The 57,671-nt window shown below is 44.8% G+C and carries 55 protein-coding genes and 1 pseudogene (2 of these 56 running past the window's edge); 33 read left to right on the top strand and 23 right to left on the bottom strand.

Annotated elements, in window-relative coordinates:
- From rnhB to AC0VYG_RS17450, 8 genes are all read left to right on the top strand, one after another.
- Window positions 1-75, top strand: partial view of a ribonuclease HII gene (rnhB, locus tag AC0VYG_RS17485; RefSeq protein WP_475429198.1) — the end only. It extends 525 nt beyond the left edge of the window; the window shows 75 of its 600 coding nt (coding positions 526-600); its start codon lies beyond the left edge, outside the window; the stop codon is at window positions 73-75.
- Window positions 76-79: 4 nt separating this feature from the next.
- Complete coding sequence (gene dnaE / locus AC0VYG_RS17480; RefSeq protein ID WP_475429197.1) at window positions 80-3,556, top strand: DNA polymerase III subunit alpha; 3,477 nt, start codon at window positions 80-82, stop codon at window positions 3,554-3,556.
- A 114-nt stretch (window positions 3,557-3,670) separates the two neighbouring features.
- A complete protein-coding gene (gene accA, locus AC0VYG_RS17475; RefSeq protein ID WP_475429196.1) occupies window positions 3,671-4,618 on the top strand; it encodes an acetyl-CoA carboxylase carboxyl transferase subunit alpha in 948 nt (315 codons plus the stop codon).
- 88 nt (window positions 4,619-4,706) lie between these two features.
- The gene (tilS, locus tag AC0VYG_RS17470) at window positions 4,707-6,041 is read left to right on the top strand and encodes a tRNA lysidine(34) synthetase TilS (RefSeq protein ID WP_475429195.1); all 1,335 of its coding nucleotides are present in this window, start codon (window positions 4,707-4,709) and stop codon (window positions 6,039-6,041) included.
- Window positions 6,042-6,052: 11 nt separating this feature from the next.
- Entirely contained in the window at window positions 6,053-6,991 is a 939-nt protein-coding gene (locus AC0VYG_RS17465) for a D-2-hydroxyacid dehydrogenase family protein (RefSeq protein ID WP_475429194.1), read from the top strand.
- Window positions 6,992-7,240: 249 nt separating this feature from the next.
- Window positions 7,241-7,453 (top strand): DUF1656 domain-containing protein, encoded by a 213-nt coding sequence (locus tag AC0VYG_RS17460; RefSeq protein ID WP_475429193.1) that lies wholly within the window; start codon window positions 7,241-7,243, stop codon window positions 7,451-7,453.
- Window positions 7,454-7,533: 80 nt separating this feature from the next.
- Window positions 7,534-8,310, top strand: coding sequence for an efflux RND transporter periplasmic adaptor subunit (locus tag AC0VYG_RS17455; protein ID WP_475429192.1), 777 nt, complete (start codon window positions 7,534-7,536; stop codon window positions 8,308-8,310).
- A 10-nt stretch (window positions 8,311-8,320) separates the two neighbouring features.
- Window positions 8,321-10,366 carry an FUSC family protein gene (locus tag AC0VYG_RS17450; RefSeq protein ID WP_475429191.1) on the top strand — a complete coding sequence of 682 codons (2,046 nt, stop codon included), beginning with the start codon at window positions 8,321-8,323 and terminating at the stop codon, window positions 10,364-10,366.
- Window positions 10,367-10,444: 78 nt separating this feature from the next.
- On the opposite strand, the gene AC0VYG_RS17445 is transcribed toward AC0VYG_RS17450, so the two are convergent.
- Entirely contained in the window at window positions 10,445-11,125 is a 681-nt protein-coding gene (locus tag AC0VYG_RS17445) for a P-loop NTPase fold protein (RefSeq protein ID WP_475429190.1), read from the bottom strand.
- A 205-nt stretch (window positions 11,126-11,330) separates the two neighbouring features.
- Here AC0VYG_RS17445 and AC0VYG_RS17440 point away from each other — a divergent pair, with 205 nt between their 5' ends.
- Entirely contained in the window at window positions 11,331-11,630 is a 300-nt protein-coding gene (locus AC0VYG_RS17440) for a DUF6482 family protein (RefSeq protein WP_475429189.1), read from the top strand.
- 43 nt (window positions 11,631-11,673) lie between these two features.
- Here the strand turns inward: AC0VYG_RS17440 and AC0VYG_RS17435 are convergent, their stop codons facing one another.
- A complete protein-coding gene (locus AC0VYG_RS17435) occupies window positions 11,674-12,393 on the bottom strand; it encodes a GntR family transcriptional regulator (RefSeq protein WP_475429188.1) in 720 nt (239 codons plus the stop codon).
- A 333-nt stretch (window positions 12,394-12,726) separates the two neighbouring features.
- Between AC0VYG_RS17435 and AC0VYG_RS17430 the strand changes: the two genes are divergently transcribed.
- The 13 genes from AC0VYG_RS17430 (at window position 12,727) to rpoS (ending at window position 25,186) form a co-directional block, all read left to right on the top strand.
- Window positions 12,727-13,845: a Rieske 2Fe-2S domain-containing protein gene (locus tag AC0VYG_RS17430; protein ID WP_475429187.1), complete on the top strand. Its 1,119-nt coding sequence runs from the start codon at window positions 12,727-12,729 to the stop codon at window positions 13,843-13,845.
- 171 nt (window positions 13,846-14,016) lie between these two features.
- Window positions 14,017-14,973 (top strand): PDR/VanB family oxidoreductase, encoded by a 957-nt coding sequence (locus AC0VYG_RS17425; RefSeq protein WP_475429186.1) that lies wholly within the window; start codon window positions 14,017-14,019, stop codon window positions 14,971-14,973.
- A 187-nt stretch (window positions 14,974-15,160) separates the two neighbouring features.
- Window positions 15,161-16,795, top strand: a complete 1,635-nt coding sequence (locus AC0VYG_RS17420; RefSeq protein ID WP_475429185.1) for a CTP synthase — start codon at window positions 15,161-15,163, stop codon at window positions 16,793-16,795.
- A 51-nt stretch (window positions 16,796-16,846) separates the two neighbouring features.
- Window positions 16,847-18,148, top strand: a complete 1,302-nt coding sequence (gene eno, locus AC0VYG_RS17415) for a phosphopyruvate hydratase (RefSeq protein ID WP_475429184.1) — start codon at window positions 16,847-16,849, stop codon at window positions 18,146-18,148.
- Between the two features lie 106 nt (window positions 18,149-18,254).
- A complete protein-coding gene (locus AC0VYG_RS17410) occupies window positions 18,255-18,530 on the top strand; it encodes a septum formation initiator family protein (RefSeq protein ID WP_067014532.1) in 276 nt (91 codons plus the stop codon).
- Window positions 18,527-19,234, top strand: coding sequence for a 2-C-methyl-D-erythritol 4-phosphate cytidylyltransferase (gene ispD, locus AC0VYG_RS17405; protein ID WP_475429183.1), 708 nt, complete (start codon window positions 18,527-18,529; stop codon window positions 19,232-19,234). Before AC0VYG_RS17410 ends, ispD begins: the two co-directional genes overlap by 4 nt.
- Window positions 19,235-19,251: 17 nt before the next feature.
- Window positions 19,252-19,737, top strand: coding sequence for a 2-C-methyl-D-erythritol 2,4-cyclodiphosphate synthase (gene ispF / locus AC0VYG_RS17400; RefSeq protein ID WP_475429182.1), 486 nt, complete (start codon window positions 19,252-19,254; stop codon window positions 19,735-19,737).
- A gap of 83 nt (window positions 19,738-19,820) precedes the next feature.
- Complete coding sequence (gene truD, locus AC0VYG_RS17395; protein WP_475429181.1) at window positions 19,821-20,915, top strand: tRNA pseudouridine(13) synthase TruD; 1,095 nt, start codon at window positions 19,821-19,823, stop codon at window positions 20,913-20,915.
- Complete coding sequence (gene surE, locus AC0VYG_RS17390; protein ID WP_475429180.1) at window positions 20,893-21,639, top strand: 5'/3'-nucleotidase SurE; 747 nt, start codon at window positions 20,893-20,895, stop codon at window positions 21,637-21,639. Before truD ends, surE begins: the two co-directional genes overlap by 23 nt.
- A complete protein-coding gene (locus AC0VYG_RS17385; RefSeq protein WP_475429179.1) occupies window positions 21,636-22,301 on the top strand; it encodes a protein-L-isoaspartate(D-aspartate) O-methyltransferase in 666 nt (221 codons plus the stop codon). Before surE ends, AC0VYG_RS17385 begins: the two co-directional genes overlap by 4 nt.
- Window positions 22,294-23,214 (top strand): DUF368 domain-containing protein, encoded by a 921-nt coding sequence (locus tag AC0VYG_RS17380; protein WP_475429178.1) that lies wholly within the window; start codon window positions 22,294-22,296, stop codon window positions 23,212-23,214. The genes AC0VYG_RS17385 and AC0VYG_RS17380 overlap by 8 nt, the downstream gene beginning before the upstream one ends.
- 55 nt (window positions 23,215-23,269) lie before the next feature.
- Window positions 23,270-24,142: a peptidoglycan DD-metalloendopeptidase family protein gene (locus AC0VYG_RS17375; RefSeq protein WP_475429177.1), complete on the top strand. Its 873-nt coding sequence runs from the start codon at window positions 23,270-23,272 to the stop codon at window positions 24,140-24,142.
- A 30-nt stretch (window positions 24,143-24,172) separates the two neighbouring features.
- Entirely contained in the window at window positions 24,173-25,186 is a 1,014-nt protein-coding gene (gene rpoS, locus AC0VYG_RS17370) for an RNA polymerase sigma factor RpoS (RefSeq protein WP_475429176.1), read from the top strand.
- 83 nt (window positions 25,187-25,269) lie between these two features.
- Here rpoS and AC0VYG_RS17365 read toward each other — a convergent pair whose 3' ends face one another.
- Window positions 25,270-26,178: a dienelactone hydrolase family protein gene (locus tag AC0VYG_RS17365; protein ID WP_475429175.1), complete on the bottom strand. Its 909-nt coding sequence runs from the start codon at window positions 26,176-26,178 to the stop codon at window positions 25,270-25,272.
- Between the two features lie 258 nt (window positions 26,179-26,436).
- Here AC0VYG_RS17365 and folM point away from each other — a divergent pair, with 258 nt between their 5' ends.
- The 3 genes from folM to AC0VYG_RS17350 all read left to right on the top strand — a co-directional run bounded on the left by folM (window position 26,437) and on the right by AC0VYG_RS17350 (window position 28,366).
- Window positions 26,437-27,159: a dihydromonapterin reductase gene (folM, locus tag AC0VYG_RS17360; RefSeq protein ID WP_475429174.1), complete on the top strand. Its 723-nt coding sequence runs from the start codon at window positions 26,437-26,439 to the stop codon at window positions 27,157-27,159.
- A gap of 82 nt (window positions 27,160-27,241) precedes the next feature.
- Complete coding sequence (folE, locus tag AC0VYG_RS17355) at window positions 27,242-27,928, top strand: GTP cyclohydrolase I FolE (RefSeq protein ID WP_475429173.1); 687 nt, start codon at window positions 27,242-27,244, stop codon at window positions 27,926-27,928.
- Window positions 27,929-28,087: 159 nt separating this feature from the next.
- The gene (locus AC0VYG_RS17350; RefSeq protein ID WP_475429172.1) at window positions 28,088-28,366 is read left to right on the top strand and encodes a hypothetical protein; all 279 of its coding nucleotides are present in this window, start codon (window positions 28,088-28,090) and stop codon (window positions 28,364-28,366) included.
- A gap of 13 nt (window positions 28,367-28,379) precedes the next feature.
- Here AC0VYG_RS17350 and AC0VYG_RS17345 read toward each other — a convergent pair whose 3' ends face one another.
- The gene (locus AC0VYG_RS17345; RefSeq protein WP_475429171.1) at window positions 28,380-29,609 is read right to left on the bottom strand and encodes an MFS transporter; all 1,230 of its coding nucleotides are present in this window, start codon (window positions 29,607-29,609) and stop codon (window positions 28,380-28,382) included.
- A 162-nt stretch (window positions 29,610-29,771) separates the two neighbouring features.
- A complete protein-coding gene (locus AC0VYG_RS17340; protein ID WP_475429170.1) occupies window positions 29,772-30,689 on the bottom strand; it encodes a helix-turn-helix domain-containing protein in 918 nt (305 codons plus the stop codon).
- Window positions 30,690-30,898: 209 nt separating this feature from the next.
- Here AC0VYG_RS17340 and exaC point away from each other — a divergent pair, with 209 nt between their 5' ends.
- A complete protein-coding gene (gene exaC, locus AC0VYG_RS17335; protein ID WP_475429169.1) occupies window positions 30,899-32,416 on the top strand; it encodes an acetaldehyde dehydrogenase ExaC in 1,518 nt (505 codons plus the stop codon).
- Window positions 32,417-32,539: 123 nt separating this feature from the next.
- Here the strand turns inward: exaC and AC0VYG_RS17330 are convergent, their stop codons facing one another.
- Both AC0VYG_RS17330 and AC0VYG_RS17325 read right to left on the bottom strand, forming a co-directional pair.
- Window positions 32,540-34,126: an alanine/glycine:cation symporter family protein gene (locus tag AC0VYG_RS17330; RefSeq protein WP_475429168.1), complete on the bottom strand. Its 1,587-nt coding sequence runs from the start codon at window positions 34,124-34,126 to the stop codon at window positions 32,540-32,542.
- A gap of 11 nt (window positions 34,127-34,137) precedes the next feature.
- Complete coding sequence (locus AC0VYG_RS17325; protein ID WP_475429167.1) at window positions 34,138-34,578, bottom strand: universal stress protein; 441 nt, start codon at window positions 34,576-34,578, stop codon at window positions 34,138-34,140.
- A 447-nt stretch (window positions 34,579-35,025) separates the two neighbouring features.
- Here AC0VYG_RS17325 and AC0VYG_RS17320 point away from each other — a divergent pair, with 447 nt between their 5' ends.
- The 4 genes from AC0VYG_RS17320 (at window position 35,026) to AC0VYG_RS17305 (ending at window position 39,144) form a co-directional block, all read left to right on the top strand.
- Window positions 35,026-36,600 carry an inorganic phosphate transporter gene (locus tag AC0VYG_RS17320; protein WP_475429166.1) on the top strand — a complete coding sequence of 525 codons (1,575 nt, stop codon included), beginning with the start codon at window positions 35,026-35,028 and terminating at the stop codon, window positions 36,598-36,600.
- 235 nt (window positions 36,601-36,835) lie between these two features.
- Window positions 36,836-37,534 (top strand): hypothetical protein, encoded by a 699-nt coding sequence (locus AC0VYG_RS17315; protein ID WP_475429165.1) that lies wholly within the window; start codon window positions 36,836-36,838, stop codon window positions 37,532-37,534.
- 139 nt (window positions 37,535-37,673) lie between these two features.
- Window positions 37,674-38,447 carry a hypothetical protein gene (locus AC0VYG_RS17310; protein WP_475429164.1) on the top strand — a complete coding sequence of 258 codons (774 nt, stop codon included), beginning with the start codon at window positions 37,674-37,676 and terminating at the stop codon, window positions 38,445-38,447.
- A 79-nt stretch (window positions 38,448-38,526) separates the two neighbouring features.
- Complete coding sequence (locus tag AC0VYG_RS17305; RefSeq protein ID WP_475429163.1) at window positions 38,527-39,144, top strand: LysE family translocator; 618 nt, start codon at window positions 38,527-38,529, stop codon at window positions 39,142-39,144.
- Window positions 39,145-39,161: 17 nt separating this feature from the next.
- On the opposite strand, the gene AC0VYG_RS17300 is transcribed toward AC0VYG_RS17305, so the two are convergent.
- The 3 genes from AC0VYG_RS17300 to AC0VYG_RS17290 form a co-directional block, all read right to left on the bottom strand.
- The gene (locus tag AC0VYG_RS17300; RefSeq protein WP_475429162.1) at window positions 39,162-41,177 is read right to left on the bottom strand and encodes a DNA topoisomerase III; all 2,016 of its coding nucleotides are present in this window, start codon (window positions 41,175-41,177) and stop codon (window positions 39,162-39,164) included.
- A 68-nt stretch (window positions 41,178-41,245) separates the two neighbouring features.
- A complete protein-coding gene (locus AC0VYG_RS17295) occupies window positions 41,246-41,737 on the bottom strand; it encodes a universal stress protein (protein ID WP_199474435.1) in 492 nt (163 codons plus the stop codon).
- 52 nt (window positions 41,738-41,789) lie between these two features.
- Window positions 41,790-42,008, bottom strand: a complete 219-nt coding sequence (locus AC0VYG_RS17290) for a hypothetical protein (RefSeq protein ID WP_475429161.1) — start codon at window positions 42,006-42,008, stop codon at window positions 41,790-41,792.
- Between the two features lie 194 nt (window positions 42,009-42,202).
- On the opposite strand from AC0VYG_RS17290, the gene AC0VYG_RS17285 reads away from it, so the two are divergent.
- Window positions 42,203-42,823 (top strand): FKBP-type peptidyl-prolyl cis-trans isomerase, encoded by a 621-nt coding sequence (locus AC0VYG_RS17285; protein WP_475429160.1) that lies wholly within the window; start codon window positions 42,203-42,205, stop codon window positions 42,821-42,823.
- A gap of 100 nt (window positions 42,824-42,923) precedes the next feature.
- On the opposite strand, the gene AC0VYG_RS17280 is transcribed toward AC0VYG_RS17285, so the two are convergent.
- The 11 genes and pseudogenes from AC0VYG_RS17280 to AC0VYG_RS17230 all read right to left on the bottom strand — a co-directional run bounded on the left by AC0VYG_RS17280 (window position 42,924) and on the right by AC0VYG_RS17230 (window position 53,399).
- Complete coding sequence (locus AC0VYG_RS17280) at window positions 42,924-43,340, bottom strand: GNAT family N-acetyltransferase (RefSeq protein WP_475429159.1); 417 nt, start codon at window positions 43,338-43,340, stop codon at window positions 42,924-42,926.
- Between the two features lie 11 nt (window positions 43,341-43,351).
- Window positions 43,352-44,557: a JmjC domain-containing protein gene (locus AC0VYG_RS17275; RefSeq protein ID WP_475429158.1), complete on the bottom strand. Its 1,206-nt coding sequence runs from the start codon at window positions 44,555-44,557 to the stop codon at window positions 43,352-43,354.
- Between the two features lie 102 nt (window positions 44,558-44,659).
- Complete coding sequence (gene purB / locus AC0VYG_RS17270) at window positions 44,660-46,033, bottom strand: adenylosuccinate lyase (RefSeq protein WP_475429157.1); 1,374 nt, start codon at window positions 46,031-46,033, stop codon at window positions 44,660-44,662.
- Between the two features lie 547 nt (window positions 46,034-46,580).
- Complete coding sequence (locus AC0VYG_RS17265; protein WP_475429156.1) at window positions 46,581-46,850, bottom strand: type II toxin-antitoxin system YafQ family toxin; 270 nt, start codon at window positions 46,848-46,850, stop codon at window positions 46,581-46,583.
- Entirely contained in the window at window positions 46,843-47,109 is a 267-nt protein-coding gene (locus AC0VYG_RS17260; RefSeq protein ID WP_475429155.1) for a type II toxin-antitoxin system RelB/DinJ family antitoxin, read from the bottom strand. Before AC0VYG_RS17260 ends, AC0VYG_RS17265 begins: the two co-directional genes overlap by 8 nt.
- 231 nt (window positions 47,110-47,340) lie before the next feature.
- Window positions 47,341-49,563 (bottom strand): NADP-dependent isocitrate dehydrogenase, encoded by a 2,223-nt coding sequence (locus AC0VYG_RS17255; RefSeq protein WP_475429154.1) that lies wholly within the window; start codon window positions 49,561-49,563, stop codon window positions 47,341-47,343.
- Window positions 49,564-50,003: 440 nt separating this feature from the next.
- Window positions 50,004-50,630, bottom strand: coding sequence for a high frequency lysogenization protein HflD (gene hflD, locus AC0VYG_RS17250; RefSeq protein WP_475429153.1), 627 nt, complete (start codon window positions 50,628-50,630; stop codon window positions 50,004-50,006).
- A gap of 75 nt (window positions 50,631-50,705) precedes the next feature.
- Complete coding sequence (gene mnmA / locus AC0VYG_RS17245; RefSeq protein ID WP_475429152.1) at window positions 50,706-51,836, bottom strand: tRNA 2-thiouridine(34) synthase MnmA; 1,131 nt, start codon at window positions 51,834-51,836, stop codon at window positions 50,706-50,708.
- A gap of 64 nt (window positions 51,837-51,900) precedes the next feature.
- Window positions 51,901-52,308, bottom strand: a pseudogene (locus tag AC0VYG_RS17240) (NUDIX domain-containing protein); the annotation flags it as partial.
- A complete protein-coding gene (locus AC0VYG_RS17235; RefSeq protein WP_475429151.1) occupies window positions 52,241-52,969 on the bottom strand; it encodes a pseudouridine synthase in 729 nt (242 codons plus the stop codon). The gene AC0VYG_RS17235 and the pseudogene AC0VYG_RS17240, both read right to left, overlap by 68 nt.
- A 157-nt stretch (window positions 52,970-53,126) precedes the next feature.
- On the bottom strand, window positions 53,127-53,399 hold the full coding sequence (locus AC0VYG_RS17230) for a cold shock domain-containing protein (RefSeq protein WP_475429150.1): 273 nt from the start codon (window positions 53,397-53,399) through the stop codon (window positions 53,127-53,129).
- A gap of 322 nt (window positions 53,400-53,721) precedes the next feature.
- Between AC0VYG_RS17230 and clpS the strand changes: the two genes are divergently transcribed.
- On the top strand, window positions 53,722-54,072 hold the full coding sequence (gene clpS, locus AC0VYG_RS17225) for an ATP-dependent Clp protease adapter ClpS (protein WP_475429149.1): 351 nt from the start codon (window positions 53,722-53,724) through the stop codon (window positions 54,070-54,072).
- A gap of 20 nt (window positions 54,073-54,092) precedes the next feature.
- Window positions 54,093-56,351: an ATP-dependent Clp protease ATP-binding subunit ClpA gene (clpA, locus tag AC0VYG_RS17220; RefSeq protein WP_475429148.1), complete on the top strand. Its 2,259-nt coding sequence runs from the start codon at window positions 54,093-54,095 to the stop codon at window positions 56,349-56,351.
- Window positions 56,352-56,513: 162 nt separating this feature from the next.
- Here the strand turns inward: clpA and infA are convergent, their stop codons facing one another.
- Together infA and aat are read right to left on the bottom strand one after the other, a co-directional pair.
- Window positions 56,514-56,732 (bottom strand): translation initiation factor IF-1, encoded by a 219-nt coding sequence (infA, locus tag AC0VYG_RS17215; protein ID WP_067013924.1) that lies wholly within the window; start codon window positions 56,730-56,732, stop codon window positions 56,514-56,516.
- A 245-nt stretch (window positions 56,733-56,977) separates the two neighbouring features.
- Window positions 56,978-57,671: the 3' portion of a leucyl/phenylalanyl-tRNA--protein transferase gene (aat, locus tag AC0VYG_RS17210; RefSeq protein ID WP_475449869.1), read on the bottom strand. It continues 83 nt past the right edge of the window; the window shows 694 of its 777 coding nt (coding positions 84-777); its start codon lies beyond the right edge, outside the window — the gene reads right to left on this strand; the stop codon is at window positions 56,978-56,980.

The raw sequence follows: 57,671 nt of genomic DNA, 5'->3' as shown, positions 1-57,671 counted from the left end.
GCGCTAAAAGAACATGGCGTCACGCCCATTCATAGGCGATCATTTGGCCCTGTAAAGAAAATCTTAGAAGGATAATATTTTGTCGACATCGTTTATCCATTTACGTGTTCATACCGAGTTTTCTCTGGTAGACGGTTTGGTGAAAATTAAAGGTCTGCTGGGCACGACAGAGGCTCAGGCTATGCCCGCCGTAGCGATTACGGATGAGAATAACCTTTGTGGTTTTGTGCGCTTTTACAAAGGCGCGATGGACAAAGGTATTAAGCCAATATGTGGTGCTGATATTGTTCTTGAGGCTGACGATGTGGTTGAAGAACGATCTCGACTGACCTTGCTTGCCATGTCGAACAAAGGTTACAAAAACGTCATTAAGGTCATCTCCAAAGGGTATCAGATTGGTCAAGTAGAAGGTCGCCCTATTATCAAGCGCGAGTGGGTGGAAGAAAACAGTGAAGATGTTATTGCCTTATCTGGTGCGATGTTTGGTGACATTGGTTTATTGTTGCTAAAAGAACATACAGAGGAAGCCAAGGAGCGCTTGGCTTATTGGATGTCGGTATTTCCAGATCGTTTCTACGTTGAATTACAGCGTACCAGCCGTCCGGGGGAAGAGCGCTTTATTCATGCTGTGGTGCCGCTGGTGAATGAGTTGGGTTGTCCTGTTGTGGCAACCAATGATGTACGTTTTTTGAAACGTGAAGACTTTGAAGCCCATGAAGCGCGTGTCTGTATTCATGATGGTGTGACATTGGATGACCCGCGTCGTAAACGTCTTTATTCTGAAGAGCAATACTTTAAAACTGCCGACGAGATGCAGGCGTTGTTTGAAGATATTCCAGAGGCGCTAGAAAATACGGTGGAGATTGCCAAGCGCTGTAATGTGGATGTCTTACTCGGGAAATATTTCCTACCTGACTTCCCGGTGCCAGATGGCATGACCATGGAAGATTTCTTCAAAAAGCTCTCTTACGATGGCTTGCAAGAACGCTTTGATTTTTTGCTGAATAAATACGGTGAGCGAATCGAGAAGCGTCGCCAGGAGTATTGGGATCGTCTTGATTTTGAGCTCAATATCATCAATCAGATGGGGTTCCCTGGCTACTTTCTGATCGTAATGGATTTTATTCAATGGGCAAAAGATAACGACATTCCGGTGGGGCCTGGTCGTGGCTCTGGTGCGGGTTCCTTGGTCGCTTATGCCCTTAAAATTACCGATTTGGATCCCCTTGAATATGATTTGCTATTCGAACGATTCTTGAATCCAGAGCGTGTTTCCATGCCTGACTTCGATATCGACTTCTGTATGGATAACCGCGACCGAGTCATTGATTATGTGTCGCGTAAATATGGTCGTGATGCGGTGTCTCAGATCATTACTTTTGGTGCAATGGCGGCGAAAGCGGTGGTGCGAGATGTGGCGCGTGTACAAGGTAAGCCTTATAGTTTAGGTGACAAACTCTCTAAACTGATTCCGTTTGAAATAGGCATGACGCTGAAAAAAGCTCTGGAAGAGGAACCTGCTTTACCTGAGTTTCTCGCGGGTGATGAAGACGCAGCAGAAGTGATGGAAATGGCCTTCTCTCTAGAAGGGGTGGTGCGTAACTTTGGTAAGCACGCAGGTGGGGTGGTCATCGCACCGACCAAATTGACGGATTTCTCTCCGCTTTATTGTGAAGAGGATGGTTCTGGTCTCGTCACACAATACGATAAGAACGATGTGGAAGAAGCCGGGCTGGTTAAGTTCGATTTCTTAGGTCTGAAGACACTGACCGTGGTGGATTGGGCAGTAAAAAACATCAATACCATCCACGAGGTTGCTGGTAAGCCACCACTCGATATCGCACTAATTGACTTAGAAGATAAGTCGGTATACGACTTATTGCAGCGTGCGGAAACCACGGCGGTGTTCCAGCTTGAATCCCGTGGCATGAAAGAGTTGATTAAGAAGCTATTGCCATCTCGCTTTGAAGATATTATCGCCTTGGTGGCTTTGTTCCGTCCTGGACCTCTGGGGTCAGGCATGGTGGATGACTTTATTAACCGTAAACACGGCCGTGCAGAGCTTGCTTTCCCACACCCAGATTATCAGCATGAAGATTTGATTCCTGTGCTTGAGCCAACTTATGGCATCATTTTGTATCAAGAGCAGGTTATGCAAATTGCCCAGGTCTTGGCAAAATTCTCCCTAGGGGGCGCCGATTTATTACGCCGCGCCATGGGTAAGAAAAAGCCGGAAGTTATGGCAGAGCAGCGTCAGATCTTCATGGAGGGGGCACTCAAAAACAATATAGATAAAGACCTTTCCGGTAATATTTTCGATTTGATGGAGAAATTTGCCGGTTATGGTTTTAACAAATCCCACTCTGCCGCTTATGCCTTGGTCTCTTATCAAACGGCTTGGTTGAAAAAACACTATCCCGCGCCGTTTATGGCGGCGGTCTTATCGGCCGATATGCAAAACACCGATAAGATCGTGATCTTCGTGGAAGAGTGTCGATCCATGAATTTGCCACTTGAGCTTCCCACAGTCAATGCGTCCATGTATAAATTCACCGTCACCCCAGAGGGCGTGATTGTTTATGGATTAGGGGCGATTAAAGGCGTTGGGGAAGGCCCGATTGAAGCCATTGTTGAGGCACGTAAAGACGGTCCGTTTAAACATATTTTCGATTTTTGCCAGCGTGTCGGTCGGAAGGTGAATAAGCGTGTTATGGAAGCGTTGGTTCGTTCAGGTGCGTTTGATACGATAGGTCCGAATAGGGCAACTTTGTTTGCTTCTATCGATGAGGCCTTGAAACGAGCCGATCAAGCCGCCAAAGATAATGATGCAGGCATGATGGATTTATTTGGTATTACGGTGGAGGAAACCACCGAAAATGCCTACGATGAAATTGGTATTCGCCATGAGTGGTCCGGACGTCAACGTTTAGATGGCGAAAAAGATACATTAGGTCTATATGTAACAGGTCACCCAATAGATGAGTACGAAAAGGAAATTCGTCGCTTTGCTCGTGCCCGCATAGTGGATCTTCAACCGAAACGAGGCGATACCCAAGTCATGGCAGGCTTGATTGTCGATCTTCGTATTACGAAAAGCAAGAAAGGAGGCAATATTGCTTTTGTTACCTTGGATGACCGCTCCGCTCGAATTGAGGTAACGGTTTTCCCTGATAACTTTGAAACCTTTAAAAACGTCATTGTGAAAGATGAAGTGGTCGTGGTAGAAGGGGAAATTACAGTCGACGAGTTTCGTGGTGGACAGAAAGTCATTGCCCGAAACATCCTAGATATAGCGCAAGCGCGGGTGCGTTACGTGGAAGCATTGCGTATAACGTGGACAGCGCAAAGTGTTACCCAGACTGCCATTCAGAATTTGGCGACGTGTATGGAGCCTTTTCGCGGCGACGGCTGTGATGTGGTGATTGGCTTTGATACAGATCAGGCCTGTGGCGACATTCGGCTGGGCTCGAATTGGAAAATTCGCCCAGATGATGAATTAATTCACGAACTTCAGAAACAATACGGTAAACAAAATGTCCAGCTAGTGTATACTTAGCCCCATTTTATAATTTGTACAATAGAGCGCGGCAATGAGCGCGCCGACAGAGCAAATGGCGAAATGTCCTTTGCCTTTGTATTTGATGGCAACCAAACAGCAGTGTAATTAACTATGAATTTAGATTATCTCCCTTTCGAGCAGCCGATTGCTGAGCTTGAACAAAAAATTGAAGAGTTGCGTTTAGTCGGCAATGATAATGAACTGAACATCAGTGATGAGATCAGTCGTCTTGAAGAAAAAAAAGCGGCCCTGACACAAAGTTTATTCAGCAATCTTGGTGCTTGGGAAGTGTCACAATTAGCACGTCATCCTAAACGTCCTTACACTCTGGACTATATCAAACATGTGTTTACTGATTTTGAAGAGATGCATGGTGACCGCCATTACGCCGATGATCATGCCATTGTCGGTGGTATCGCTCGCTTAGATGGTCGTCCTGTGATGGTCATTGGTCATCAAAAAGGCCGGGAAGTGAAAGAGAAAGTGTTGCGTAACTTTGGGATGCCTCGTCCAGAAGGTTACCGGAAAGCGTTACGTCTGATGGAAACCGCAGAACGTTTTAATATGCCGATTATTACGCTGATTGATACACCTGGGGCCTATCCTGGTATCGGCGCGGAAGAGCGTGGTCAAAGTGAAGCGATTGCTTACAACCTGGCGGTGATGTCTCGCCTTAAAACGCCTATTATCTCAACCGTAATCGGTGAAGGGGGGTCAGGTGGCGCTCTGGCGATTGGGGTATGCGATGAGTTAATGATGCTGCAGTATGGTACGTATGCTGTTATTTCTCCAGAGGGTTGTGCCTCCATTCTCTGGAAAAGTGCTGAACGAGCTTCAGACGCGGCAAAAGCCATGGGAATCACAGCGCAGCGTCTGAAAGAGTTAGGTTTTGTGGATACCATCATTGAAGAGCCAATGGGGGGCGCCCATGTGGCTCATGAGCAAATTGCTCATAGCTTAAAAGAATGTGTATTAGCGGCGCTGGCACGTATGGACGCTCTGACAGAAGAAGAGCTATTGGCTCGTCGTTATAATCGTTTGATGTCTTACGGCTTATAACCCTTGTTTGACGTGAAAAGCCTCCTATTTCAGGGGGCTTTTTTGTTTGTCTTGTCCCGTCCTGAAATAGGTTTATATCTGGGAGAGAATGTTGAAGTGTGATTTACCCATGTCGCCAATGAGAGCATCTGATCCACTGACCTTTTGTGTGGATTGGGTAGACAGTGTATTTTCTTCTGCTGATACGGTATGGGTTGGGTTCAGCGGTGGAGTGGACTCTCATGTTTTATTACATGTCTTATATGAGTCGCTTGATGATAATCAACGCCAAAAACTGGCAGCGGTGCATGTTCATCATGGGTTAAGCGAGCATGCTGATGAGTGGTTGATGCATTGTCAAAGGGTTAGCCAAGACTTAGGGGTACGTTTTGTTGCCCACCATGTGCAGTTACAGACTCAGGCCTCAATTGAAGAAGCGGCCCGTAACGCCCGTTATGAGGCATTCCAACAAACCCTCGGTACAAACGATGTCTTATTGTTGGCACACCATCGGGGAGATCAAGTAGAAACCGTATTATTTCGATTATTGCGTGGTACAGGGGGCAAAGGCTTGTCGGGTATGCCGATGGAAAGGAAGCTCGGAAAATCACGATTGATCCGACCGTTTATTGACGTCTCAAAAGACGATATTTTGCGTTATGCCGAGCTACAAAAATTGTCTTGGGTTCAAGATGAATCTAACCTAGACACGCGTTTTACTCGGAACTTTTTACGCCATCAAGTATTGCCTAGATTGGAAGAGCATTTTCCTCATCTTGAGCAACGTATTGTTTCGAGCTCGCAGCGTATAGCGACAGACTATGCCATGTTAGAGGTGTTATCTGAGCAGCAGTTGCGTAGCTGGTGTGATCAATGGAATGGCCTAATGTTGTCGTTCTTAAAAGATAAGAACCAAGAAGAGCGCTTATTCTGGTTAAAGCATTTCTTGCAAACAAAGCATATCTCATTACCGTACCCCCAGTTAGAAAATATCGAAAGAATGATGATGGGGGAGCGGGATAAGCAACCAGAGTTTATTTTGCCCGATGCAAGGATTCGACGTCATCATGATGCGATGTATGTTCTTCCTGCCGATGAGCCGGTTATCCTGGCCCCTCTGTCAGAGGGGGAATGGTTACGTCGTGCCTTTGATCAAATACGTATAACAGGACTGGGTAAAAATCGATTTTGTAAATTGCAGGCGCGTCCCCAAGGAGCGGCGTTATTAATGGCCAACGGTCAGCACCGTAAACTTAAAAAATGGCTCAACGATTTGTCGATTCCAGATTGGTGGCGAGATCATCTTCCCTATATTTTTATTGAAGATGTTTCAGGAGAGCAGCTGGTGGCGATTGGGTCTTTATGGCGCCACCCTGCATATTCGGATCTTAATATTGAATGGCAAATGGATACTCGTTTGCCTTTCCCTAATGATGTAATGTGACTGGAGGTGGTATGAAAATTGCTATTATGGATGATTATCAAAATGTGATTAAAGACCTTAATTGTATGTCCTTATTGGCTGGACATGAGGTGATGGTCGTTAGTGATATATTGACGCAAGAAGAAAAAATTCAAACGCTAGGTTCAGTTGATGGGGTGGTGTTGATTCGTGAAAGAACGCAAATTAATGAAGCGTTTTTGTCCGCTTTACCCAATTTAAAGGTCATCAGTCAAACTGGAAAAATCAGTCACCACATTGATGTAGAAGCTTGCCAACGCCATGGTGTCACCATTCTTGAAGGAGTAGGGTCACCTGTTGCGCCTTCAGAATTATGTTGGGCATTGGTGATGGCAGCATCACGTCATATTGTGCCTTATGCAAGTGGCCTAAAAGAGGGGCAATGGCAATCATCAGGTTCTCTTGGCCTAGGACGAGTACTGGAAGGCTTAGTGTTCGGGATTTGGGGTTTTGGTAAAATTGGTCAGCGTGTTGCCCGCTATGCGACGGCATTTGGTATGAAGGTAATGGTATGGGGGAGTGAATCCTCTCGCCAAAAAGCAGAGGAGATGGGATATTTAGCGGCGGCGTCGAAACAGGCCTTCTTTGCTCAAGCCGATGTACTGTCTTTGCACCTAAGATTAAACGAAGAGACAACCGGGGTGGTAACACAGGCCGACCTCTCATTAATGAAGCCGGATTCGTTGTTTGTGAACATCAGTCGTGCTGAATTGGTTGAACAGGGTGCGTTATTTTCCTCACTAAGTTCTGGCCACCCGGGTTTTGCCGCAGTGGATGTGTTTGAGCAAGAGCCTATTTTAGGGGCGGCGGATCCATTGTTGTCGCTACAAAATGTCTTGGCAACGCCACATATCGGTTATGTTGAGAAACAGAGCTACGAGTTATATTGCCGAGTAGCATTTGAGAATATTGTGCGCTTTTTCACTCACTAATTGTTCTGCTTTACCATAACTATCTGTATTGTATGGCACAAACGAAGGTTGCTTTTTTCTATTGTCATTTGCTCGTGAGAAAGCGCTTATAATTGTTTTTTATTTCGTTGTTAGCTGCACAATTTTTTGGTTTTAGACCGATATAATTCTATGCTTAGAAAGGGGAGATTATTTTGCTTGTTTTGATAATGGCAGGCGACTCATTTCCTCGATCTTCCTCCCGAATTCTATAATGACAGGATATTCATTATGCTTCAGGCTGCTGTTTTAGGTGGATTAGAGTTTAGCCCGCTGGTCGTTTACTTTCCAATTGCTTTCTTAATGGCGGCTTGCACCCGTTTTGTTTTACATCGTTTAGATTGGCATGACCGTATTTGGAAAGTGGCTTGGTTTGAAGTGTCTTTGTTCGTTTGTTATTTGGCTCTAACCGTGTATTTATTAGGTGGAAGGTTTCCTCAATGACGAAGTCAATAAGAATATTTATCACGTTGTTAGTGATAGTGTGTGCAATATTATCAGGACGCTGGGTGTGGAATGATTATATGCATTCCCCATGGACGCGTGACGGGCGTGTACGGGCCAATATTATTACGGTCGCACCGGATGTATCTGGCTGGGTGACCAAGCTGAACATTGTTAATGATCAACCAGTGAAAAAAGGCGATTTACTTTTTTCTATTAATAAAAAGCGCTATCAGGCGGCACTAGATGAGAGTAAAGCTAGTACGGAAATTGCCTTGTATTCATGGCAATTGGCCAAGCATAAGTATGAGCGACGTTCTGAGTTGAGTCGTCAAAAGGCCATTAGTGTAGAAGATTTACAATCCTCTCGCATCAGTGCAGAAGTAGACAAAGCCAAGTATGACTTAGCGAAAGCCAAACAAGAATTGGCGCAAATAAATTTAAACCGTACAGAAGTCTATGCCCCGGTGTCAGGCTATATAATTAACTTGAACCTACATCAAGGTAATTATGTTGGCCAAGGTAAACCGGTGTTTGCCATTGTTAAGTCAGACTCTTTTTATATAACCGGTTATTTTGAAGAAACCAAAATACCGTTAGTTCATTTAAATCAGAAGGCGAAGATAACGTTATTAAGTGGTGGCAAGCCATTAACGGGTCATGTGATCAGCATTGGTAAAGCCATTGCCAATACGAATACACAAAGTAATGGCCAGCTTTTGCCGGAAATTCAGCAAACGTTCAACTGGGTTCGTTTATCCCAGCGCATTCCGGTTGATATCAAATTGGATCCATTACCAAAAGGTGTTCACCTTAGCGCGGGTATGACGGCAACGATTCATCTCGCACAGCAGTAAGGAGACGAATTTGAACCTCGTATTACGGAATCTGTTTTTTCCTGAAAAGCAGGCGGTTATTTTTGCGCTAAAAGGCGTCATTGCGATGTCCATGGCGCTCACCGTTTCTCTGTTTTTAAACCTTGATCGACCCTATTGGGCGTTGGTGTCAGCAATATTTTTGCAAATGCGTCCAGAAACAGGGCTGGTTGTTGAAAAGGCTATTTGTCAGATTGTCGGCACAATCGTTGGTGGTTTGTTTGGAATCTTGCTGTTGACTCAGCTAATGCCATACCCTTATTTAGGGTTGGGGGTCTTAGCACTATGGTTAGGCATTAATTCCGCTTTGTCTGTAATGGTACGTCAAGTCAACTTTATTTATGCGTTTGCCATGGCGGCGGTCACTGCAGAGATTGTTGTTATTTTAGTGATGGCTAATCCTGCTGCTGCCAGTAGTCAGGCGGTGTTTAATGTGGCGCAAGCTCGCATGAGTGAGATTATCATAGGCTCGATTTGTGCGGGTATTGTCAGTCATTTGTTTTGGCCGAGGAAAGTAAAAAATAGTCTGCAACGACAGTCTCGGTCAGTCATTAACCAGACATTAAGCTATCTCGTCACGGAGCTGGATAAAGAAGGCTCTCATGAGGGGCGACACCAGCAAATCGATGCCATTATGACCACGCTCGGGGTCGTTAGTGAGAACTCTAGTGCGGTAAATTTCGAAGGGCCAAATGGGCCGGGGCGCTCCCGAGCGGCTAACCAGATATGTCAGAAAGTACTGTCTTTACTGGCATTGATACAAATATTTGGTCGGCTACAACGGCGTCACTATGAATTGATGACGCCCACTCTGGCTCAGCTTATTGATCGGTTAAGAACGGCATTTGCTCAGATCGCAGAATCTGATAATTTTGATTATTGCTTAGATCAAGTAAAGACCTTGCGCCGAGAACTCACTGAGTTTCGAGACAATAATGATGCTGACCAACCTTTTGAGAGGCACGTGATCAGTATAGGTTCGGAAATTACCTCGAATTTGACCATATTATTACGAGCTTATAGAGCGCTAGAAGAGCGCGACAGTCGGTTGCTTAATGAACCGAGAATGCAAACTTATCGTGATCCATTAGCAGGACTCATTACTGGGTTTCGTACCAGTATGGTGTTTTTAATTGGCGCCACTATTTGGGTGAGCACAGGATCGAATGCGGCCTTGATGATTATGATCTTGCCTGTCATCTTTTCTATTATGTTGGCTCGTATCCCGCTTGTTATACTGCGTGTAGTGCTGAAGCGTTTGTTGATTGGTGTGGTGGTGGCTGCGTTCGTCACGCTTTTCTATGCTCTTAACCTTCTGTCGCAAAGCTCAGGGCAGTTGGAAATTCTTCTTCTTGTGTTGGCTGGCCCTTATTTTATTGGTTTATTACTGCTTGCTGATCGACAAACCTTGCCTTATGGATTGGGTTTTTGCATACCCTTTTCCATTTTAGTCAGTCCCGGTCGGGGGATGACTCGACCTTTTTCGATTGATTATACCTTAAGTGCTGCCATGGCTATTTTTACTGGGGTATGTATTCTGTTTTGGGTGTTTCACTTAATAAGAGGGCCGAGTGTTCATTTATTAGTACATCGAATTTTTAAGGCGACCTATCAAGACTTGTTGGATATTAATCAACAAACGACGCCTGTGGCCTGGTATAACCGACGCATGGCGGATCGACTTTTACGGTTAACCAATTATGACCAAGGGTCTAAATCTCGTGCCATTACGGATCTTGCTTTAAGTGCACTCAACCTTGGTCACGTTTCGATTCGTTTGCATTCCATCTGTGAAAAATTAGTAGGTAAACATCTAGCGTCCTTAGATAAATGGCAAAGTGCTTTGGCCGATGCCTTTTTATTAGCGACAAAAGGTAAGCATAATGATGAGTTTAACAAAACGAGTGCACTACTCTACGCTGAATTGATTGCCGCTGGAGGGGAGTCTGCGCAAGTTGAGGCAATCAAAGGCATGTTTATTCGTCTTAACCTCACTTTTGAGCGCAGTGCTGAAAACATTGCGGACCAGAATGCATGATAACTTATGCTGTATAAGGGGAGCAGGAGAGATAAGCTAACTGGTTTCAGTTAGCTTATGTTGGAAGAAGCAGGGGGATTAAATGGTTATTATCCAGTCAGCGCTTGATTTGCTTTTCGCGACAATGCTGGCATTTAAACCATCGTTGTTTTGGATCCTTGATATCGCTTGAGCGTGAGTGTATCCCCATGCTTGCATGTGTCGCTGGGCTAAGCGTTCTATGGCGATCTCAAGAGGAACGTCTAAAAACCAGTGTTGGTCAAAAAGCCCAGTAGAACCCTCCCAACCGTCTTCTTGGTGAAGTAAATACAAGCCTTCCACGAAGATTAATTTGATGTCTTTTGCAATAAGGCAATCATTTTCGACTGGGTCACCTACTTGATGATCGAAGCTTGGCCAAGGCACATCGTCTTTTTGGTAGCTGTGCTTTATTCTTTTTAGGCGCTCAATAAAAGCTGCGCTGTTAAATGTCCACGGGGCGCCTCGACGAGAAAAGGCTTCTTCTGGATTGGCTAGTAAACTGAGCTCTTTTTTTGAGTAGTGAAAGCCATCCATTGATAGACAAATCATTTGCCCCGGCTGAATGTCTTCCATGCGTGATGAAAGATAGTTTGCTAACGTGCTTTTCCCCGACCCTGGGCCTCCTGTTAATCCGACTAGCGTTCTCTCAGGCTTTTCAATTGCGCATAGCATGCGTTTGAGCGCGTGTTCGACATCGCTAGAGTAGGCATATAATTTATGCAGCTGCTCTTTATTCAATTGAAACCCTCCTCTTTTAGTGGATATAGTTTTTATTTTCTTGGTATTCCTACTTTAACCATAGCATGAGATGAAGGGTTATTCTTTGAAAAAAGCGGGTCTACATTGCATTAATATGACACAAAAAAAGTAAACCAGTGACATCATGACACCGTACTGTCTATTAGGAAGGTTTTGTTTTTCACTAGAAAGGTAGGACAACGTTATGACTCTAGAAGAGCTTAGTCAGGTTGCTGTATTGGATAAGGTCAAAATCCATTCCCTTGAGTCGAATTTGTATCAAGTGTCGGTGGTTTTGGATGGCGAAGAAGTGTTTGTGATGAATGATAAAGGGCGCTGTTTGACCAGCCATAATAAGCTGGATTTACAGTCTTTATTTAAAGACAAACAAGTCGCTAAGATGGTGTTAGTTCACCAAAGTGCCTATGACGAAATGGTTGGTCAACCCGTTCGGGAAGGCAGTAATGTTCTTGAGGTGTCATTAGGCAATCCTAACCTGTCCTAGATGGCCACGATGTCATGCAATGAATTGGATGGTTGAAAAAAGTCTACAGGCTAGTTCGACCAATCACTTGCATTTCGTTTTCATTGCCTTCTTGCTCACAGAAAACCTTGGCATAACCTAGGGTGGCATTGGCGTGTTCTCGCATGATGGCTTCCGCTCGACTTCCTTGTCCATGAATGATGGCGTCGACGGCGGCATGGTGTTGCATGTGAGCAAAGTTAAATCGTCGATATTCACGGGATAAGTTATTTTTATCAAACGCTAACGCACTGATGGAGGCAAAAGGCAGGTGTTCATTGCGGCTCAATGCTTCTTCTATGGCAGGGTTGTGGCTTGCTGTAATAATAATTTGATGAAAACGTTTGTTGATGTCGTGATATTTCTCAAGGTCCTGTTCGTCAATGCTGCCATTTAGGAAGAGTGCATCCCCTTGTTTTAACAAATAGATTAGCTCTTCCTTATGAGCGTCAGATAACCCAATTTCAGCGGCTTGTCGTGCCGCCAAGCCTTCTAATACCCCTCTCACCTCAATTGAACCTGTTATCTCTTCTTGAGTCATTTGCCTAACGATATAGCCTCGCCTTGGAAGCTTCGTTAATAGCCCTTCTTGTTCTAACGTCCGAAATGCGATGCGCACGGGCGTTCGAGAGACACCTAGCTCTTCCGATGTGGGGATTTCGGCAAGGCGTTGCCCTGCGGGAAGTTCACCAGAAAGAATCATTTGCCGTAGGCGGCTAATAACTTGTTGGCCGGGTTTGCTCATGGTTGTCCTTTATCTGTATTGATTGAGGTTAGCTTACTATTGTTCTGTGTCTGAGTGTTGCATGCAATGCCATGTAATGTACGCCCATTTTATCTTAAAAAAAGTGTAAAGATGAAAAATAAGAAAAATACAATAAATGCTTATCAATCAAACTGTTGTGATGCAAAACATTATTTTTGCCTATTAATTATTGGATCCATTTTACATTAATGTGTTTTATTTTTTCTGTATTTTGTCTATATTGGATCCAATGTTTGGTATTCTGATAAGACGCTTCAGTGCACTGCCGTCGTGTGAGGCGCTTTAAAAAGAAAAATAAAAAGGAGAGAAAACATGAAAGAACAAACTTATCCTAAGAATGCTTGGTATGTGGCTGCAATGTCCGATGAAGTAGCTGGCAGCAAACCGCTAGGGCGCAAGATCTGTGGTGAAAGTATCGCTTTTTATCGTTCACACGATAATGAGATTGCCGCTGTATTGGACTTTTGTCCTCATCGTGGGGCTGCTCTATCGTTGGGTTATGTGGAAGATGGACTGTTAGTCTGTGGTTACCATGGCTTGAAGATGGGCGCGGATGGCAAAACGAAAGAGATGCCACTCCAACGTGTGCAAGGCTTTCCTTGTATGAAATCTTACGCGGTTGAAGAGCGCTACGGATTCATCTGGGTGTGGCCAGGCGATCAAACCAAAGCAGATAAAGAGTTGATTCCGCACCTTGAATGGGCCGTTAGCCCAGAATGGGCTTACGGTGGAGGGTTATACCACATCAATTGCGATTATCGCTTAATGGTTGATAACCTGATGGATTTGACCCACGAAACCTATGTACACGCCACCAGTATCGGTCAAAAAGAAATCGATGAATCACCTGTATCAACTAAAGTAGAAGGCGATACTGTCATTACCAGTCGGTTTATGGAAAAAATTATGGCTCCGCCGTTCTGGAAAGCCGCTCTTCGAGCTAATGGCTTAGCCGATGATGTGCCTGTAGATCGTTGGCAAATCTGTCGATTTACTCCGCCTTCCCATGTGTTAATTGATGTTGGTGTTGCCCACGCTGGTCATGGTGGCTTTGACGCGCCAGAAAACAAAAAAGCCGGTAGTGTAGTGGTGGACTTCATTACCCCTGAAACCGAAACCTCTATCTGGTATTTTTGGGGAATGGCGCGCCACTTTAAGCCTGAAGATCAAGCCTTAACGGATTCAATTCGTGAAGGACAAGGCAAAATCTTTGCGGAAGATTTAGAGGTGTTGGAACGTCAACAAGAGAATTTACAGGCTTTTCCCGACTATCAGCTATTAAAACTTGATATTGATGCCGGAGGGGTACAATCTCGCCGTGTTATTAATCGTATTATCGATGAAGAAAGAGCTCAGCAAGAGCAAGCAAGTCCGTCTAAACGTTCGTCTGGTCCGCAGCAATCGGCCCCATTACAAGAGGTGTCTTTTTAAAGCACGTAATGTGAGCTAGATTAAATAGTGGGGTGGGGCTTTTGCGATATATTAGCCATGCGGCTTCTATCGTAAAAGCCTTAGACGAGTGGTGTAAAACTTATAGTCAGAGTGTGCAGGGGGGCGTATGGGGTTCCTTTGCTTGGTTTGGCTTTAAATGTAGGGGGATGGATGATTCCTGTTGTTGTTAGAAATTGTGTAGAAGAAGCGGAGAATGTAGTGCGTCTTGTTCTGGGTAGTCAAGACGGCTCTGCTTTACCACCATATGAAGCGGGTGCACACATTGATCTTCATTTGCCAAGCGGTTTGATTCGTCAATATTCCTTGTGCCGTATGCAGTCAGACCCTCAATATTATGAAGTCGCAGTGCTGAAAGATGCCCAATCCCGAGGCGGTTCCCGTGAGGTGCACACCTTAAAGGTTGGGGATGCGCTCAATATTAGTGCCCCGCGTAATCATTTTTCACTGGCGAAAACTAAGCGCAAAGCCTTATTAGTTGCGGGTGGTATTGGTGTGACACCATTGCTTCCAATGGCTCAGCAGTTGCACAAAATGGGCTTGCCGTTTGAGTTTCATTATTGTGCAAAGTCTCCTGAAACAGCGGCGTTTGCTAAGGCGCTTGAGTCCGGCTCGTTTGCCGATAAAATGCATTTTCATTACAGCCAAGTGCCGACATCCGGGCGTATGGATGTGGTTAATGTGCTGTCTCAAAATGCTATGAACGCTGAGTTGTATGTCTGTGGTCCCGCTGATTTTATCACTCATATTATCCAGCAGGCAGAGAATCTAGGTTGGCCTGATGAGCGGGTACATCGTGAATATTTCACAGCCCCCGATTTGGCAGAAGGTGATGCGACCAATACGGCGTTCAAAGTGAAAATTGCCAGCACGGGTGAATTGTTAGACGTGGCAGAAGATCAAACGATTTTTCAAGTACTGGAAAACAATGGAGTCTTTGTTCCCGTCTCTTGTGAGTCTGGTGTCTGTGGTACCTGTCAAACGGGTGTTATCAGTGGCACACCCGATCACCGTGATGTGTTTCTAACGGATAAAGAACACGCTGAAGGAAAGCTTATTATGCCGTGTTGTTCGCGCTCTAAAAGCCCGGTGATTGAGCTGGATTTATAGCGATAACTCGCGCTAGTTATCCTTATTGTCTTTGTTTGCACCGCATTTGGTTGGCTTGAGGTAAATCCGTTGTGTTTTACATTGAGCCAACTGGCTGGCAATGCTATTATACCCTCCCGTCCTGAAGGGGTAATTCCTTTCATCATTAAATGTCACTTTTTCATATTTTAAGGCGGGTTAAATACTCATGGCGACACGATATATTTTCGTCACCGGCGGCGTGGTTTCATCACTTGGTAAGGGCTTAGCGGCTGCCTCTTTGGCTGCTATCCTTGAATCACGTGGACTAAAGGTCACCATGCTTAAATTGGATCCATACATCAACGTGGATCCAGGCACCATGAGTCCTTTCCAGCACGGCGAAGTCTTCGTTACTGAAGATGGCGCAGAAACTGACCTTGATCTTGGTCACTACGAACGTTTTATTTCCACTAAAATGGGTAAACGTAACAACTTCACAACAGGCCGTGTTTATCAGCATGTTTTGAAGAAAGAACGCCGTGGTGAATATCTAGGGGGAACGGTTCAGGTTATCCCTCATATCACAGATGAAATCAAACGACGCGTTATCGCGGGCGCTCAAGGTGCGGATATTGCCTTGGTCGAAATCGGCGGAACAGTCGGTGACATCGAGTCTCAGCCTTTCTTAGAAGCGGTGCGTCAAATGAAAGTCGAAGTGGGCTCCCACCGCGCTTTGTTTATGCACCTGACCTTGGTGCCGTACATTCGTACTGCGGGCGAGACCAAAACGAAGCCAACACAACACTCTGTAAAAGAGCTGCGTTCTATTGGTATTCAGCCTGATATTTTGGTGTGTCGTTCTGAAGTGTCTATCGAAGCGCCTGAGCGTAAGAAGATTTCGTTGTTCACAAACGTAGAAGAACGCGCCGTTATTTCCCTTCCTGATGCTGATACCATTTACCGCATTCCTCAGATGCTTAATGATCAAGGTTTAGATAGTTTGATCGTTGAGCGTTTTAATCTTGATTGTGATATGCCAGATTTAAGTATCTGGAATAAAGTGACGCAAGCAAAATTGAACCCAGAGAAGCAGATCAACATCGCCATGGTGGGTAAATACATGGAGCTGTTGGATGCCTATAAATCTCTAATCGAGGCCATGGATCACGCTGGTATTCATGCTCGAACTAAGGTAAAACTGCACTACATCGATTCTGAGCAAATAGAAGAAAATGGTACGGATATCCTTAACGGTATGGATGCTATTCTGGTTCCTGGCGGCTTTGGTGAGCGTGGTGTAGAAGGCAAAATTACCACGGCGAAGTACGCTCGTGAGAACAAAGTCCCTTACTTGGGGATTTGTCTAGGAATGCAGGTTGCTGTTATCGAGTATGCTCGTAACGTAGCTAATTTTGCAGGTGCGCACAGTACAGAGTTTAATTTAAAAGCAGAGAACCCAGTTGTTGGTCTGATCACTGAATGGACTAATGCAGAGGGTTCCAAAGAAATCCGGTCAGAGGAATCCGATCTAGGTGGGACGATGCGTCTTGGCGCGCAGAATTGTAATCTTACTGAAGGCACAAAAGCATTTGAAGCTTATGGTCAAGCGGTGATTACTGAGCGTCATCGTCATCGTTATGAAGTAAACAACTTCTACGTTGAGGCGTTGGAAAAAGCAGGTTTGACGATCTCTGGTCGTTCAGAAGACAATTCTTTGGTTGAGATGGTGGAAATTGCCGATCATCCTTGGTTTGTTGCTTGTCAATTCCATCCAGAATTTACGTCTACTCCTAGGTACGGACACGGCCTGTTTAGTGCCTTTGTTCATGCAGCATTGAAACATGCAGGTAAAGAAAAATAAGTCGAGCAAACAGGCAGTTTGTGATTTTTCATTTATTTTAAGAGGTTTGTTATGAGTCAGATCGTTGATATCAAAGCCAGAGAAGTCTTAGACTCTCGTGGTAATCCTACTGTTGAAGCCGATGTGATTTTGGCAGATGGCTCAGTAGGTTCAGCGTGTGCACCTTCTGGTGCCTCTACCGGTTCTCGTGAAGCTTTAGAATTACGCGATGGCGATAAAAGCCGTTATTTGGGTAAAGGTGTCCTAAAAGCGGTTGCAGCCGTCAACGGTCCGATCCGTGATGCGTTAATCGGTAAGGACGCCGCAGCACAAAAAGAACTTGATCATATTATGATCGATCTTGATGGCACAGAAAACAAATCGACTTTTGGCGCAAATGCTATTTTAGCCGTGTCTTTAGCCGCTGCTAAAGCCGCTGCAATCTCGAAAAAAGTGCCTTTGTATGCACATATCGCTGATCTCAATGGCACACCTGGCGTGTTTTCTATGCCCGTTCCCATGATGAATATCATCAACGGCGGTGAGCATGCTGATAACAACGTTGATATTCAAGAGTTCATGATTCAGCCAGTCGGTGCGCCTAATTTTCGCGAAGCATTGCGCTATGGTGCAGAAGTTTTCCACGCTCTGAAAAAAGTACTCAGTGCCCGAGGTTTGAGCACGGCGGTGGGCGATGAAGGGGGCTTTGCTCCGAACCTTTCTTCCAATGCTGAAGCACTTGCTGTTATCAAAGAAGCGGTGGCTGCCGCAGGTTATGAGCTTGGTAAGGACATCACGTTGGCGATGGACTGTGCAGCGTCTGAGTTCTATGACAAAGAGGCCAACATCTACGACCTTAAAGGTGAAGGTAAGAAGTTCACTTCAGAAGAGTTTAACGTTTTCTTACAGGATCTTGCTAACCAGTACCCCATCGTTTCCATTGAAGATGGTCTTGATGAGTCTGACTGGGACGGCTTTGCACATCAAACAAAACTATTGGGTGATAAACTCCAACTAGTGGGTGATGATTTGTTTGTCACCAATACTAAGATTCTAAAGCGTGGTATCGACAATGGTATTGCCAACTCTATTTTGATCAAATTCAACCAAATCGGCTCTTTGACCGAAACATTGGAAGCGATCAAAATGGCGAAAGATGCAGGTTATACCGCTGTCATCTCTCACCGCTCAGGTGAAACAGAAGATGCCACAATTGCCGATCTGGCTGTCGGCACAGCAGCTGGTCAAATCAAGACGGGTTCTCTATGCCGTTCTGACCGTGTGGCTAAATACAATCAATTGCTGCGTATTGAAGAACAACTAGGCGGTAAAGCGCCATATAAAGGCTTGTCTGAGATTAAAGGTCAGGCATAATTTGTAAAAACTTAAAAAAGGGAGGACTCTGTTCTCCCTTTTTTATTTTGTTTTTAGCGAAATCCTTCGATAATAGGGACTAGTTTTGTTATCTGCTGAGGGCGTTATGCCACGTTTATTATTTGTTTTGTTTGCATTGGCTATTGGCTACCAGTCTTATCATTTGTACTACGGTGATCAGGGTGTGAAGCGCCAAGAAGAATTGGCGAAACAAATTGCCTATCAGGAGCGTGTGAATTTGCATCTTAAGCAGCGTAATGAAGCACTCAGAGCACAAGTAGATGATCTTCGCTCGGGAGAAGAGGCCGTAGAGGAGCATATCCGTACGGATCTTCAATATATTAAAAACGGCGAAGTGTTTTATCGGATAGTCGACAAATGATACAACCTCTTTGGGTTATTATTCCCGCAGCTGGCATTGGTCAGCGAATGAAGGCTGATTGCCCTAAGCAATATATCCCACTATTGGGCAAAACCATTCTGGATCGCACCGTGGCTATTTTTGTGAACCACCCGATGATTGCAGGCGTTGCGGTTGGTCTTGGTGAGCAGGATGGTTACTGGACAGATTCATCATGGGTCAGTCACCCACGTGTGTTTACTTATCACGGCGGTGTGGAGCGTTCGGATACCGTCTTAAAGGGACTAGAATATTTATTGCAAGCTCAACAGGTTACTGAGCAGGATGTGTTGGTACATGATGCCGCAAGGCCATTATTAAGCCAAGGTGCACTAGAGCGTATCATTCTGCATCAAGGTGCCCAAGGGGCTATTTTGGCGATGCCTGCGAGGGATACGATTAAGCAACAAAAAGCCAATGGTAGGATACAAGCTACACTCAACCGCGATGCCATCTGGCTGGCTCAAACACCACAAAAATTTCCTGCCAGTGATTTGCTACAGGCGTTACGAAATGTTCAAGCACAGGGGGTGGCGATTACCGATGAATGCTCTGCGATGGAATATACTGGGTGGCAGCCTGATCTTGTGTTGGGAGAAAGTACGAATATTAAAGTGACCTTTCCAGAAGATTTGCTTATTGCAGAAGCGCTTGTATCACATAATATTAACTCAGTTAGCAAATAGAGATAGGAGGAGTCGTCATGGTGCCTTTTCGAATAGGTCATGGTTTTGATGTACATAAATTTGGAGAAGGCGACCACATTATTTTGGGCGGAGAACGCATTGCTTACTCGCAAGGTTTGCTTGCCCATTCTGATGGTGACGTAGTGTTGCATGCCTTAACCGATGCCCTGCTAGGCGCTGCCGCGTTGGGTGACATAGGGAAACACTTTCCGGATACTGATGCGACTTTTGAAGGCGCGAATAGCCGATTGTTATTGAAAAAAGCGTATCAAGAAATTCAAAAGCTAGGTTTTTCCGTGGGTAATGTCGATGTGACCATTATTGCTCAAGCGCCCAAAATGCGTCCGCATATCGATGCGATGCGGGCGAATATCGCAGAGGATCTTTCAATCGATATCGGGGCAGTCAATGTGAAGGCAACGACGACAGAAAAGCTCGGTTTTACGGGACGCAAAGAAGGCATTGCAGTGGAAGCGGTAGCGCTGATTTACCAGGCCGCATAATCTGATAATAGCAAATAGCATCATCTTATGTTTTGCATGATGTGATGGATCCAACCAGAATAAAACCGCAAAGTAGGTAGTGAATGAATACCCAATGGGAGTACGCTTGGTCCACCCCCAAAGTGACGGGCGATTTAAAAACCACAGTACAAGACTTTTTTGTGGAAGAACAGTTGGGATTTGAACCTGATGGTCATGGTGAGTTTTGTTTTGTTTTTATTGAAAAACAGGGTATTAATACGGATTTCTTAGCTAAACGTTTAGCGCAAATGGCGGGTATCGCTGCGAATAAAGTCACTTATAGTGGCGTGAAAGATCGTCATGCGTGTACTCGTCAGTGGTTCTGTCTGCATATGATTAATAAAGAGCCGGATTTAACCAATATTCAAGAAGCATTCCGCGAACCTGAAAAAGTTCGAGTGATCACACAAGCTCGTCATTCTAAAAAACTGCGCACAGGTGCCCATGTTGGTAATCGTTTTGTGCTGCGCATTCGCGACATCAAAGGCGATTTGGAGGATCTGAAAAGCCGACTTGAGCTGATTAAAATGAGTGGTGTACCGAATTATTATGGCGCGCAACGCTTTGGCATTAACGGCAATAATTTGCATAATGGCAAACCCTTTGTGCTCAAAGGGCGGCAAAGCAAAAGAAAGCTTTCTAAAACAGAAGGTTTTTGGCTATCTGCCATTCGCTCTTGGTTCTTCAATGAAGCGCTGAGCGCTCAGGTTAGAAATGGCATGTGGTGTCGATTGTGTGATGGCGATATTGTCCAATATCAAGGCCGTGATGAGCAGTTTCGCTTGAAAGAAATGACGGCGTCGATGCATTTACAAGCGGTATTAGGTAACGTGCATCCCGTTCTGCCGTTGATTTGCGAAGGTTGGCAAGATGGCACCGGAGCACAGCGAGAAGCGGTTATCATTGAATCCGTTCGCCAAGAAGGGGAGTTAATGCAGGCCTTAATTGACTTTGGCTTAAGTCGAGAGAGTCGCTTGGCGCGACTGATGCCGACTGATATGGCCTGGGAATTGCTTGAGAAGTCCAACGAACAGACTCAACTCATTGTTGAGTTTTCCCTGTCTAAAGGATGTTTCGCCACCAGTATTTTACGCGAAATGATACATGTTACCGACAAATCAGCTGAGAAATACCATGAGAATATTGATCGCCAATGATGATGGAATTGATGCCGTCGGCATTAATACTTTAGCGCAAGCCTTACAGGAAAAGTACGATATTTTGGTGGTCGCTCCAGACCGTAATCGTAGTGGTGCGAGTAACTCGTTAACCCTAACGCGTCCCGTGCAACCGACTAAAGTGACTGATAAATACTACCGAGTGGATGGGACTCCGACCGATTGCGTGAATTTAGCCTTGTCGGGAGTGATTGATGGACAGGTGGATTTAGTGGTCTCTGGCATTAATCATGGTGCCAATCTGGGGGATGATGTGATTTATTCTGGTACCGTGGCGGCAGCAATGGAAGCTCGCCATCTCGGTCAACCAGCGCTGGCTGTCTCTTTAGTGGGAACTCGGTATTTTGAGACGGCGGCAGAAGTTGTCATGAAACTCTTAGACGATGCCAAGAGTCTAACCCTTGCCCCTGGTATTTTGCTGAACGTTAACGTGCCTGATGTGCCTTATAGTGAGTTGAAGGGGATAAAAGTGACACGCTTAGGGTATCGGCAACGAGCGCAAGAAGCGATTAGTGCACAACACCCAAGAGGTTTACCAAGTTTTTGGATTGGCGCTTTATCTGAGCCTCATGATGCTTCAGAAGGGACGGATTTCCACGCGGTGCAAGAAGGATATGTTTCCATTACCCCTATTCATACTGACATGACATGTTATGAAGCAAAACAGCCATTAGATACTTGGGTTCGTTCTTTTGATCTATGAGTCTACACAATCTCAATGGGCTGATTAAGCAGACTGAGTCTCGTGCCTCTCAGATGTTACAACAGCTGAAATCGCAGGGTATTCACCATCCGGCATTACTGGCTAAGATGGGGGATATCCCACGAGAAAAATTTGTTGAACCTGCTTTTTCCCATCTTGCCTACTCGGCTACGCCTTTACCTATTGGTCGTAATCAAACCATTAGCCAACCTTTGACGGTGGCAAGAATGTCGCAATGGTTACTGGAATACGCGCGTCTTGGTCGAGTATTGGAAGTCGGCACTGGGTCGGGCTATCAAACGGCAATATTGGCGCATTTTTTTAATAAAGTGCACACCATCGAGCGACAGGAAGCGCTTCATAAGCTTGCCAAACAACGGCTTGAGGAGATGGGGATTCGCAATGTGGAGTACTTGTTTGGTGATGGCCAGGCTGGTTGGCCACAAAAAGTCGACATGGATGCTGTCATTATTACGGCAATGGTGAGTAAAGTTCCGGTTGCGTTAACCAATTGTCTAAAGGAAAACGGTATATTAATTATGCCGATTAGTCAGCCAACACCGCAAATTGGTTGTTGGCGAAAAGAAGGAGACCGCTGGAAGCGTTTAGCGATTGAAGCGGCCCATTTTGTTCCCTTACTGGAAGGAAAAGTCTATGCCTAAATGGCTTAAAATTTATATAAGTGGTGTGATGATGGGGGCGGCAGATGTCATCCCTGGTGTATCGGGTGGAACCATTGCGTTTATTCTAGGTGTGTATGATCGCCTGATTGCGGCTCTTAGTGGTGTCAACAAACAAAGTCTTACTATGCTGGTAAAAGGCGATATTAAAGCATTATGGCGCCATTTTGATGGGGCGTTTCTGTTGCCTTTAGGGGCGGGTATCGCCACCAGTATTGTGGGCATTGCGGGACTGATAACGCATTTACTGGCGACGTATCCGGAATATGTGTGGAGCTTCTTCTTTGGTTTGATCCTAGCATCGGCTTATTTCTTGATTGGGCACCTAGAGCGCTTTTCCTTCCGTCATTTCCTGACGCTGGTTCTGGGCATAGCCATTGGTGCCTCTCTGTCATTGGTCGTGCCAATTCAAGTCAGTACCACTTACTCAATGGTGTTTTTTTCTGGTGTCATTGCTATCTGCGCGATGATCCTGCCAGGTATCTCTGGAAGTTTTTTACTGTTAATGATGGGAATGTACGGTTTTGTTCTTGGCGCAGTGAAAGATTTCAATTTTGCCGTGATTGGAGTATTTGCCGCGGGGGCGCTAGTTGGCTTACTGAGTTTTTCAAAGGTTCTGCAATATTTATTGGAACATGCTAAGTCGCTTACTCTGTCTGCCTTAATAGGTATTATGGTGGGGGCATTGGTTAAGGTATGGCCTTGGAAAGTGGTGGACTCTTGGGCCCATATAGGCAGTAAAACATTCCCTGTTGAAGAGCACTTAATTCTTCCTTGGCACACCAGTTCGTACCATTTTACAACGGATTTATTACTGCCTCTTGGCTTTATGTTTATCGGCTTTATGATTGTTTTTCTCATTTCTTACATTTTTTTACGAAACACGGACAAATAAAGTCAAATGTATCTGAGTGTTAGTGGTAGGACGGTTAAGATGGTAAGAGAGGGCATTGGTTATTAATAAGTTTGAGTCCAAAGGTAGTATTACCCGCATTGCAGCTTGGAGAATTAAGTGGGTAATACTATTGTGTTTTTCCTTATCTGGTTGTGCTTATCAAGTGATTAACTTCCCAGATGAAAACACAGGCTCTTACAGTGCTAATAACGCTTCAGTGTCTCCTGTGCCTCGTTCTGGTTACCACCGAGTAAGTCGCGGTGAGACCTTGTTTTCTATTGCTTTTCGATATGGCAAAGATTACCGAGAGGTGGCGGCTTTAAATCATATTCGTCCTCCCTATACGATTTACCCTCAGCAAAAAATATGGCTTGAGAAGAGAGCTTCAAGAACAGCCAGTCGCACCTCTTCTGATTCAGATCGATCCTCTTCAAGAACACGAGCTGTAGCGAAAACGGCCCGGGCGCCCAGTGTTTCACCTTCCGATATTACCCTGCAAAAAAAGGTGAATATCCCTGAAAAAAAATCCTCTTCTCATATACAAAACTCCGAAAAAGTGATCTCTTGGCAATGGCCCCTCGTCGGGAAAGTTGTAAAGGGCTTTTCAAGTAACGGCGTTAGTAGTAAAGGTATAGACATCAAAGGGCAAAAAGGTGAATTGGTCAGAGCAGTTGCCGACGGAACAGTTGTATATGCAGGCAGTGGTTTAATTGGTTATGGAAACCTTGTGATAGTGAAACATAACGATGTTTATCTCAGTGCCTATGCGTACAACAAACGGATTTTAGTGAAGGAAGAGCAGCATGTGAAGGCGGGCGACGCTTTGGCTATTATCGGTGGCAAGGGTAATGATAGACCTCTTTTGCACTTCGAAATTAGGCGTGATGGTCAACCAGTGGATCCACTAAAATTACTTCCCAGACAATAATAATTCACGCTGGGCGAGGAGGGGATAAAAATGAAAACAGTAAATGTAAACACAAATAAAACAGCTCAGACACTCGGCAATTTAGATTTCGATCTGGATTTGGTTGATGACGATATTGAAGGCATTGAGAACGATAACAGTGATGATGATTTTGATTCTGCAGTGAATGCACGATATGCCAACGATGAATCTAACAAAAGCTTAGACGTTACTCAGCTTTACTTGAGTGAGATTGGTTTTTCTCCCCTGTTGTCAGCGGAAGAAGAGGTGTATTTTGCACGCCTTTCCTTGAAAGGCGACGAAAGTGCTCGTAAACGTATGATCGTCAGTAACTTACGTTTAGTGGTAAAAATTTCAAGACGTTACTTGAATCGTGGTTTGTCTTTGTTGGACCTGATTGAAGAAGGGAATCTGGGCTTGATCAGGGCCGTTGAAAAATTTGATCCTGAACGCGGTTTTCGATTTTCGACCTACGCGACTTGGTGGATTCGTCAAACCATTGAGCGGGCGATCATGAACCAGACACGTACGATTCGCTTACCGATTCACGTGGTAAAAGAGTTGAATGTTTATTTGCGTGCGGCACGTGAATTGACGCAAAAACTGGATCATGAACCAAGCCCTGAAGAAATTGCCGAAATGCTGGATCGTCCCGTTGCAGATGTGCAAAAAATGTTGGGACTAAATGAGCGCATTAGTTCCATCGATTCTTATGTTGGCGGGGGCGACGATAACGATAAAAGTTTGATGGAAGTAATTGCCGACACCAACCACCAAGGGCCAGAAGAGGACCGCCAAGAAGGGGATGTCTTAAAGAGCATTGAAGGTTGGTTAAATGAACTGAATGACAAGCAATGTGAGGTTATTGCGCGACGTTTTGGTTTACGAGGTTATGAACCTAGTACACTGGAAGACGTTGGGGCCGAAATAGGTCTAACCCGTGAGCGCGTCAGACAGATTCAGGTTGAAGCGTTACGTAAGTTACGCTTGATGATGGACAAACAAGGTCTTTCTCTTGATGATGTTATTGGGTTTGGTAATTAACCTTTCAATAGACATCATTAAAATGAATCAATGATAAAATGCCCGATGATGTCTCGGGCATTTTTGTGTCTAGGGTTATAGTGTTAGGCTGCTAAATGTTGTTTAAAAAAGGCAATGGTACGAGACCAAGCCAGTTCAGCGTTGTCTTTTTGATAACGTGCCGTTGAGTCGTTATGAAACCCATGATTTGCGTTGGGGTAAGTGTAGGCCGTGTAATTCACCTTGTTTTCTTTTAAGCTTCTTTCGTAGTCAGGCCAAGTTGCATTGACGCGTTTATCGAGTGCGGCAAAATGCAGCATTAACGGTCCTCGAATCTGTTCAAGATGGGAGGTGGCTGGGGTACCATAGAAAGGCACACTTGCATTCAGTGTATCGGGCATAAAAGCGGCCAATGTATTGGTTAAATACCCGCCATAGCAAAACCCCACCATGCCAAGTTTTCCTGAGCTCAGTGGGTGTTGCTTTAGCATGACGGCTGCGCTCATAAAGTCTTTTTCTATTTTGCTACCATCTAAGCTTTTTTGCATAGCTCTCCCTTCGTCATCGTTACCTGGGTAGCCTCCAATGGGAAACAAAGCATCGGGCGCAAAGGCAACAAATCCTTCTTTTGCTAAGCGTCGAACGACGTCCTTGATATACGGATTGAGTCCACGGTTTTCATGGGCCACTAAGACGACAGGCGCGGGGGATTCCTGAGTAATGCCTTTAGGCACGACAAAGTAACCACGTCCTTTACCGTATCCGGCTGGACTGTCAAATTCCAAGTAGCTGGCCGTAATGTCTGGGTCATTAAAAGAGACTTGTTCAGCTAACGCATAGTTGGGTGTTAATGCCCCCGCGATAACAGATAAAGACAGCCCTGCAATGCCCAGTGTACCGAGTTTCGATAAGAAAGTACGTCGATCAATGTCGCCGTGAGCATATTCATCGTACCAATCAAATGCCTCTTGGGGGATGCCAGAAGAATTCAGGTGCTTTGACGGCTTATCCATTGTTCTTTTCCTTTCTATGGTGTTGATAGATAGAACTCATTCATTCGCGTATCATTTTTTTGCTATTCTGCTTGTCATGGTAGGTATCCATTACCTTCTCACTTTATTCTAGTTTAATTTTCAGACAACTAGACACATTTTAAGAGAACGGGTGATCTTTTTTTCATTATTATCCGTAGCATATTATTAAGAATACTATGATATTGGTAATATGGTTTTCTGTGGCTCACAAATATTACTCAATGGGAATGGACTTACATGATACATGACGTGCCAATTATTATTACAGGAGGCGCACAGAGATTGGGATTAGCCTGTGCAAAAGCCTTGGTCGAAGACGGTTATCAAGTGGTGATTACTTATCGCCGCCACAAACCAAGTATTGTAGAGCTGGAAGAGAGGGGGGTTCATTGTATTCGGGCTGACTTTTCCTCTCAATCTGGGGTGGATGAGTTCATCGTACAAATCCAACAACGCTATAATGAGCTACGGGGGATCATCCATAATGCGTCCGATTGGCAATCTGAGGCAGAGGATATTGATCCTAGCGTATTAATGGAAAGAATGTGGTATGTGCATGTATTTGCGCCATACCGTATGAATCTGGCATTTGAAGCTTTATTATCTGCAGGCTCTGTGCGTGAAGGAAAAGCCGATATAATTCATATGACAGATTATGTGGCTGAAAAAGGCAGTGGTAAGCATATTGCTTATGCGTCGAGTAAGGCGGGGCTTGCTAACTTAACTTGCTCTTTTGCTAAGCGTTATGCTCCATTGGTCAACGTGAATTCGATCGCGCCTTCTCTTTTGATGTTTAATCCAGAAGACGATGAAGAATATCGTCAGCAGGCTTTGAATAAGTCTCTTTTACATCAAGAGCCGGGTGAGCAAGAAGGCGTGTTGGCGGTAAGGTACATTTTAGAAAATCGCTATATGACAGGGAGAACCTTGTCGCTAGATGGAGGTAGGCACCTCGTTTAGCGACTGTAAAGAGTCGTCTAGCTGGGGTCGATCAACTCGCCTCCGTGTCATCTGACAAGATACAGCAACTTAGGACATCGATATGAAATCTGTTGTAGCAGAACAAGCAAAAGTGAGTGGTCTAGGACTTTCAGAAGAAGCACGTAAAGTGCGTGATGCTCTCATTAAGAGTGGTCTTGAGACCCCGATGATTGATAATGGTTTGACCTCTGAAGAGAAATATCAGCGTATAAAGTACGCCTTTGAGGATATTGTTGGCACGTTAGGTTTGGATCTAACCGACGACAGTCTGGCGGAAACGCCGCATCGAATCGCTAAAATGTATGTGCGTGAGATTTTTTCTGGTCTTGATTACTCGAATTTTCCAAAGATTACCGTTATAGAAAACAAGATGAAAGTCGATGAAATGGTAAAGGTGCGTAATATCAGCTTTACTAGTACTTGTGAACATCATTTTGTGACCATCGATGGTACGGCAACGGTGGCTTATTTGCCGAAAAATAAGATCATTGGGTTATCGAAAATTAACCGCATTGTGCGTTTCTTCGGGCAGCGTCCGCAAGTACAAGAACGTTTGACTCAGCAAATTTTGGTCACATTGCAAGCCTTGTTGGAAACCGACAATGTGGCTGTTAGCATTGATGCTGTGCATTACTGTGTTAAAGCTCGCGGTGTAATGGATGCCAGCTCTTCCACGCAAACAACGGCCTTAGGCGGTTTGTTTAAGAGCAGTGACAAAACACGTGGTGAGTTTTTATCGAGCCAATAGTGTAGTCTTTTGTGCGTAGGGAATGCTTAAGGAGTCTACCTAGTGTAGGCTCTTTTTCTATCTGCTCTATGTGTTTTGGTATAAGGTCTGGTTAAAGGTAAGTCTTGTGGGCTTTATCGTTTATAGAACCGTTGTCGTCTAATTGATGGGAAGGTAGCAGTGCAAAAGAAGAGTAAAAATACGTGGTTTCCCGCTAAGAAAAATGGCTGGGGATGGGGAAAGCCAACAGCATGGCAAGGCTGGGCTGTACTGGTGGTTTATTTTGCTGTGATTGGGGTTATTAGTGTCAGTTATGATCCCAAAGTCGCTTTGAAAGAGTGGGGCGTGGGGGTTGGTATCGCCACTGTGATCTTGTTATTGATTTATTGGTTGAAAGGCGAACCACCTAGTTGGACTTGGAAGCGAATCGATAAAAAGAAAAAACGCCTCTTTAAATAGAGTCGATGCTGGTTCAAGTGTTATCTTTTTCCAAACGGTTGCGATGTACAAGGGTAGGAAATAGATACATCCAGATACCCACAACGGCAATGGTACCTATACCACCAATCAAAATGGCTGGGACAACCCCAAACCAAGCGGCGGTTACTCCGGATTCAAATTCTCCTAATTGATTAGAGCTACCAATAAAGATTGAATTGGCTGCGCTGACGCGTCCACGCATATCGTCTGGGGTTTCTATTTGAATTAAGGTAGAGCGAATGACCACACTGATCATATCGGATGCACCCATCAGGGTGAGAGCCGCCAAAGAGAGGATGAGTGTGCTAGATAAGCCAAATAAAATGGTGGCCATACCAAAGGATGCGACGGCGGCAAACATAATCTTACCAACACTGTGCTCAAGCGGCCAACGCGAAAGATAAACTGACATTAATAATGCGCCGAGCGCAGGTGCGCAGCGTAATAACCCTAACCCCCAAGGCCCAGTATGCAAAATATCTTTTGCGACAATTGGAAGCAATGCGGTGGCCCCACCTAATAATACCGCAAACATATCCAGTGATACGGAGCCAAGAATAACTTTATTATTGCGAACAAAATGTAGCCCACCCAGTAGATGGGCCATGTTGATGGGGGTTTTTGCTTTGACAACAAAGTTATAGTGCAGAAAGAACATGATCAAGCTAGACAGCAAAAAGCAGAAACTGCTGGTGGAATATAAGGTGGTTGGTCCTAGTAGATACACTAAGCCGCCGAGAGCAGGCCCTGCAATAACTGAAATTTCGCGAGCCGAGGCGATAGCGCTCATGGCTCGAGATAACAGCGCTTCAGGAACTAGATTGGGAAGAATGGCTTGGTTAGCCGGCATTTCAAAGGCGCGAGCAGCCCCTAACATGGCCGCACAGCTGTAGATAATGGTGGCGGAAATATGATCCGTTAGATTACTGATGGCTAATACGGCAACGGTAATGGTCATGGTAAGTCGAGTACACACGCAAATAAGGCGCCGGTTATAGCGATCTGCCACATGGCCCACGACGAGTGTCAGGGCCAGTTGCGGGAGAAATTGGCATAACCCCACCAAACCCAGTGCCATCGGACTGTTTGTTAACTCGTACATTTGCCAGCCAATACCCACTGTGAGCATTTGAAAGGCAAACGATGAGGCAATTTGTCCAATCCAATAATTAACAAAGTTGGGGTGTTTGAATAAAGAAGGCATGTTGACCTTAACAGACAAGTGAATAGACCTAGGGGCGATTCTCCCCAACACTATTAACAATGCTTAGAGAAAATCGCTAATATACTAAAGAGTGGTATGAAATTGCCAGCAAATTGCTATTGAAAACAGGCAATAACGAACATTCCTGTGATGATTTGGATGATCATAGCTGTTTGCTTGTTAGTTCAGTCGTGTTTGAGCTATTTGGCTAGGGCAGAAGCCAAAATGTTGGTGGAAACGACGACTAAAGTGGCTCAAGCTTTGGTAACCTAATTCGAAGCTGACTTGTGTGACTGAGGCGCCTTTTTTGAGCCTTAAATGGGCTTGTGCCATGCGTCTTTGATGTTGGTATTCCAGTGGCGTGCAGCCCAGTTGTCGCTTAAATATATCGTAAAAACGGCTACGGCTCATGCAAGCCATTTTACTTAAAGCATCGATGTCTAAAGGGCTAGCAAGGTGTTCTTCGATCCAATTAATCACACAGGTTAACCCTGTTGCATCGGGGGCGGTTTGTGTGTAGCGCAATAGAGCCTCGCGGCCATGATGACGCAAAATTCTCATAATGAGTTCATTGACACCAAAGTCTACCAACAAATCGCGGTCAGGATCATTTTGTATAAAGTGACTGGTTAAGCGGTCAATCACTTGTTGAGTCGCTTGAGTATGTAGGGTGTGTAATGGCTGATTGGGATCGACGGCTATTTTATCGGCTAGATTGGGAAGGCTTGTGTCATTCATTCGGTCACTGATTTGCGCAACACGCTCTTTTGACAGTGCAATCGTCAAGCAGGTTGTGGGGCGGTTGATTTTTGCCTCTGGAAAATCAATAAACACTTCTTCATTGGGCGCTAAAATGAACGATTCATGGGGCAGGAAAGCAATGTCGCTTTTTCGTTTCGTATGCATGACTTTAGACCCTGTCACCATGCCGCAATACAGCAAAGAGTCGGCTTTTAAGCTGACTTTTTTCGCTTGCTCATACGTGTCATAGATACTGAGTTCTGAGTCTATTCCAGCAAAACACACTCGGTTTTCAACCAGTTGAGTAGGCGAACGTTTTTGCCATGTTAATGATTGATTAATCACTGCATTTGTCATGTGCACACCTCGGTTTATTTTTGTATGGCGTGATTTGTTTGAGACTAATAATCTACCCAATAGGCATTAGCGTCAACTAAGAGCTAGAATAAAAATTGGACACACAGACAAGCATCATGGACTCACAGGCAAGCTTTGTGTGTCGCTTATTTCTACAGTGTTATAAGAAAAGACATTGTTATAAAAACAACAAGAATGGAGACATCATCATGATTTATGCAAAACCAGGTAGCGAAGGTAGCGTCGTTTCTTTCCAAGCTGAGTATGGGAATTATATTGGCGGAGAATGGGTTTCTCCTGCAAAAGGGCAATACTTTGACAATATAAGTCCTGTGACTGGTGAGGTCTTTTGTCGTATTCCTCGCTCCACCGAAGAGGATATCAACTTGGCGTTAGATGCTGCCCACGCAGCAAGAGCCGCATGGGGGAAAACCTCTGTTATTAATCGTGCGAATATACTCCTGAAGATTGCTGACCGCATTGAACAAAATTTAGAACTGCTGGCCGTGGCTGAAACCTGGGATAACGGCAAAGCGGTACGTGAAACCTTAAATGCTGATATTCCGCTGGCTGCAGACCATTTTCGCTATTTTGCAGGCTGTTTGCGGGCTCAAGAAGGCAGTGCCGCAGAGTTGGATGAGAATACCGTGGCCTATCATTTCCATGAGCCATTAGGTGTGGTTGGTCAAATTATCCCGTGGAACTTTCCAATATTGATGGCAGCGTGGAAATTAGCGCCAGCGATTGCCGCAGGTAATTGCGTCGTCTTAAAACCCGCAGAACAAACTCCGGCGTCTATTTTAGAGCTGATGAAAATTATTGGCGATCTTTTACCCGCTGGCGTGATAAACATAGTTAATGGGTTTGGTGCTGAGGCGGGTCAAGCGCTAGCAACCAGTAAGCGTATTGCGAAGATTGCCTTTACAGGATCAACGCCTGTAGGTTCGCATATTCTGAAGTGTGCGGCTGAAAATATCATCCCATCTACCGTGGAGCTGGGCGGCAAGTCACCTAATATCTATTTTGCCGATATTATGCAACAAGAAGAAACCTTCATTAGCAAATGTGTGGAAGGAATGGTATTGGCCTTCTTTAACCAAGGAGAAGTGTGTACTTGTCCTTCCCGCGTCTTGATCCAAGAATCCATCTATGACGAGTTTATTGCCCTAGCAATTGAGCGTACCAAAACCATTAAACGTGGTAATCCGCTAGATACCGATACCCAAGTGGGCGCACAAGCGTCTCAAGAGCAGTTTGATAAAATTCTAAGCTACATTGATATCGGTAAAGAAGAAGGGGCAGAGCTTCTGATCGGCGGTGGTGTTGAGTCAATGGATGGCTTTGATAAAGGCTTCTATGTTCAGCCAACTATGTTTAAGGGCACAAATAACATGCGCGTGTTCCAAGAAGAAATTTTTGGTCCCGTGATTAGTATTACGACCTTTAAAGATGAAGCCGAAGCGCTAGCAATAGCTAATGATAGCGAGTTTGGTCTAGGGGCGGGTGTATGGACGCGAGACACCAATCTCGCTTATCGCATGGGGCGTAACCTTGAAGCGGGTCGTGTATGGATGAACTGTTATCACCAATATCCTGCTCATGCGGCGTTTGGTGGTTATAAAAAATCCGGTGTCGGTCGTGAAACCCATAAACTAGCACTAGAGCATTATCAACAAACGAAGAACATGTTGGTAAGCTACGACATTAATCCATTGGGCTTCTTCTAAGGCCTAGTTGTTCGCAATAAGGGGACGTCGCCTAGTAAGTAAAACGGCCAACGACCTAAATAAAAAAAGACCAAATGATACTGTCATTTGGTCTTTTTGTTGTCTTGTTAAGGGGCTGAGAAGCTAGGCTTTTTTCGCCTTTTCGCGGTCTTTATATTTAACAATTTCACCGGATTTTAGACGTTTTTGATAGGAGGTCAGCTCCTTCTTAACAACTGGCATTAAGAAGTACAAGCCGATGATGTTCGCAACTGCCATGGCAAAGATGGCCGCATCAGAAAAGTCAATCACTGGGCCAAGATTGGCGGCGGCACCGATGATAACAAACACACAAAACAGAGTTTTAAAGGTTAGCTCCGCTCGTTTGCCTTCGCCAAAGAGATAGGTCCAAGCTTTTAAACCGTAGTAAGACCAGCTGAGCATGGTCGAAAAAGCGAATAGAATCACCGCAATCGCCAGCAAAATAGGGAACCAGCTAAACGCAGAAGCAAAAGCCGCAGACGTTAGTGCCACACCAGAGGAACCGTCAGCGGTCTTAATAGCGGTACCCGCTTCGTTCAAAATGTACATGCCCGTTTCTGGGTTTTGTAGCAATTGACCTGTAATGATGATGACAAGGGCGGTCATGGTACAAATAACAACGGTATCAATGAACGGTTCCAACAAAGACACAAACCCTTCGGTAACTGGTTCGTTTGTCTGTACAGCGGAGTGAGCAATGGCCGCAGAACCAACCCCTGCTTCGTTAGAAAAGGCCGCGCGTTTAAAGCCTTGAATCAAGGCTCCGACCATACCACCCGCCACACCAAGACCAGTAAAAGCACCCGCAAAGATTTGGCCAAATGCCCAACCAATTTTATCGGCGTTAACGATTAAAATAACAATGGCTGAGCCAACATAGAGAATCCCCATAAAAGGAACAATCTTATCCGTTACACGTGCGATGGACTTGATCCCACCGACGATCACAATAAAGACAAGCGCGGCAAATACTACGCCAGTAATCCAACCTGGATAGTTACCAATAACTTGGGTTAATTGCGCATGGGCTTGGTTGGCTTGGAACATATTGCCGCCACCAAGTGCTCCTAAGATACAAAACACAGCAAATAGGCTAGCTAAGAATCGGCCGCCAGGAATACCACGCTCTTTAAAGCCTTTGGAAATATAGTACATAGGCCCACCAGAGACGCTGCCATCTTTGTACTCATTACGGTATTTAACCCCCAGTGTACACTCGGTAAATTTGGAGGCCATGCCCATAAGACCTGCGAGAATCATCCAAAAAGTGGCCCCAGGCCCCCCGATAGAAACGGCGACCGCCACACCGGCAATATTCCCTAGACCTACCGTTCCTGATAGGGCAGTGGCCAGTGCTTGGAAATGACTTACTTCTCCGGCGTCATTTGGGTCCGCATAGTCACCCTTTACCAAGGCAATAGAGTGGCCCACACCGCGGAATTGTAAAAAACCGAAGTAGAGTGTGAAGATGGAGGCTCCAGTGACTAACCAAAGCACAATCCAAGGGAAACTCGTTCCGGGAAACGGTGCAAAGATAAGGCTGACAAACCAGCCTGTGGCATGACCAAACATTTCATTGACCACGGCATCAATGCCACCAGAGTTTTCTTCTGCTTGTACGCTTGAGCTTAGTGTTAAAAGCAGTAGGCTGATGAGAGACGTAGAAAGAAAATAGGGACGTTTTAGCATAATCATGCTCCTTAGCTGACAACCGTTACGGGGACATTGGCGCTCATAACGAGGTTGGCGGTTACACTGCCAAAAACCCGTGCACTTAAACCTTGCTCTGTGGAGCGAGCAACAACAATTTGCTCAGCATTGTGTTCGACTGCAATGTTATTGAGAATTGAGGAGGCTTTACCAAATTTCACTACGCCAGAAGCGTCTATTCCCGCCTCTTTGAGGGCTGCTAAGGCAGGGTCGATAACGCGCTCTTGGGCGTTTTGGGTTTCAATCTGTTTTTGTTTTTTACGATGAGAGTTTTCTTCTGGTGTTTGGAATGTATAAGGAGACCATTCGACCACGCAAACGAGTTCTAGTTTGCATTCACTTCCGATTAACGTCGCGAGTCGTTTTGCGTAGGCTAAAGCACGATTACCAGCTTCACTTCCATCCACTCCGACAATGATTGTTGCTGACATGGTTCGTTCCCTCTTTGATTGGTTGGGGGGGGGATTAACTCTATTTCAATGGCATTATGTTTGTGTGGGTTGTTTTTTATGCATTATTTTTACATATTTATGACTAATTTTTAATAAAAAAGCAAATTTTAATAGATAATCCTTTAAATATTGCGGTTTTGCTGGACTGAATTTTGAAGCGCACCTTACACCATTGTATTGCCACCACAGGGATGAGGGATGGCTTAGTAGGAATGAGTCCAATAAAAGTTTTTTAGGGTTTTTATCTGAATTTCCTCGGTGTAGAATGGCGCGCGATTAACGTTTCATGAAGGAAATGTGACAGGATGAATAAAGCGTCAAACTCTCTGAAAGTGCTAGGATAAGCATTTTGCGATGAATGATGAGCCATAAGTTTGTCAAGTGAGCCGCAGTTTGGCATAGATAAATCTTTAAAGAAGAGCCTCTATGGATCTTACAAGCAAATTGAAAAACGAAAAGACCCAGTTGGGTGGCAGTGAACTGATACGTGTGCTGATTGCGCTTGGATTTGTATTGCTGGCAGGCTTTTACGCCGTGAGTCAAGGTGCCGCTGTTTCTAATGTTTCTATTTTAGCGATTGCGGCCAGTATCGGTGCTTATATGGCGTTGAACATAGGGGCAAATGACGTCGCGAATAACGTTGGGCCTGCCGTTGGCTCGAAAGCGCTTTCCATGACGGGCGCCATTCTGATTGCCGCAATCTTTGAAGCTTCAGGGTCTCTGATTGCCGGTGGGACGGTTGTTGGAACGATTCAAAAAGGCATTATTAACCCCAGTTCTATTGCAGACTCTGCAACCTTTATCTGGATTATGATGGCCGCTCTATTAGCGGGCGCTATTTGGCTAAACCTAGCAACGTATCTTGGTGCACCCGTTTCTACCACGCACTCTATTGTTGGTGGAGTGCTCGGTTCGGGTATTGCCGCTGGCGGTTGGGGAATTGCAAATTGGAACCAGCTTGGGGCTATTGTGGCGAGCTGGGTAATCTCTCCGGTAATGGGGGGGCTTATTGCGGCGGCCTTTTTGATGTTTATTAAGCGCACGGTTACCTATCGTAGTGACATGATTCTCGCTGCGCGAAAAGTCGTCCCTCTGCTGGTGGCGATTATGGTTTGGGCGTTTTCAACTTATTTGATTCTCAAAGGCTTTAAGCACCTTTTAAAACTGGACGTGACAACCGCACTGTTAATTGGCTTTGCGGTCGCTATGACCGGGTACTTTTTAGTTCGCCCTATGGTTGATAGAGCGGCAATGAAGTTGAAAAACGATAAAGATGCTGTCAATAGTTTGTTCACCATCCCACTGATTGCCTCTGCTGCGTTATTAAGTTTTGCCCATGGGGCAAACGATGTTGCCAATGCAATTGGGCCATTAGCGGCTATCAATGATGCATTAATGACGGGGGCGGTGGCCAACTCTGCACCGATTCCAATTTGGGTGATGGCGATTGGCGGTTTTGGTATTTCGGTTGGTTTAGCTTTGTATGGACCAAAATTGATAAAAACCGTTGGTTCTGAAATTACTGAGTTGGATAAAACGCGTGCCTTTTGTGTGGCGATGGCAGCAGCCATTACGGTGATTATTGCTTCTCAATTTGGTCTTCCTGTTAGTTCTACTCATATTGCTGTTGGTGGTATTTTTGGTGTGGGTTTCTTACGGGAGTACCTAAAACAGTCTTATGAGAAGAAAATCGCCTCGATTATTAAGCATTCTCAAAGAGCGGGTCATGATGTTGAAGAGACACAGGCTTTTGTGAAACGCTTTACTCAGGCGGATGTGGATGAAAAACGCCAAATTCTAAAAGATTTAAAAAATGCCAGTTATATTTCGCCTATTTCTAAAGGCGAACGTAAAGGGTTGAAGAAAGCGACGAAAAAAGAACTGGTAAAACGTTCCGCTATTCTTCGTATTGCAGCCGCTTGGGTGATTACCGTACCCGTATCAGCGTTGATTTCTGCAATGATTTTTTATATGTTGGTAGGCTTCTCTGTAATGCATTAATATGTTGGTAGGCTTCTCTGTAATGCATTAATATGTTGGTAGGCTTCTCTGTAATGCATTAAGTTAATTACTGCCATTAATGAAGCTTCTACTGATTGCTTTAGTTGAAGAAGAGTGTTTTAGTCAAAAAGGTCAGTTTTGCTGGCCTTTTTGTATTTATACCTTCCCTGGTAAGACAGCGTCGTTGTTTTAAATAGGTCCCATTTTACTGTTCACTGGATTTGGTAATAAGGTCATGATGAATAATATCGCACTCATTGTCGTTATTTGTCTGTGTGTTTCTTTTGCTATTTTAACCATTTTTGGTGTATTGAAATGGTATGAAAAACAACGCGAATTAAAAAAGAAAGTAACTGAGCAGTTGGTGAATCGCTGTTATCGCATATTATCGATTTTGGATATAGTGATGGATCGCTATATGCCTCACCAGACAAAGGTGCTATTGGTTGACTATCTTTTGGCGACCGTTCCTAACCTGGTCTCCCATGACCGATATGGTCAGGAGCTAGCCGATAAGTTACCAGAGTTATTTAAAATACGTGATGAATTAAAGTCGAGCACCAAGTTAGCCGATAATGGTAGAGTGACGCAATCTGATCAATTGTCTAAGGTTCAAGCATCGCTTTCTAGTTTGCCAGCGTTGATCAAAGGTTTTGCATTAAATGGCATTGTGGATAAGCACACAGCGAAACAACAAGTGGAGTTGATTCGTTACGGGAATAGTCTTGCCTACCATGATTTGTTGGTTTATCAGGCAGATAATGATGTAGATATGGATAAAAGGGCAAGAGCATTGGAAAAGTATCGGACTGCCTTGGTTGAAATGGAAAAAGTCGCGGCTATAGGTGAGGCTCAAAGGGACATTGATCGTTTAAAGCGGATAATAGAGTCGGTTGAGCAGGCATTATTTACGAACCGGTCAACAGGAGTGTAGTTTGGGCTTGGTTTGTAATGTGTTTCGGCAATATAATGTAAAGAATGTATGAGCGTGTTTTCTTAACCTAGACAACATATTCACATCTTTCTTTCCTTTTAAATAGTGGTTTTTGTACCATTGAAGGCATTTTTTTAACATGACGGCAGTGACAGTTACGGTTTTATTGCTTGTGATAGGCGGGTTTATAGGGGTTGCAATTGTTTTGCAGCTCAAAGAACAGGCTCGCATTGAAAGGCTTCGTAAAATCGCCAGCATCAATAACCAGATTCGTCAGGTGCGTCGTTATCTTGATGATTTACCTCCTCAATATCAACCTAAAGATATGAGGCTTTGGTTGTTTTCTCGAATGATTACTCTCTATGATGAACTTATCCAATTTGAGTCCAATTCTGCACTTCAGCGGCGAAAAAGCCATTTAGAACAAGAAATGGCAGAGTTTCAGTCGAGTAAACAAAAGCGTCGAGCAAAACCCATTAATGATGAGTTATTAATCATTGAATTGAAGCGGCTATTGGAATCGTTCCACTTTTTTATCAAACAAAGTGTGAAAGATAAAACGCTAAATTCTGATACGGCGGCTCGTTACGAGGGGTTACTTTTATTTTATAAGTACAAACTCAATGCTGATTTTCATGCCTATCTAGGTCGACAAGCCTTTTTGACAGGTAAAATGGATGTCGCCTTGTCGTCATATAAAGAAGCCTTATCGCAATTATCCCCAGTAAAAGAGAAGCCTGAAACCTTGTCATCTATTAAGCAATTAGAAGGGATTATTGATGAAATAGAAAAAGAACTTGAGGCGAAGCGAGAAGCAGAAGACGTCACAGTTGAAGATGAGGAGAGCAGCATCAATGATGAATGGGATAAATTCATGGACGACGCCACGTTTAAAGAAAAGAAGCATTTCTAATCCAATTCACAGCTTGTGCTATCCAAAGTTCTTTCCTTCAGGTTATAGTCTGTTTTTTTGATATTCAAATGGTGACGTGGTGAATCTGGCTCTTTTAAGTGCGTTTATACCCACTTTTTTCTTTGTATCTATCACCCCTGGTATGTGTATGACCCTCGCAATGACATTGGGTATGACCATCGGTGTAAAGCGGGCGTTATGGATGATGCTCGGTGAACTGGCAGGGGTAGCGATGGTTGCTGTTTTATCTTCCATTGGTGTTGCTGCTCTATTACTGAATTACCCAACGGCGTTTACCGCATTAAAATTGCTTGGAGGGTTGTACCTTGCTTACATCGGTATTCAAATGTGGCTGTCGAAAGGAAAAATGGCCATAAAAATGGAGGCGTCGGATCGAGTCGCTTCCGTGTTTGAATTGCTGTCTCAAGGTTTTGTAACGGCCATTGCTAATCCCAAAGGGTGGGCGTTCTTCATAGCGCTGTTGCCGCCTTTTTTAAATCCCAATCAATCCTTGGCAAGTCAGCTGTTGATCCTCATCGCTATTATTCTTTGTCTCGAGTTTACTTGCTTATTAATCTATGCCACAGGTGGTCGCACTCTAAAATCCGTTTTGATGAAAAGTGGCAATGTGCGGATTATGAATCGTATCGCAGGGACGTTGATGATTGGTGTCGGAGGCTGGTTGGCGATAGGCTAACTTGCCACTCTACTGATTTAAGACGACGCTTTCGAGCGTCGTCTTGCGTTTGACGTCGCGGTTCTGCCCCCCGAGCTTTTATTTGTTGTGGCGGTTTTTCGGGTGCCTGTCGATTTTCTGTTGGTTGTGCCTTTTCGTTTGGTAAAAGGTTTTTTACTTGGGGCAGGAAGATTTTGTAGCGCAGAGGTCGGCATGTCTCGTGAGGCACTAAGTAGTTGGTTTAGATTTGTTTCTAAATTTTCCATAAAGGATTGATAGCTGGTTTCACCTAGGCTGATGTTATTGAGGGCGGACTCCCATTTTGCCGTCATATCTGGAGTGACCAATTGCTTCGGTAGGCAATTGATAAAGGCGCGGCCCGTTTGACTGGCGTGGATTTGTTTCCCCTGTCTGGTTAAAAAGCCTCGTTTAAAAAGCAATTCGATGATACTGGCTCGTGTTGCTTCGGTGCCTAGCCCATCCGTTTCTTTTAAGATGGCGCGAATGTCTTTATCGGTGACAAATCGGTTGATACCTGTCATGGCGGCGAGTAAGGTGGCGTCGGTGAAGGCCGCGGGGGGCGTGGTCACTTTTTCTTGCACTTGTCCCTGTGTACACCATAAGGCTTCCCCTTTGGACAATTTTGGCAGCTCGTGCTGGTTTTCGTCTTCAGGGTCTTTTGCTTTGCTTTTGGCCGGTAAAAGGCTTTTCCAACCCAGCGAAATGGGAGTGTTGCCTTTGGCTTCAAAAAGTCCGCCTTCTATTTCTAGCTTGATGTAAGAGGACAGATAATCATACTCAGGATAAAACTGCATAAGATATTGACGAGCGATTAAATTAAAAACCAAGGCTTCTGTTTTTGATAGTGAAGTAGCTTTGTGAGCTTGGGTCGTTGGGATGATCGCATGGTGGGCGGTGATTTGCTTATCATTCCAAGCTTTACTTTTAAGGGAGGTGTTTGCGTTTTCGGCTGCTGTCTGCCTGTCTCCACCAGAGCGCGCCAGTGCATTAATAATAGCGGGAGCGTCTTTGTGTTGTTGGACGGGTAAATAACGGCAATCGGAACGTGGATAAGTGATTATCTGATGGCGTTCATACAGTGCTTGGCAGGTGTCTAGTACTTGCTGGGCTGATAACGAAAAGGCCTTTGCTGCATCGATTTGCAATGCCGACAAGTTATATGGCAATGGTGCACTTTGTTTCTTTTGCTTGTATTGTGCATCGATGACTCTAGCTGGCTTGTTGGTGATTCTGCTGGCGACATTTTGGGCCAGTGGCAAACTCAGAACGCGGTTTTCGTCATCCATATAGGGTTGGCAGGCCTCACTAGGCAGCCATTTTGCTTGGAACAGGGCGCCTTGCGGTGTTTGAATGGTTGCCCAGACTTGATAAAAATCCTTGGGTACAAACGCTTCTCGTTCTTTATCTCTGGCGACCACTAAACCAAGCACAGGGGTCTGCACTCGGCCAATCGATAATACCCCTTGGTAGCCAGCCTGACGGCCTCTAATCGTATAAGCGCGTGTTAGGTTAAGGCCTAATAGCCAATCGGCGCGCGCACGACCTAATGCAGAACGTGATAAAGCGGCGAACTCACTATTTGATCGCAAATTATTTAGGGCTTTTTTAACCGCTGCAGGGGTTAAATCGCTAACGAGTAAACGCTGTGTGCTTTTCAGCTTTTGGGCAGGGACGTTAGTGTAGTGCAGTACTTCATCAACCAGTAACTGCCCTTCTCGGTCTGGATCGCCAGCGTGGACTAACAGACTGGCCTTCTTGATAAGTCTTTTCAGGATACTGAGTTGCTTTTTAGTACCGGGTTTTTCTTGCCATTGCCAATCGGAGGGGATAATGGGTAAGTGATCTAGACTCCATGATTTATAAGCTGGGTTATATTGATGAGGTTCTGCTTGCTCTAATAAGTGGCCGATACACCAGCTAATGCAATCGCCATTGGGTAACCAAATACAGCCTTCTTCTTTTTTTTGCGGGGAAGGGAGTGCAGCGGCGATAGCGCGGGCGAGACTGGGTTTTTCGGCAATATATAGAATCATAGATACACTTACTGTTTATATATACAGTAAGTGTATCTAAGATGGGGCATTCTGGCTAGTGTGTCTGTTTATTTATGTGCTTTGATAGGTACAACCAGTACCGGGATATTGCTGTGGTGAATCACTTTGTTCGCAGTAGAACCGATGATCATTTGGCCAAAACGGCTATGAGTACGGCTGTTCATGACAATAATATCGGCTTCCACTTTTTCAGCAACATGAATAATGGCTTCATAGGGAACGCCTTGCGCAATTTTGGTTTCAGGTGGGTGGGCTAAAGCAGATAGCGCTTCTTTGTTGTCGTTAATGTAGTCGCTGAGCAATTCTCTCATTTTTTCATTGATATTTTTGACGGCCTCATCGCGCATGGCTTTTGTGGTTTCTTCAGGCAGGTAGTTGGTAATCATATTAGTTGCTTGAGCGCCAAGTGGCTCAAGTACATGCATAACCACAACTTTGGCCTGATGGGCAAGGGCAAGGTTCATGACGTGCCCCAACGCGGATTGAGTTTGGCCTTCTAAGTCGCAGGCGTAAAGGATAGTGTTGACTTCAGGTAACATGGAGACTCTCCTTGGCATGTTGTTGATCTTCTATAAGAAGAGTTTATTCCTTTCACACTTTTATATGATGATCTAGATCATGTTTTGCCTGCGTGGTTTGTATAATGTTGGTACTGGCTTGAGTCTGTATATTTTCCTGGTATGTGTCGAACAGGAAGCAACTAAATGAGGCAATCAAGATGATACCAACGAAGAGTAGCCCCCAGTAATCAATGGGCTTTTTATCATGCTTTTTATGGCTGACTTGCGATACAAAAACCTTAGCTTTCATGGTGAAGTGCCCTAGTTCGTTGATAATGATAAATTGTAATTGATAATCAATATCATTTGCAAATACTATTTTTGTCGCAACGATAAAAAATAAGTGGATAGGTTTTTGGGGTGCCTGAAAGTCGGCTCTTTCCTGAGCTTATGGCTATGTTATGATAGCGCCTCAAATTTTTTACAAATAAAGAGAGTATTTCTATGTCAGAACTGTCGTTCGACTCTAACCAATCTAAAATCGCTTATGGCATCGGTCGTCAAATTGGTGATCAACTTCGTGGTAGTGATCTTGGTGAACTATCCTTACCCCATTTGTTCGCTGCCATTGAAGATGCCCTAAGTGGTGCTGAAATGCGTGTTCCAGGTGCGGAACTTGAAGCCGCTTTTGCTGAGCTTCAACAAAAAATGGAAGAGAAGAGTCGTGAGGCATCTCAAGCCAACATTCAGGCAGGTGCTGCTTTCCTAGAAGAGAACAAAGCAAAACCAGGTGTGACAGTGACAGAAAGTGGTCTTCAATACGAAGTAACACAAGAAGGAACTGGTGCAACCCCAGAACGCAGTTCTACGGTACGTGTTCACTATGAAGGTCGTTTGATCGATGGACAGGTTTTTGATAGCTCTATCGCTCGTGGCGAGCCAATTGAATTTCCTCTAACAGGTGTTATTGCCGGTTGGACAGAAGCATTACAGTTGATGAAAGAAGGCGCGAAATACCGTCTTACTATTCCTGCTGAGCTGGCGTATGGTGCTCAAGGCGCTGGTGCTATGATCCAGCCTCATTCTGTACTTCAGTTTGATGTTGAGCTAATTGCAGTTGTTTAATTAATCGTTTTTTAAAATTAAAAACGCACAATATAAAAAGCGAGCTTATCCAAAATGGAAGGCTCGCTTTTTTTGTTTAAGCTAGATATCCATAAGAAGACTAAATCTCACGTTCCATACGGATATGCATTTTCCCTGCTTCTAGAAAAATTTTGCCGTCGGTTTTAAAGCGCTGTTTTTCATAAAAGGTCTGTACGTCTACTTGGGCATGTAAAAAGACATGTCGAATGCCCATTTCTCTGGCAACTTTGATCGCTCGGTTGACTAACATTTCGCCATAGCCCTGATGACGATAAGCAGGCAAAACGGCCAGTCGGCTAATTTGACCATTTTCCGTTAAGCGGCAGGTGCCCGTCGGCACGGCGGTTGTGCCAAATGAGACAAAGTGAACGGCGTCTTCATCTTGATCATCCCATTCATCTTCTGGGGCAATGCCTTGTTCTATAATAAAGACTTGTTTACGCACAAATGTGAGTTGGTCTTTGCTACTGTTCCAATCGGATGTGAGTACCTTCAAGTAGGGTTCCTCTAGTCTTCTTCGTTAGCAACCAGTTCGATCACCCCTTGTTGACGAAGTAAAAAACGTAACAAGGGTTCTAGGTCTGGGTCTTGTGTTAAATCGAGTCCTGAAAAATCAAATTCGGTTTGGTCACAAATCGCTTGTATAAAAATTGCTAGGTCAGCATTCACCACCGAGCTTTCACCATTGCAAAAGATTTGTACGCTATTGTTTGATTCTAGATCTTCTAGTAAATAGTAGCAGATTCGAGCATCGCCAGGGCGAATAAAGGTTTTTCCTTGAAGAGCGTGCTCAAATGCGGTGTCTAACTCCTGTTGGTTAAACGGCACTAAATATTCAGGGTATTTACTTTCGCTCATGGTTTCGCCAAGCCACTGAGCAAGCATGTCTGGTTGATTGATCAAACGGGCGAGTTGGCTTTGTAAGTTGGCGATATCGTCTTTGCTAATATGAGCACTATGTTGTCGAGCCGCTGTTTCGGGTGGAGCAAAGCGGTCTTTTGGGTTGTCGACTTCGCATAGTTTGTCACGAACCCCCGTCAACGCCTCTTGTATGCTGGGGGCGCGAAAGCCGATGGAGTAAGTCATGCATTCACTGTCAAGAGCTCGGCCATTGTGAGCAAAGTTAGGGGGCAAATACAGGATGTCACCGGCTTCAAGTTCCCAATCCATATTTGGATCCACAGGGAAGTTGTCTAAAATATGCAGTTGAATATTAGGGATGGCGGAGTCTTGATATTGATCCGGGGATAAGACTTGCCAACGGCGTTTTCCAGCCACTTGAACCAAAAAGACGTCGTATTGATCATAATGAGGGCCAACACTACCGCCTTCGGTGGCGTAGCTGATCATTACGTCATCTAATCGCCAACTTGGCAAAAATTGAAATTGCTCTTTCAGCGACTGAACCTCAGGTACCCAGTGGTCGACTGCTTGAACCAGTAGTGTCCACTCTTTTTCGGGCAATGTCGCAAAGGTATCCTCGGTAAACGGACCTTGGCGCATTTCCCAAGGTGTGAGGCCATTTTCAATCACAATGCGTGATTCAACTTCTTCTTCCATTGCCATGCCCGCCAACTCGTCGGCGTCGAGTGGTACGGTAAAATCAACAAGACCTGCGCGAATGAGAAGGGGCTTTTTCTGCCAGTATTCCTCGAGAAAGGTTTGTGCTGTTATGCCGCCAAGAATGCTTAATGGAGTGTTTAAGTCGCTCATTATTTGCTCATTACAATAAAGAAAGTTGGATCACTAAAAGGCAAAAAGAGCCGTTTTAACGACTCTTTTTAATTGGCTTACTCTTATTAATTAGAGCGGGCCTTAGTTGCGAATGGCTTTTGCTTGTGCAACGGCGTTACCAATATAGGTCGCAGGGGTAAGCTCTTTAAGCTCGTTCTTCGCTTTTTCAGGCAATTCCAGGGTATCAACAAAGGCTTCGATGGTTGCTTGGTCGATAGTACGGCCACGAGTCAGTTCTTTTAATTTCTCGTAAGGGGATTCAATACCATAGCGACGCATGACGGTTTGAATGGGTTCAGCCAAGACTTCCCAAGCGGCATTCAGGTCTGCTTCAAGACGAGGGGCGTTGATTTCCAACTTGCTGATGCCTTTAAGAGTTGCTTGGTAGGCAATCAAACTGTGTGCCAAACCAACCCCTAGATTACGCAGCACAGTTGAGTCTGTGAGGTCGCGTTGCCAGCGAGAGATCGGCAGTTTCGCGCTAAGGTGACCCATGATCGCATTGGCAATACCTAAGTTACCTTCGGAATTTTCGAAGTCGATTGGGTTGACTTTATGGGGCATGGTGGAAGAGCCAATTTCGCCAGCAATGGTTTTTTGCTTGAAGAAGCCCATGGAAATGTAGCCCCATACATCACGGTCAAAATCGATCAATATGGTGTTGAAACGGCAGATCGCATCATACAATTCTGCGATGTAATCGTGTGGTTCGATTTGTGTGGTGTAAGGATTCCAAGTCAAACCTAGAGAAGTCACGAAGGTTTCCGCGTGAGCCTGCCAATCAACATCTGGGTACGCTGAAAGGTGGGCGTTGTAGTTACCCACCGCACCGTTGATTTTGCCTAAAAATTCAACGTTTTCGATTTGCTTAAGTTGACGCTTCAAGCGAGCCGCCACGTTGGCCATTTCTTTACCAACGGTTGAGGGGGAGGCGGTTTGACCGTGAGTACGAGACAACATAGATTGTTCTGCATGCTCAAGCGCTAGATCTTCAATTGCTGTGATTACCTTATTCAGCTCTGGGGTAATGCCTTCTTCCAGTGCTTCACGGAGCATCAGCGCGTGGGATAGGTTATTAATATCCTCAGAGGTACAAGCGAAGTGAACAAACTCAGAAATCGCCGCGAGTTCAGCATTGTCAGCCATTTTATTCTTGATAAAGTACTCAACCGCTTTGACATCGTGGTTCGTGGTTTTCTCAATGTCTTTAATCGCTTGGGCATCGGCTTCGCTAAAGTTCTCAGCGAGCTGATCTAGCAAAGCGCTTGCATCGCTGCTAAGTGCAGGTACTTCGGTGATTTGTGGGTGTTTGGCAAGAGCCTGTAGCCAGCGCACTTCCACTATAACACGCATACGTAGCAACCCGTATTCGCTTACTGAGCGACGCAATACGTTGGTTTTCGATCCGTAACGACCGTCTATGGGGGAAATCGCATTTAAGCTAGTTAATTCCATTGAGATAACGCCTCGAACATGGTTTTCAGGGAGCCGCTATTATAGGCAAAAGGGGGGCGTACTTCTATGGTAAGGGAGAATCTTTATAGGCAGTTACCCTATGAGGAGCCTATAAGATGTGGGCCATCTAAATCGGTCTGATAGAGCATCATGCTGTTTTTATAAAGCGTTTAATTAAGAAGTCTGTCGTGTTCGAGTGCTGTATGAGGACATGGATGCATCACAAAAATGTTTGGAATGATAGCCGTACAACTAGTTGTTTTATGAAGGTTATTTTATATTCAGGCTTTAGTACACCTCTAGAACTCACAAAAAATACTAGAGGTGCTGGATCACATGGTTATTCGTCAGCTGTTTTTGGTATTGCTATTCTTTTGTACAGTACAAAGCTTTTGTACTTAGCTATCATCAAGCGCTGTAGAACAAGAAAAAAAGTTAACTGAGTTAATATTTATCAGGAAGTATGGAAACCACCTATCGGTGAAGAAACTTTAAAGCGAGCAAGGGAGTTAGATAAAGAAAATCTAACATCTGGTGATAAGTAAACTCAAAACAAATCGCTGTGGGAGCCAATTCGAGCAAGTTGTAATTGGTTGTCAAAAACGCGGTAAATGAGTACTAGATCTGGTTTTATATGGCAATCTCTAAAACCAGCCCAATTGCCAGTCAGTGCATGATCAACATTTTTAGGGGCAAGAGCTTCGCCTCTCTGTAGCTGCGAAATAATATTGCCTATCTCAATAATGTCTGGGATGGGCATTTTAGTCATTTTCTTAAAGTCTTTTTTAAACTGAGTTGAATACTCAAGGCTATACATTGTTAACTTTGCCTTCGGTCAGCTCGTTCAGCATATCTTTAACTGAGTCTGCTTTATGGCCTTTGCCTTCGATTAACTCCTTCATGGCAGCAGCGGTGATTTCATTTGGGTGTGCAACACGAAGCTCAAAGGGAATGCCACCGTAGTTGATGACGGCTTTGGCGAATAGCTTTATCGCCTGTGAGGTGCTTAATCCCATTTCATCGCAAATGCTGGTAAAAGCCGCTTTGGTGTCATGGTCTATGCGAGTGCTCAACATTTCAGTTCTCATATTTATGCCCTTTTGCTATACATTGTTAAACATAGTAATACAAAATTATAGTTTTATATGACAATTGCTTCAAGTCAGCGATCGGTAATAGAGCTTTGTGGCACTCGAAAAACACCTCGATCCGTGGCCTTTAAAACAAAAAATCCCCAAGTCATTGTTGACTTGGGGATTTTTATAGCTAGCTTGTTATCTCTAACAACCTGTATGTATAAGCGAGTATTAAAGTGTTGCTAATGCATCGTTGAAGGTGGTGCTAGGACGCATGATCTTAGCCACTTCTTTAAGATCCATGTGGTAGTAGCCAGATAGACCAGAAGGTTTGCCTTGTACTGCGGCAAGTTCAGCAACGATTTTGTCTTCGTTGTCAGCAAGTTGCTTAGCAAGTGGCGCGAATTTCGCCGCAAGGCCTGCATCTTCTGTTTGCGCTGCCAATTCTTGAGACCAGTACAGTGCAAGGTAGAAGTGGCTACCACGGTTGTCGATTTCACCCGCTTTACGTGAAGGTGACTTGTTGTTGTCTAGCAATTTACCTGTTGCTGTATCTAGGCATTTCGCAAGAATTTTTGCTTTCGCATTGTTGTGCTTGATGCCAAGTTCTTCGAAAGACACTGCCACAGCTAGGAATTCACCTAGAGAGTCCCAACGAAGGTGGTTTTCGTTAACAAGCTGCTGAACGTGTTTAGGAGCAGAACCACCTGCACCCGTTTCGTACATGCCACCGCCGTTCAACATAGGAACAATGGACAGCATTTTCGCAGACGTACCAAGCTCCATGATTGGGAACAAGTCGGTTAGGTAATCACGTAGCACGTTACCTGTTACAGAGATGGTGTCTTTACCACGAATGATGCGTTCCATAGAGAAACGGATTGCTTCGTTGTAAGGCATAATGCGAATGTCTAGACCTTCTAGATCGTGATCTTTTAGGTAAAGTTCCACTTTTTTGCGTAGTTGAATATCGTGAGCACGATCTTCTTCTAACCAGAATACAGCGGGTGTGTTAGATTGACGAGCGCGAGTAACACCGAGTTTCACCCAGTCACGGATTGGCGCATCTTTGGTTTGACAAGCACGCCAGATATCACCTTTTTCAACGTTGTGTTGCATCAGAACGTTGCCATTGGCATCGACAACACGCATCACGCCGTCATCTGTCATTTCGAACGTTTTGTCGTGAGAACCGTATTCTTCTGCTTTCTGCGCCATTAATCCAACGTTCGGCACGGTGCCCATAGTCACAGGATCAAACGCACCGTTTGTTTTACAGAAGTTGATGGTTTCTTGGTAGATGCGGGCGTAAGTGCTCTCTGGCATAACGGCTTTTGCGTCATGTGCTTTGCCATCGCGGCCCCACATTTTACCTGAGTTACGAATCATCGCAGGCATAGAAGCGTCAACGATGACGTCGCTTGGTACGTGTAGGTTAGTGATGCCTTTATCAGAATCTACCATGGCAAGCTCAGGACGAGTGTTATAAACGTCTTGAATAGCTTGTTTGATTTCTTCTTGTTTGGCTTCAGGCAATGTTTGAATTTTGTCGTATACGCTGCCAAGACCGTTTTTAGGGTTAACACCGATTTCTTTGAAGAGTTCAGCGTACTTTTCAAAGACGTCTTTATAGAAAACCGTTACCGCGTGACCGAAAACGATTGGGTGCGACACTTTCATCATGGTTGCTTTAACGTGTAAAGACCACATGATGTTGTTTTCTTTGGCATCTTGAAGGGTTTCTTCAAAGAAAGCACGAAGTTTCTTGCAGCTCATGTTCATGCCGTCTAGCACTTCACCAGCCAGGAGCGGAAGAGACTTTTTCACTTCAACGGAACCGTCTTGACCGACGAATTCCAAACGAACAGTTTGATCCACATCTGTAGTGATGGATTGCTCAGAAGAGAAGAAATCACCGTCACGCATGTAGTCAGCATGGGAAGTTGATGCTTTGCTCCATTTGCCCATTGAGTGAGGGTGTTTGCGAGCATAGTTCTTAACGGCTGCTGGTGCGCGACGGTCTGAGTTACCTTGACGCAAAACAGGGTTAACCGCACTACCTAGTACTTTCGCGTAACGAGCTTGAACTTCTTTCTCTTCGTCTGTTTGTGGGTTTTCTGGGTATTCAGGAAGGCCGTAACCTTCGGCATTCAATTCTTTAATGGTGGCGTAAAGCTGTGGCAACGAGGCACTGATGTTAGGCAGCTTTACAATATTTGCTTCAGGATCCGCCGTTAGGTCGCCAAGGAATTTTAGACCATCTTCTGCTTGTTTATCCGCTGGAAGACGATCAGCAAACGCGGAAATAACGCGGCTTGCTAAAGAAATGTCAGTGAGTTTTAGCTCGATGTCCGCTTCTTTCGCGAAAGCGCCAAAAATAGGCAGTAGAGAAGCTGTCGCCAATGCTGGAGCTTCGTCCGTGAATGTGTAGTAGATGGTTTGTTTCGTTGACATGTAATTCCCCTAACGTTTTAGGCTGCTAATGAGCCAATAAAATAGAAGATGACGTAGGCCGTCATGGTAAATGTGTGTGAGGCAGTGCTTTACCAGATTAAGCAAAATACACTCTGATACTTTTGCACGACTACTGCGCTTGCCAATACTTTGTTAAAAACAGACTCAAAATGCTCATTTATAGCGATAAACTGCGCTTTCTCGTCTGTTTTTGCCGTGTCTTAGCGTCGCTCATGACATCGTGCAAAGGTCTCACTCTATATATTATTTTGCCCAACATACTACCTAAAAAAAAATGCCAGAGATATCGGATAAAAATATACTCATAATTGATGTGAGTTATTCTCATATCGCTAGGCAGGTGTTAGGCATGAATTTCTATCGCATCACTGTCCTGTTTATGTCACTGGCAACACACTATATGGCACTGTCTTTTTTGGCTAACGGGCGTCTAAGGCGTTTAGCAAAGCTTTTCGCTTGAAGATTAAATGCCAACGTTTGCCACCTAATTGGCGCCATAACATTGCGGCTCGAATGCCCGTTAGTAACGTGGCACGAACCTGATTAGAGATAGCCGATTGCTGAAGCAGACGGCTATCACCTTGCACCTGAATACGAAAAGCCATCGTGCTCAAGGTGTCCTGATAGATCCCAGAGATCGCAGCCATCATATTCTCGTGTAACACATCGTCGTAATGGGTTTTTTGGCGGTCCAATTGTTGAATGCCTTTACCCAGCCCAGAGAGAATAGCATCCTCTTTGGCCAGTTTGCTTTCTAAATGAATCAGGCTTAGAGCATAACGAAGCGTATCTGGATTAACACTGGCGCGTTCCTTACCCAGTGCTTGACGAGCAACACGTCGGCCTAATGCAAGGTTGCTTTTGCAATCCCACTGGCCACCGTAGATGTCTTCTGTCGAGTCTGGGTTGACCACTAAAATACTCTCAATCAGTGGTTTTAAATAATCTTTATCAAGTGTGCCCGTTTTAGCCAAGGTGGCGACGAGTTCCGCCGCTTGAAAAATAGCGGATAGGGCAATGGTTTGCTTTTTTTCTTGTTGGCTCAAAATACACCGTCTCTTAAAAATGCGTCTCTAAAAAATGAATACATACCCATGGCTGTTAGCCTGTGTTGCTGTTTGTTATTGCTTATTAAACGCGACATTGATAATGCCACCCCCTAAGCAAAGATCGTCAATATAGAACACGACGGATTGGCCGGGTGTAATGGCGCGCTGTGGTTCTTTAAATGAAACTTCCACTCGACCATCCGCCAATTCATGAATGGTGCAGTCTTGATCTGGCTGACGATAACGACATTTTGCCTTGCAAGTCAGCGGAAAGTTTGGCTTCTCACGAGCTACCCAGTCAAAGTTGTCAGCAATCAGGTGAGTTTTAAATAGGGACTCATGCTGACCGCCTTGGGTAACAATCAAAACATTACGCTTTAAATCCTTTTCGACCACATACCAAGGTTCATCTGGGTAATTAGATAAACCGCCAATACCTAAGCCTTGGCGCTGACCAATAGTGTGGTACATTAAGCCAAAGTGCTTACCGATTTTATCGCCTTCAAGGGTTTCTATATCGCCCGGTTGGGCAGGTAAGTATTGCTCAAGAAAATCTTTAAAGCGTCGTTCACCAATAAAACAGATCCCCGTGCTGTCCTTTTTATTATGCGTCACCAGACCAAATTCTTCTGCTAAACGTCGAACTTCCGGTTTTTCAAGCTCGCCAACAGGAAAGAGAGATTTACCGATTTCCTCTTTTCCGACCGCGTATAAAAAGTAGCTCTGATCTTTGTTGTTATCCAACCCTTTTAAGAGAACGGGAGCGCCCTCTTTTTCGCCACGGCGAACGTAATGGCCTGTGGCGATGTAATCGGCACCCAGCTCTAGGGCATATTCCAAGAAAGCTTTAAATTTGATTTCTTTATTGCATAGAATATCTGGGTTGGGGGTACGTCCGGCTTTGTATTCCGCTAAAAAATGCTCGAACACATTGTCCCAGTATTCCGCCGCAAAGTTAGCCGTATGCAGTTTGATGCCGAGTTTGTCACAAACGGCTTGGGCGTCGGCCAGATCTTCCTTAGCGGTGCAATATTCTGTGCCATCGTCTTCGTCCCAGTTTTTCATAAACAGGCCTTCAACCTGATAACCCTGCTGCATCAGAATCAGTGCTGATACGGAGGAGTCGACACCACCAGACATCCCGACGATGACTTTTTTGTCGTGGTTGGCTGGTTGATCTGTTAGGTAGTGGCTTTCTTTCATGACCGGTTTTTTTCTCATCGAACGAAGAGGCGTCGCCTCAGTGAATAGGATGGCATATTGTACTTCATTTTTGCGAGGTCGGCACAGGCGATAAGTGCTGATCAGACAAGAATGATAAGGAAATAATAGGGTTGTTTATGGAATCTTCAATGCATGTCTTAATTAATGGACTACGGTGGGGGAGCGCCATGATTTCCTCATAGGTGAGCCAATGGCTTGAATCAATATCCGCATCGAGGGGGTCGTTGGTTTCGTTTACCGGTTCACAGACAAAACAAAGACGATGGTAGGTGTCAGCCCCTTCGTATGGTGTAAAAGCATACAAGCCTAGTAAGCCGATTGGTTTAACGATCCAACCAGACTCCTCTTTTGTTTCACGAATGACCGCCTCGGTGACGCTTTCATTATTTTCGGCGTGTCCGGCGGGCTGATTGATGACCAGTTGTCCGTCCTGCCACTCTTTTACCATGAGGTACTGGTTGACTTCGAGGTGTGGGTGGCGTCTTGTTACTAGGGCGGCGACGGTTAGGTGTGGCAGTCTTCCTCTTTCTTCGTTTTTCAAAGTACTCTACCTCTTGGATAAGTTCACTGGTGGGGTCTGCAAATCGCCAAGCACCTGAATTGAGCCCCTCTAAGGTGTAGGGACCTATGGCATAGCGAATTAAGCGTAGCGTAGGAAAGCCGACTGCAGCGGTCATACGGCGTACCTGACGATTTTTTCCTTCACGGATTTGTAGTGCTATCCAGCTCGTCGGAATGGCTTCTCGATAACGAACTGGAGGGGTTCTTGGCCAAAGGTCTGGTGCGGCTAAACGCGAGGCCTGGGCGGGCTTGGTTAAGCCGTCTTTTAGTTCGACGCCTTGGCGAAGTTGTTCGAGTGCATGGTCTGTTATCTCGCCTTCTACCTGAACCCAATAGGTTTTTGGCCATTTAAAATCAGGGGAAGCGACAATGTGTTGGATGGCTCCCTGATTGGTTAACAGCATTAATCCCTCTGAGTCATAATCCAGACGACCTGCGGCATAAAAATCAGGCACATTGATAAACTCTGCTAATGTGGTTTTACCATCGTCAGTGGAGAATTGGCTGAGTACTCGAAAGGGCTTGTTAAAGGCAATAAGGGAGGAGCTCATGGGGTGATTGCAATCTTCAGATGAATGATTCAAGTAAAAAGAACGGGTAGGATGGACAATAAAAAGCCTACCTGCGTATATTTCCTATAACAGGTAAGATAGCAAAAAAAGCGCACGATGGCGACGTAATACGTCGCCTTGGCTTAAAGGTGTGACGTTAGGCGGTTTGTTTTTGCTGAGTAACCTCTCCTTTCTCTTCTTGTTGGGGAGCATCCGATTGGCTGGTCGTTACTGGGGTGATATCAATGGCATGAAGGCCACGCTTACCAGGTTCAACCTGAAAGGTCACCGCCTGTCCAGCTTTTAACGTTTTATAGCCTTCTACCTTGATGGCAGAATAGTGAATAAATAAATCTTCGTTAAATTCTTCACAAACGATAAAACCATAGCCTTTGGCATTGTTGAACCACTTAACGGATCCACTGTGCATGAGTCACTCCTTATTTACTCTAGTTACCATAGAGGGCTAATAATCCGCAGCGCTTTGAATTATCACGTAAAGTGTTCATTAAAAGCCTGCGTAACGTATTTAAAGCATGTAATGACTTACTTAATAGGTTCAAAATGTTAAGTTGTATTCGTGCTATGATTTTAATCATAAACATTGGTTGCACATTTTAACCTTTTCATAATTGAGGATAGAAGCCCTTTTGGGATTTGTAAAATCCAAGTGGTAATGTGTATACGTATAAGCTTGTAATGCACCTTTTTATGGTGAATTATGTGAAAAATTGTAGCCTCAGAGGCATGGGATGATTGCAAATCAACAAATTAGACTAATATCAGAAGATGAGGATCAGTTTGGGCATACTAATATTGCCCTTGCGCCAGACGAAACAGAGTTGAAACCGCCATCCATGTACCAAGTGGTGTTGTTCAATGATGATTTCACACCAATGGATTTTGTGGTATTTGTTCTTCAGCGCTTTTTTTCAATGGATGGGGAAAAAGCCAATCGGGTGATGTTGGAGGTTCACCAAAAAGGGAAAGGGGTTTGCGGTATTTATCCATTTGATATTGCAGAAACCAAAGTGGCAATGGTACAACAGTTTGTAGAGCAAAATGAGCACCCCTTAATGTGTGACTTAGAAAAAGTCGACTGACTCAGAGTGAGGGAATAGCAATGTTAGATAAAGAGCTAGAACAGACCCTAAATAATGCCTTCAAAGCGGCGCGTGACAAGCGCCATGAATTCATGACGGTAGAACATTTGTTGCTGGCATTGATCAGTAACGGTGCGGCATCTACTGTCCTAACTGCCTGTGGCGTTGGCTTAGAAACGCTCAGTAAGGAGCTTGAGGAGTTTGTCGATAGTACTACACCGCTGATTCCTGATGATGACACAGAACGCGAAGTTCAACCTACGTTAGGCTTCCAACGAGTGCTGCAGCGCGCGGTTTTCCATGTACAGTCTTCTGGTAAACGTGAAGTTACGGGTGCCAATGTGTTGGTCGCTATTTTTAGTGAGCAAGAAAGCCAAGCTGTTTATTTACTAAAACGACATGGTGTGGCCCGCATTGATGTGGTCAATTACGTGGCGCACGGCATCTCGAAATTAGGCAATGCCTCCTCTCAAGGGATGGAACAAGAAGAGGAAGAAGGCGAAGAAGGGGCAACAGCACCGTTGCAAAAATTCGCTACCAACCTGAACGAAGAAGCCAAAGCCGGTAAAATCGATAAATTGATTGGTCGTGAATACGAAGTTGAGCGGGTGATTCAAACCTTGTCTCGTCGTCGTAAAAACAACCCATTACTCGTCGGTGAATCGGGTGTGGGGAAAACCGCCATTGCCGAGGGGTTAGCTAAGCGTATTGTCGACGGTCAAGTGCCAGATGTGATTGCCGATGGCGTGGTTTACTCTTTAGATCTTGGGGCTTTGCTTGCTGGTACGAAATACCGTGGTGATTTCGAAAAACGTCTTAAACATCTTTTGGGCGAGTTGAAAAAACAGCCCAATGCGATTTTATTTATTGATGAAATTCATACCATAATTGGCGCGGGTGCCGCTTCTGGTGGTGTGATGGACGCTTCAAACTTGTTGAAACCTGTATTGAGTTCGGGCGGATTGCGTTGTATCGGATCTACCACGTTCCAAGAGTTCCGTGGTGTGTTTGAAAAAGATCACGCTTTGGCCCGTCGGTTCCAAAAAATTGATGTGAATGAACCTAGTGTCGATGATACTTATCAAATTCTCAAAGGCATCATCGGAGCGTTTGAAGAGCATCATAAAATCAAATATGAAGAGCCAGCGTTATTGGCGGCCGCGGAATTGGCTCAGCGCTATGTGACCGATCGTCATATGCCAGACAAAGCGATTGACGTGGTGGATGAAGCCGGTGCCTATCAACGTTTGCAACCGGAAGATAAGCGTAAGGAGATCATTACCGTATCTGATATTGAAGACATCGTGTCTAAGATTGCTCGTGTCCCTGTTAGAGCGGTTAACTCCGATGATCGTCAGGTCTTGTCTAACTTAGAGCGCAATCTGAAAATGGTGGTGTTTGGGCAAGATGATGCAATTGACTCACTGTCTTCTGCGATTAAATTGTCTCGCGCTGGTTTGAAGGCAGAGCAAAAACCAATAGGTTCTTTCCTAATGGCAGGGCCAACGGGTGTGGGTAAAACAGAAGTCACCAAACAGCTTGCTAAGCAATTGGGGCTTGAGTTGATCCGCTTTGATATGTCTGAGTACATGGAACGTCATGCGGTGTCTCGTTTGATTGGTGCGCCACCAGGTTATGTTGGTTTTGACCAAGGCGGGCTGCTGACAGAAGCGGTTACCAAGAATCCACACAGTGTGGTGTTGCTGGATGAAATTGAAAAAGCCCATCCTGAAGTCTTTAATCTGCTATTGCAGGTAATGGATCACGGTACGCTGACGGATAACAATGGCCGCAAAGCCGATTTCCGGAACGTGATTCTGGTGATGACCTCAAATGCGGGGGCGGAAGAGTTAGCGAAACGCTCAATTGGTTTCTCTAGTCAAGATAACTCAACCGATGGCTTAGAGATTATCAACCGTACCTTTACACCAGAGTTCAGAAACCGTTTGGATGCGGTTATTCAGTTCAAACAACTGGATGAGCGTATTATCTTTAGCGTTGTAGATAAATTTTTGGTGGAATTGCAGGCTCAATTGGATCCTAAGGGCGTATTACTGGAAGTTTCCGATACCGCCCGTGGCTGGTTGGCGAGCAAAGGTTATGACCGTCAGATGGGCGCGCGTCCAATGGCTCGCGTCATTCAAGAGCACCTAAAGAAACCGCTGGCCGATCACATTCTATTTGGTGATTTGCATGAAGGGGGGAATGTGAAGGTGACATTGGATGAAAAACGTGATGAGCTTAAATTTGATGTTGTCAAAGAGGCTGTTGTTCATTAACGTGGCCTGATCTAATGTATTTTTCTATTCCATAGCGAATAGCAATAGATACAGAACAGAATAGAGAGGTAAGCCATAAAAAAACCGGACTCTGTCCGGTTTTTTTATGTTTCTATTGCTGTGCACCAAGGTTTGAAATCAAACGTTTTGGTGAGCAATGAATTAACGAGAACGGTAAACGATACGGCCTTTGGAAAGGTCGTAAGGGGTTAGTTCTACTTTCACTTTATCGCCAGTTAAAATACGGATGTAGTTTTTGCGCATTTTTCCAGAGATATGAGCAATTACAACGTGTCCATTTTCTAGTTCGACACGGAACATGGTATTAGGCAACGTATCAATGATCGTGCCCTCCATTTCTAAGCCTTCTTCTTTTGCCACAATATGTGTCCTATGGTATTAACTAAATTTATTAGTAGACGCGAACCAAACCGATGGGTGAATTCGCAGACGGCAAGGAGAGTCGAGTCTCTTCTTCGACCGATTTATCGCTAAACGACTAAAACCGGACCTTTATTAAAAGTCTCTTTACTAAGTTTAACGATGTCTGAAATTTGATCGAGGCATATTTTGCCTAAAAAGTCGGCGTAAGGCAAACTTAGATGCTGTTTAAGCGATGGTTATTTTTAGAAATTGGGCGTTTTGATGCCAAAAATGGCCTGATTATTCAATAAATCGTTTTTTTCTGGAGACGGGATCAGTGCTTCGAGAGCATGAACAAAATTTGTCCTCGCCATGAGCTTGGCTCCAAGAGTCAACAAATGATCGGATTCGACCTGACAATCAATTAGTTCAATATGATACTCTTCAGAACGGCGGCAAAACTCTCGGAGCGCGAGTTTTGATGCATTGGGGTAGAGTGAAAACATGGACTCGCCAAAAAACATTTTGCCCATCGCGACGCCATAAAATCCGCCAACCAGTTTGCCATTAATACGAGACTCGAAAGAATGGGCAAAGCCTAGCTTGTGTAAATTCTTATAAGCGTTTTTAATGTCGTCAGAAATCCAAGTGCCTTCTTGTTGGGCGCGCAATTCTGCACAGTGGTGGATGACACTATCAAAGTCTTGATTCAGGCTAAATGACCAGTTGTCTCTGTTGGCCGCTTTTCTTAAGGATCTTGATTCGTGAAAATCTCGGGGAGCCAGTGTGCAGCGCTCTTTTGGATGCCACCATAAAATCGGGTCTGGATCACTGTACCAAGGAAAAAAACCTTTGCTGTATAAATGGATTAGGCGCTCTGAGGAGAGATCACCGCCGACGGCGGAAAGCCCCTCAGGATCGTCTAGTGCTTTATGAGGGTTAGGAGTATCAAGTGCA

Source organism: Marinomonas sp. 63XJN7_7_ISO-PGPR-S23-202 (assembly GCF_056173505.1).
This window is presented reverse-complemented; position numbering and strand designations above follow the sequence as displayed.

Bases quoted from the DNA above. Each gene is read 5' to 3' on its own strand.
- folE (WP_475429173.1), top strand. From the start codon at position 27,242: ATGAAATCTGTTGTAGCAGAACAAGCAAAAGTGAGTGGTCTAGGACTT.
- folM (WP_475429174.1), top strand. From the start codon at position 26,437: ATGATACATGACGTGCCAATTATTATTACAGGAGGCGCACAGAGATTG.
- AC0VYG_RS17460 (WP_475429193.1), top strand. From the start codon at position 7,241: ATGCTTCAGGCTGCTGTTTTAGGTGGATTAGAGTTTAGCCCGCTGGTC.
- AC0VYG_RS17235 (WP_475429151.1), bottom strand. From the start codon at position 52,969: ATGAGCTCCTCCCTTATTGCCTTTAACAAGCCCTTTCGAGTACTCAGC.
- AC0VYG_RS17255 (WP_475429154.1), bottom strand. From the start codon at position 49,563: ATGTCAACGAAACAAACCATCTACTACACATTCACGGACGAAGCTCCA.
- AC0VYG_RS17365 (WP_475429175.1), bottom strand. From the start codon at position 26,178: ATGGATAAGCCGTCAAAGCACCTGAATTCTTCTGGCATCCCCCAAGAG.
- AC0VYG_RS17425 (WP_475429186.1), top strand. From the start codon at position 14,017: ATGATTCCTGTTGTTGTTAGAAATTGTGTAGAAGAAGCGGAGAATGTA.
- AC0VYG_RS17300 (WP_475429162.1), bottom strand. From the start codon at position 41,177: ATGATTCTATATATTGCCGAAAAACCCAGTCTCGCCCGCGCTATCGCC.
- AC0VYG_RS17440 (WP_475429189.1), top strand. From the start codon at position 11,331: ATGACTCTAGAAGAGCTTAGTCAGGTTGCTGTATTGGATAAGGTCAAA.
- AC0VYG_RS17285 (WP_475429160.1), top strand. From the start codon at position 42,203: ATGTCAGAACTGTCGTTCGACTCTAACCAATCTAAAATCGCTTATGGC.
- AC0VYG_RS17310 (WP_475429164.1), top strand. From the start codon at position 37,674: ATGACGGCAGTGACAGTTACGGTTTTATTGCTTGTGATAGGCGGGTTT.
- AC0VYG_RS17320 (WP_475429166.1), top strand. From the start codon at position 35,026: ATGGATCTTACAAGCAAATTGAAAAACGAAAAGACCCAGTTGGGTGGC.
- AC0VYG_RS17290 (WP_475429161.1), bottom strand. From the start codon at position 42,008: ATGAAAGCTAAGGTTTTTGTATCGCAAGTCAGCCATAAAAAGCATGAT.
- AC0VYG_RS17435 (WP_475429188.1), bottom strand. From the start codon at position 12,393: ATGAGCAAACCCGGCCAACAAGTTATTAGCCGCCTACGGCAAATGATT.
- AC0VYG_RS17275 (WP_475429158.1), bottom strand. From the start codon at position 44,557: ATGAGCGACTTAAACACTCCATTAAGCATTCTTGGCGGCATAACAGCA.
- AC0VYG_RS17325 (WP_475429167.1), bottom strand. From the start codon at position 34,578: ATGTCAGCAACAATCATTGTCGGAGTGGATGGAAGTGAAGCTGGTAAT.
- AC0VYG_RS17330 (WP_475429168.1), bottom strand. From the start codon at position 34,126: ATGCTAAAACGTCCCTATTTTCTTTCTACGTCTCTCATCAGCCTACTG.
- ispF (WP_475429182.1), top strand. From the start codon at position 19,252: ATGGTGCCTTTTCGAATAGGTCATGGTTTTGATGTACATAAATTTGGA.
- AC0VYG_RS17315 (WP_475429165.1), top strand. From the start codon at position 36,836: ATGATGAATAATATCGCACTCATTGTCGTTATTTGTCTGTGTGTTTCT.
- AC0VYG_RS17265 (WP_475429156.1), bottom strand. From the start codon at position 46,850: ATGTATAGCCTTGAGTATTCAACTCAGTTTAAAAAAGACTTTAAGAAA.
- purB (WP_475429157.1), bottom strand. From the start codon at position 46,033: ATGGAATTAACTAGCTTAAATGCGATTTCCCCCATAGACGGTCGTTAC.
- clpS (WP_475429149.1), top strand. From the start codon at position 53,722: ATGATTGCAAATCAACAAATTAGACTAATATCAGAAGATGAGGATCAG.
- AC0VYG_RS17465 (WP_475429194.1), top strand. From the start codon at position 6,053: ATGAAAATTGCTATTATGGATGATTATCAAAATGTGATTAAAGACCTT.
- AC0VYG_RS17385 (WP_475429179.1), top strand. From the start codon at position 21,636: ATGAGTCTACACAATCTCAATGGGCTGATTAAGCAGACTGAGTCTCGT.
- AC0VYG_RS17295 (WP_199474435.1), bottom strand. From the start codon at position 41,737: ATGTTACCTGAAGTCAACACTATCCTTTACGCCTGCGACTTAGAAGGC.
- truD (WP_475429181.1), top strand. From the start codon at position 19,821: ATGAATACCCAATGGGAGTACGCTTGGTCCACCCCCAAAGTGACGGGC.
- clpA (WP_475429148.1), top strand. From the start codon at position 54,093: ATGTTAGATAAAGAGCTAGAACAGACCCTAAATAATGCCTTCAAAGCG.
- ispD (WP_475429183.1), top strand. From the start codon at position 18,527: ATGATACAACCTCTTTGGGTTATTATTCCCGCAGCTGGCATTGGTCAG.
- AC0VYG_RS17380 (WP_475429178.1), top strand. From the start codon at position 22,294: ATGCCTAAATGGCTTAAAATTTATATAAGTGGTGTGATGATGGGGGCG.
- eno (WP_475429184.1), top strand. From the start codon at position 16,847: ATGAGTCAGATCGTTGATATCAAAGCCAGAGAAGTCTTAGACTCTCGT.
- surE (WP_475429180.1), top strand. From the start codon at position 20,893: ATGAGAATATTGATCGCCAATGATGATGGAATTGATGCCGTCGGCATT.
- rpoS (WP_475429176.1), top strand. From the start codon at position 24,173: ATGAAAACAGTAAATGTAAACACAAATAAAACAGCTCAGACACTCGGC.
- AC0VYG_RS17455 (WP_475429192.1), top strand. From the start codon at position 7,534: ATGCATTCCCCATGGACGCGTGACGGGCGTGTACGGGCCAATATTATT.
- AC0VYG_RS17410 (WP_067014532.1), top strand. From the start codon at position 18,255: ATGCCACGTTTATTATTTGTTTTGTTTGCATTGGCTATTGGCTACCAG.
- tilS (WP_475429195.1), top strand. From the start codon at position 4,707: ATGTTGAAGTGTGATTTACCCATGTCGCCAATGAGAGCATCTGATCCA.
- AC0VYG_RS17420 (WP_475429185.1), top strand. From the start codon at position 15,161: ATGGCGACACGATATATTTTCGTCACCGGCGGCGTGGTTTCATCACTT.
- AC0VYG_RS17230 (WP_475429150.1), bottom strand. From the start codon at position 53,399: ATGCACAGTGGATCCGTTAAGTGGTTCAACAATGCCAAAGGCTATGGT.
- AC0VYG_RS17340 (WP_475429170.1), bottom strand. From the start codon at position 30,689: ATGACAAATGCAGTGATTAATCAATCATTAACATGGCAAAAACGTTCG.
- AC0VYG_RS17430 (WP_475429187.1), top strand. From the start codon at position 12,727: ATGAAAGAACAAACTTATCCTAAGAATGCTTGGTATGTGGCTGCAATG.
- accA (WP_475429196.1), top strand. From the start codon at position 3,671: ATGAATTTAGATTATCTCCCTTTCGAGCAGCCGATTGCTGAGCTTGAA.
- exaC (WP_475429169.1), top strand. From the start codon at position 30,899: ATGATTTATGCAAAACCAGGTAGCGAAGGTAGCGTCGTTTCTTTCCAA.
- mnmA (WP_475429152.1), bottom strand. From the start codon at position 51,836: ATGAAAGAAAGCCACTACCTAACAGATCAACCAGCCAACCACGACAAA.
- AC0VYG_RS17260 (WP_475429155.1), bottom strand. From the start codon at position 47,109: ATGTTGAGCACTCGCATAGACCATGACACCAAAGCGGCTTTTACCAGC.